Annotated in this window: 45 protein-coding genes and 2 pseudogenes (2 of these 47 running past the window's edge); 25 read left to right on the forward strand and 22 right to left on the reverse strand. The window is 64.3% G+C overall.

Annotated elements, in window-relative coordinates; translation table 11 throughout:
• A protein-coding gene (locus tag CFE35_RS09245) for a carboxyl transferase domain-containing protein (RefSeq protein ID WP_292930259.1) crosses the window boundary here: on the forward strand, window positions 1–681 show its 3' portion. Its footprint begins 843 nt before the window's first position; only the last 681 of its 1,524 coding nucleotides appear in the window; its start codon lies beyond the left edge, outside the window; it ends in the stop codon at window positions 679–681.
• A gap of 13 nt (window positions 682–694) precedes the next feature.
• Here the strand turns inward: CFE35_RS09245 and CFE35_RS09250 are convergent, their stop codons facing one another.
• On the reverse strand, window positions 695–1,198 hold the full coding sequence (locus CFE35_RS09250) for a ferritin family protein (RefSeq protein WP_292930261.1): 504 nt from the start codon (window positions 1,196–1,198) through the stop codon (window positions 695–697).
• An 83-nt stretch (window positions 1,199–1,281) separates the two neighbouring features.
• Window positions 1,282–1,824, reverse strand: a pseudogene (locus CFE35_RS09255) (methylated-DNA--[protein]-cysteine S-methyltransferase); the annotation flags it as partial.
• A gap of 245 nt (window positions 1,825–2,069) precedes the next feature.
• On the opposite strand from CFE35_RS09255, the gene CFE35_RS09260 reads away from it, so the two are divergent.
• From CFE35_RS09260 to CFE35_RS09290, 7 genes are all read left to right on the forward strand, one after another.
• Window positions 2,070–2,624: a F0F1 ATP synthase subunit delta gene (locus CFE35_RS09260; RefSeq protein WP_292930263.1), complete on the forward strand. Its 555-nt coding sequence runs from the start codon at window positions 2,070–2,072 to the stop codon at window positions 2,622–2,624.
• Between the two features lie 41 nt (window positions 2,625–2,665).
• Window positions 2,666–4,195, forward strand: a complete 1,530-nt coding sequence (atpA, locus tag CFE35_RS09265; protein ID WP_292930265.1) for a F0F1 ATP synthase subunit alpha — start codon at window positions 2,666–2,668, stop codon at window positions 4,193–4,195.
• A gap of 95 nt (window positions 4,196–4,290) precedes the next feature.
• Entirely contained in the window at window positions 4,291–5,163 is an 873-nt protein-coding gene (locus CFE35_RS09270; RefSeq protein ID WP_292930267.1) for a F0F1 ATP synthase subunit gamma, read from the forward strand.
• A gap of 24 nt (window positions 5,164–5,187) precedes the next feature.
• Window positions 5,188–6,645, forward strand: a complete 1,458-nt coding sequence (gene atpD, locus CFE35_RS09275) for a F0F1 ATP synthase subunit beta (RefSeq protein ID WP_292930269.1) — start codon at window positions 5,188–5,190, stop codon at window positions 6,643–6,645.
• Between the two features lie 50 nt (window positions 6,646–6,695).
• The gene (locus tag CFE35_RS09280) at window positions 6,696–6,953 is read left to right on the forward strand and encodes an ATP synthase F1 subunit epsilon (protein ID WP_292930271.1); all 258 of its coding nucleotides are present in this window, start codon (window positions 6,696–6,698) and stop codon (window positions 6,951–6,953) included.
• Window positions 6,954–7,161: 208 nt separating this feature from the next.
• Window positions 7,162–8,550 (forward strand): aminomethyl transferase family protein, encoded by a 1,389-nt coding sequence (locus CFE35_RS09285; protein ID WP_292930273.1) that lies wholly within the window; start codon window positions 7,162–7,164, stop codon window positions 8,548–8,550.
• A gap of 157 nt (window positions 8,551–8,707) precedes the next feature.
• A complete protein-coding gene (locus tag CFE35_RS09290) occupies window positions 8,708–9,547 on the forward strand; it encodes a beta-etherase (RefSeq protein WP_292930275.1) in 840 nt (279 codons plus the stop codon).
• A 68-nt stretch (window positions 9,548–9,615) separates the two neighbouring features.
• Here the strand turns inward: CFE35_RS09290 and CFE35_RS09295 are convergent, their stop codons facing one another.
• The 6 genes from CFE35_RS09295 to CFE35_RS09320 form a co-directional block, all read right to left on the reverse strand.
• On the reverse strand, window positions 9,616–10,368 hold the full coding sequence (locus tag CFE35_RS09295; protein WP_292930277.1) for an IclR family transcriptional regulator: 753 nt from the start codon (window positions 10,366–10,368) through the stop codon (window positions 9,616–9,618).
• Entirely contained in the window at window positions 10,365–10,757 is a 393-nt protein-coding gene (locus CFE35_RS09300) for a nuclear transport factor 2 family protein (RefSeq protein WP_292930279.1), read from the reverse strand. Before CFE35_RS09300 ends, CFE35_RS09295 begins: the two co-directional genes overlap by 4 nt.
• On the reverse strand, window positions 10,754–11,887 hold the full coding sequence (locus CFE35_RS09305) for a cobalamin-independent methionine synthase II family protein (protein ID WP_292930281.1): 1,134 nt from the start codon (window positions 11,885–11,887) through the stop codon (window positions 10,754–10,756). The genes CFE35_RS09300 and CFE35_RS09305 overlap by 4 nt, the downstream gene beginning before the upstream one ends.
• Before the next feature lie 89 nt (window positions 11,888–11,976).
• Window positions 11,977–15,330: a filamentous hemagglutinin N-terminal domain-containing protein gene (locus tag CFE35_RS09310; protein WP_292930283.1), complete on the reverse strand. Its 3,354-nt coding sequence runs from the start codon at window positions 15,328–15,330 to the stop codon at window positions 11,977–11,979.
• A 3-nt stretch (window positions 15,331–15,333) separates the two neighbouring features.
• Entirely contained in the window at window positions 15,334–17,298 is a 1,965-nt protein-coding gene (locus CFE35_RS09315; RefSeq protein ID WP_292930285.1) for a ShlB/FhaC/HecB family hemolysin secretion/activation protein, read from the reverse strand.
• A gap of 96 nt (window positions 17,299–17,394) precedes the next feature.
• Window positions 17,395–18,027: a TetR/AcrR family transcriptional regulator gene (locus CFE35_RS09320; protein WP_292930287.1), complete on the reverse strand. Its 633-nt coding sequence runs from the start codon at window positions 18,025–18,027 to the stop codon at window positions 17,395–17,397.
• A gap of 107 nt (window positions 18,028–18,134) precedes the next feature.
• On the opposite strand from CFE35_RS09320, the gene CFE35_RS09325 reads away from it, so the two are divergent.
• Genes CFE35_RS09325 through CFE35_RS09340 form a run of 4 tightly spaced genes read left to right on the forward strand, consistent with a single transcriptional unit; the run spans window position 18,135 to window position 21,962 of the window.
• Complete coding sequence (locus CFE35_RS09325; RefSeq protein ID WP_292930289.1) at window positions 18,135–18,902, forward strand: SDR family NAD(P)-dependent oxidoreductase; 768 nt, start codon at window positions 18,135–18,137, stop codon at window positions 18,900–18,902.
• 32 nt (window positions 18,903–18,934) lie between these two features.
• Window positions 18,935–20,116 (forward strand): acyl-CoA dehydrogenase family protein, encoded by a 1,182-nt coding sequence (locus CFE35_RS09330; protein WP_292930291.1) that lies wholly within the window; start codon window positions 18,935–18,937, stop codon window positions 20,114–20,116.
• Window positions 20,113–21,183 carry a phosphotransferase family protein gene (locus tag CFE35_RS09335; RefSeq protein WP_292930293.1) on the forward strand — a complete coding sequence of 357 codons (1,071 nt, stop codon included), beginning with the start codon at window positions 20,113–20,115 and terminating at the stop codon, window positions 21,181–21,183. The genes CFE35_RS09330 and CFE35_RS09335 overlap by 4 nt, the downstream gene beginning before the upstream one ends.
• The gene (locus tag CFE35_RS09340) at window positions 21,180–21,962 is read left to right on the forward strand and encodes an enoyl-CoA hydratase-related protein (protein ID WP_292930295.1); all 783 of its coding nucleotides are present in this window, start codon (window positions 21,180–21,182) and stop codon (window positions 21,960–21,962) included. Before CFE35_RS09335 ends, CFE35_RS09340 begins: the two co-directional genes overlap by 4 nt.
• Window positions 21,963–21,966: 4 nt before the next feature.
• On the opposite strand, the gene CFE35_RS09345 is transcribed toward CFE35_RS09340, so the two are convergent.
• From CFE35_RS09345 to CFE35_RS09365, 5 genes are read right to left on the reverse strand one after another with little or no spacing between them, the layout of a single operon-like run.
• A complete protein-coding gene (locus CFE35_RS09345) occupies window positions 21,967–22,719 on the reverse strand; it encodes a response regulator (protein WP_292930297.1) in 753 nt (250 codons plus the stop codon).
• On the reverse strand, window positions 22,716–24,983 hold the full coding sequence (locus tag CFE35_RS09350; protein ID WP_292930299.1) for a response regulator: 2,268 nt from the start codon (window positions 24,981–24,983) through the stop codon (window positions 22,716–22,718). Before CFE35_RS09350 ends, CFE35_RS09345 begins: the two co-directional genes overlap by 4 nt.
• On the reverse strand, window positions 24,980–25,519 hold the full coding sequence (locus CFE35_RS09355) for a YfiR family protein (RefSeq protein WP_292930301.1): 540 nt from the start codon (window positions 25,517–25,519) through the stop codon (window positions 24,980–24,982). Before CFE35_RS09355 ends, CFE35_RS09350 begins: the two co-directional genes overlap by 4 nt.
• A 15-nt stretch (window positions 25,520–25,534) precedes the next feature.
• Window positions 25,535–27,610 carry a TonB-dependent receptor gene (locus CFE35_RS09360; protein WP_292930303.1) on the reverse strand — a complete coding sequence of 692 codons (2,076 nt, stop codon included), beginning with the start codon at window positions 27,608–27,610 and terminating at the stop codon, window positions 25,535–25,537.
• Between the two features lie 30 nt (window positions 27,611–27,640).
• Window positions 27,641–29,368, reverse strand: a complete 1,728-nt coding sequence (locus tag CFE35_RS09365; protein ID WP_292930305.1) for a bifunctional diguanylate cyclase/phosphodiesterase — start codon at window positions 29,366–29,368, stop codon at window positions 27,641–27,643.
• Between the two features lie 172 nt (window positions 29,369–29,540).
• On the opposite strand from CFE35_RS09365, the gene CFE35_RS09370 reads away from it, so the two are divergent.
• The 3 genes from CFE35_RS09370 to CFE35_RS22520 all read left to right on the forward strand — a co-directional run bounded on the left by CFE35_RS09370 (window position 29,541) and on the right by CFE35_RS22520 (window position 32,229).
• A complete protein-coding gene (locus CFE35_RS09370; protein WP_292930307.1) occupies window positions 29,541–30,101 on the forward strand; it encodes a VOC family protein in 561 nt (186 codons plus the stop codon).
• A 416-nt stretch (window positions 30,102–30,517) separates the two neighbouring features.
• Window positions 30,518–31,336, forward strand: coding sequence for a hypothetical protein (locus tag CFE35_RS09375; protein WP_292930309.1), 819 nt, complete (start codon window positions 30,518–30,520; stop codon window positions 31,334–31,336).
• A 323-nt stretch (window positions 31,337–31,659) separates the two neighbouring features.
• A complete protein-coding gene (locus CFE35_RS22520; RefSeq protein ID WP_366557136.1) occupies window positions 31,660–32,229 on the forward strand; it encodes a nuclear transport factor 2 family protein in 570 nt (189 codons plus the stop codon).
• Here CFE35_RS22520 and CFE35_RS09385 read toward each other — a convergent pair.
• The 7 genes from CFE35_RS09385 to CFE35_RS09415 all read right to left on the reverse strand — a co-directional run bounded on the left by CFE35_RS09385 (window position 32,166) and on the right by CFE35_RS09415 (window position 46,674).
• Complete coding sequence (locus tag CFE35_RS09385; RefSeq protein WP_292930313.1) at window positions 32,166–32,681, reverse strand: VOC family protein; 516 nt, start codon at window positions 32,679–32,681, stop codon at window positions 32,166–32,168. The genes CFE35_RS22520 and CFE35_RS09385 overlap by 64 nt on opposite strands.
• A 1-nt stretch (window position 32,682) precedes the next feature.
• Window positions 32,683–33,144 (reverse strand): nuclear transport factor 2 family protein, encoded by a 462-nt coding sequence (locus CFE35_RS09390; RefSeq protein ID WP_292930315.1) that lies wholly within the window; start codon window positions 33,142–33,144, stop codon window positions 32,683–32,685.
• Window positions 33,145–33,197: 53 nt separating this feature from the next.
• Window positions 33,198–34,664 (reverse strand): FAD-dependent oxidoreductase, encoded by a 1,467-nt coding sequence (locus tag CFE35_RS09395; RefSeq protein WP_292930317.1) that lies wholly within the window; start codon window positions 34,662–34,664, stop codon window positions 33,198–33,200.
• Window positions 34,665–34,936: 272 nt separating this feature from the next.
• Window positions 34,937–36,199 (reverse strand): aromatic ring-hydroxylating dioxygenase subunit alpha, encoded by a 1,263-nt coding sequence (locus tag CFE35_RS09400; RefSeq protein ID WP_292930319.1) that lies wholly within the window; start codon window positions 36,197–36,199, stop codon window positions 34,937–34,939.
• 23 nt (window positions 36,200–36,222) lie between these two features.
• Entirely contained in the window at window positions 36,223–38,688 is a 2,466-nt protein-coding gene (locus tag CFE35_RS09405) for a TonB-dependent receptor (protein ID WP_292930321.1), read from the reverse strand.
• A 351-nt stretch (window positions 38,689–39,039) separates the two neighbouring features.
• Window positions 39,040–45,543 carry a peroxidase family protein gene (locus CFE35_RS09410; protein WP_292930323.1) on the reverse strand — a complete coding sequence of 2,168 codons (6,504 nt, stop codon included), beginning with the start codon at window positions 45,541–45,543 and terminating at the stop codon, window positions 39,040–39,042.
• A 546-nt stretch (window positions 45,544–46,089) separates the two neighbouring features.
• Entirely contained in the window at window positions 46,090–46,674 is a 585-nt protein-coding gene (locus tag CFE35_RS09415; protein WP_292930325.1) for a substrate-binding domain-containing protein, read from the reverse strand.
• 35 nt (window positions 46,675–46,709) lie between these two features.
• Between CFE35_RS09415 and CFE35_RS09420 the strand changes: the two genes are divergently transcribed.
• From CFE35_RS09420 to CFE35_RS09445, 6 genes and pseudogenes are all read left to right on the forward strand, one after another.
• On the forward strand, window positions 46,710–47,510 hold the full coding sequence (locus CFE35_RS09420; RefSeq protein WP_292930327.1) for an FUSC family protein: 801 nt from the start codon (window positions 46,710–46,712) through the stop codon (window positions 47,508–47,510).
• Window positions 47,483–47,935 (forward strand): annotated as a pseudogene (locus CFE35_RS09425) (FUSC family protein); the annotation flags it as partial. The gene CFE35_RS09420 and the pseudogene CFE35_RS09425, both read left to right, overlap by 28 nt.
• A gap of 97 nt (window positions 47,936–48,032) precedes the next feature.
• Window positions 48,033–48,227: a DUF1656 domain-containing protein gene (locus CFE35_RS09430; RefSeq protein WP_292930329.1), complete on the forward strand. Its 195-nt coding sequence runs from the start codon at window positions 48,033–48,035 to the stop codon at window positions 48,225–48,227.
• Window positions 48,224–49,027: an efflux RND transporter periplasmic adaptor subunit gene (locus CFE35_RS09435; RefSeq protein ID WP_292930331.1), complete on the forward strand. Its 804-nt coding sequence runs from the start codon at window positions 48,224–48,226 to the stop codon at window positions 49,025–49,027. Before CFE35_RS09430 ends, CFE35_RS09435 begins: the two co-directional genes overlap by 4 nt.
• 72 nt (window positions 49,028–49,099) lie before the next feature.
• Window positions 49,100–50,029, forward strand: a complete 930-nt coding sequence (locus CFE35_RS09440; RefSeq protein WP_292930333.1) for a TolC family protein — start codon at window positions 49,100–49,102, stop codon at window positions 50,027–50,029.
• Window positions 50,030–50,048: 19 nt separating this feature from the next.
• Complete coding sequence (locus CFE35_RS09445) at window positions 50,049–51,569, forward strand: DUF5597 domain-containing protein (RefSeq protein ID WP_292930421.1); 1,521 nt, start codon at window positions 50,049–50,051, stop codon at window positions 51,567–51,569.
• A gap of 32 nt (window positions 51,570–51,601) precedes the next feature.
• Here the strand turns inward: CFE35_RS09445 and CFE35_RS09450 are convergent, their stop codons facing one another.
• Window positions 51,602–51,766, reverse strand: a complete 165-nt coding sequence (locus CFE35_RS09450) for a hypothetical protein (protein ID WP_292930335.1) — start codon at window positions 51,764–51,766, stop codon at window positions 51,602–51,604.
• 717 nt (window positions 51,767–52,483) lie between these two features.
• Here CFE35_RS09450 and CFE35_RS09455 point away from each other — a divergent pair.
• The 3 genes from CFE35_RS09455 to CFE35_RS09465 all read left to right on the forward strand — a co-directional run bounded on the left by CFE35_RS09455 (window position 52,484) and on the right by CFE35_RS09465 (window position 54,504).
• Complete coding sequence (locus CFE35_RS09455) at window positions 52,484–52,759, forward strand: helix-turn-helix domain-containing protein (RefSeq protein ID WP_292930422.1); 276 nt, start codon at window positions 52,484–52,486, stop codon at window positions 52,757–52,759.
• 228 nt (window positions 52,760–52,987) lie between these two features.
• Window positions 52,988–53,248: a helix-turn-helix transcriptional regulator gene (locus tag CFE35_RS09460; protein ID WP_292930423.1), complete on the forward strand. Its 261-nt coding sequence runs from the start codon at window positions 52,988–52,990 to the stop codon at window positions 53,246–53,248.
• Between the two features lie 5 nt (window positions 53,249–53,253).
• On the forward strand, window positions 53,254–54,504 hold the full coding sequence (locus tag CFE35_RS09465) for a type II toxin-antitoxin system HipA family toxin (protein WP_292930337.1): 1,251 nt from the start codon (window positions 53,254–53,256) through the stop codon (window positions 54,502–54,504).
• Between the two features lie 272 nt (window positions 54,505–54,776).
• On the opposite strand, the gene CFE35_RS09470 is transcribed toward CFE35_RS09465, so the two are convergent.
• The gene (locus tag CFE35_RS09470; protein ID WP_292930339.1) at window positions 54,777–55,484 is read right to left on the reverse strand and encodes a TetR/AcrR family transcriptional regulator; all 708 of its coding nucleotides are present in this window, start codon (window positions 55,482–55,484) and stop codon (window positions 54,777–54,779) included.
• Here CFE35_RS09470 and CFE35_RS09475 point away from each other — a divergent pair.
• Window positions 55,483–57,671 carry the 5' portion of a TonB-dependent receptor gene (locus CFE35_RS09475; protein WP_292930341.1) on the forward strand. 160 nt of this gene lie beyond the right edge of the window, so only the first 2,189 of its 2,349 coding nucleotides appear in the window; it begins with the start codon at window positions 55,483–55,485; its stop codon lies beyond the right edge, outside the window. The genes CFE35_RS09470 and CFE35_RS09475 overlap by 2 nt on opposite strands.

The raw sequence follows: 57,671 nt of genomic DNA on the forward strand, positions 1-57,671 counted from the left end.
CCCAAGCAGGTCTATTCGATGCGCCGCGTGGCCGAGGCGATTGCCGACAAGGGCAGCGTGTTCGAAATGGGCCGCCAGTGGGGCCGCGCCGCGATCACCGCGTTTGCGCGGCTCGATGGCTGGCCGGTGGCGCTGCTCGCCAGCGATCCCACGTTTCTGGGCGGATCATGGGAAGCGCGCACCTCGGAAAAGGTCGAGCGGTTCGTGAAACTGGCCGATCAGTTTCGCCTGCCGATTGTCCACCTGGTCGACAATCCGGGCTTCATGATCGGGCTGGCCGCCGAAACCAGCGGGACGATCCGCTACGGCGTGCAGGCGATGAACGCGATCTACCGGGCGAGCGTGCCGCTGGCCTCGGTGATCGTGCGGCGCGCCTATGGCATTGCCGGGAGCGCGATGAGCAACGCCGACGATTTCCAGTACCGCTTTGCCTGGCCTTCGGGCGACTGGGGCAGCCTGCCGATCGAAGGCGGGATCGAGGTGGCCTACAAGGGCGAGCTCGAAGCTGCCGAAGACCCGGCGACGCACCTCGCGATGATCCGCGACCGGCTGAACAAGGTGCGCTCGCCGTTTCGCACCGCGGAACGCTATGCGGTGGAGGACATCATCGACCCTCGCGATACGCGGCCACTGCTGTGCGAATTTGCCGAACTGGCATGGCGGAAGCTGGGGGCGGTTTAGGCCCCCATTTTCCTCAGCCTTCCAGAAGCGCGGCAGCCTGAAGCAGGCGATTGCCGTGGTCGGTCTCTTCCTTGCCGTTGGCGCGCAGGAGAGCAGCGGCTTCCTCGTTGCCGATGCTGGCGGCCCAGCCTTCATAGAGCGTCTCACCGTCGAATTCGGTCTGCGCCAGCTTGCGCAGGGCTTCGGGGGTGAGTTCGCCGATGGGGAACGCGCCGCCCGCGAGATAGGGGTTGGCGTCTGCTTCGGGGGGCGTGAAGTCCGTGCCGGTAAGGAGCTTGAGCACGGCGGCGGCGCGGCGGGCGTGGACGAACTCTTCATCACCATTCGTGCGCAGGAGATCGGCGACGGCCGGATTTTCCGCCCCTGCGGCAGTGGCGCGGTAGAGCTCCTTGCTCGCGGCTTCGACGAGGCACATGACCTTGATGTCGGTGACAGTGGGCGCGGTAATGGTGCCGATGTGGGCGAAAGCCTCGCCAATGGTCTGCGGCATGCCCGGCTCAAGGGTCACGGTGGTCATCGAAGCTCTCCCGGTTGTTCTGCTGATTCTGCCGCAGGCTACAGCACCCCTCGCTGTGATGGAATGCCGATTTAAGCGCGCGGCTAAAGGGGCAGGAGCGCGCCCTCGCGCTGGAGCAGCTTCGCCTTGATATCAAGGCCCCAGGCATAGCCGCCAAGGCTGCCATCGGTGCGGACCACGCGGTGGCAGGGAATCAGCAGCGAGACGTGATTGGCCCCATTGGCCGAGCCCGCCGCACGCACCGCACCCGGTCGGCCGACGTCGGCTGCCAGCTGCGCATAGGTGCGCGTCTCGCCCTTGGGGATGCGGCGCAGCGCCTGCCAGATGGCCTGCTGGAACGGCGTGCCGGAAACGTCGAGCGGGATATGGGCAAACTCGGTTTCACCGGGCGCTTCGGCAGCGGCGATGATCTGCGCGAGGAGCGCGGCAAAGTCTGCACCAGCCTCGCCTCTGGCCTGCACGCGCCGCGCATGTGGAAAACGCTGCGCGAGGACGGCGGGGTCTTCGCCGAACGAAAGGCGGCAGACGCCCTTGGCGCTGGCAGCGACGAGCATCGGGCCGAGCGACGTGGCCGCGACATCCCAGTGGAGCACCGCGCCGCGTCCACCATCGATCCAGACGCTAGGGGCAGTTTCAGTGGGCGGCATCGGCGGCGTTTCCTTGCTGTATGGACGTCTCTGGGGGCTAACTGATGGGCTTGCCGGGCACGCTCTTGCAGCGAATCCACGATTAGACGGCAAGAGCCATCTTGTCAGGCGGGGACTTGGTTGCTAGGCGCGCCCCCATTGCGGGCCGCCGTGCTGTGTGCGCGGCACCATGGCCCATGCAAGTCAGATTTGCGATCCATACTGGACGAAGGGAAACAGGGCGCGTGGAGATTTCCGGCGGGATTACGGCCAGCTTGGCGGGACGTTACGCGGCCGCGCTTTATGATCTGGCGGGCGAACAAGGGGTGGTGACGGCTGTCGAAACCGACCTCGATACGCTTGGCTCGGCAGTGCGCGAATCGGGCGATCTGGCCGCGCTGCTGAAGAACCCCGAAGTTTCGCGCGACGCAGCCGCCAAGGCGGTGGACGCAGTGGCCGAGCTGCTGAAGGTCTCGCCCCTCACCCGCAATTTCCTCGGCGTGCTGGCGGCCAATCGCCGGCTGGCCTCGCTGCCCGATGTGGTCCGCGCGTTCACCGCGATTGCGGCCGCTGCGCGCGGCGAAGTGACCGCCGAAGTAACCACCGCGCATCCGCTCGATGACGCGCAGCTTGCGCAGTTGGCAGAAAAGCTCAAGGTCCGTGAAGGCCGCTCCGTCACGGTCAAGGCTCATGTCGATCCGGCGATCCTTGGTGGCCTTGTCGTCAAGATCGGCAGCCGCATGATCGATAGCTCGATCCGTACCCGTCTCAATTCGCTTGCGCAGGCCATGAAGGGCTAACGCCCAGGCTGAAGCTCCTAAGTATTTAAGGAAGGCATTCCATGGAAATCCGTGCTGCTGAAATCTCGAAGGTCATCAAGGACCAGATCGCCAGCTTCGGCACCGAAGCCCAGGTCTCGGAAGTTGGCTCGGTGCTGTCGGTCGGTGACGGTATCGCCCGTATCTACGGTCTCGATCAGGTCCAGGCCGGCGAGATGGTCGAGTTCTCGAACGGGGTTAAGGGCATGGCGCTCAACCTCGAAGCCGATAACGTCGGCGTCGTGATCTTCGGCTCGGACGCCGAGATCAAGGAAGGCGATGTCGTCAAGCGCACCGGCACCATCGTCGACGTTCCCGTCGGCAAGGGCCTGCTCGGCCGCGTGGTCGATGCGCTGGGCAACCCGATCGACGGCAAGGGCCCGATCGTGGACGCCGTCCGCACCCGCGTCGAAGTCAAGGCTCCGGGCATCATCCCGCGCAAGTCGGTGCACGAGCCCGTGCAGACCGGCCTCAAGGCGATTGACGCGCTCGTTCCCGTCGGCCGCGGCCAGCGCGAACTGATCATCGGTGACCGCCAGACCGGCAAGACCGCCGTCGCGATCGATACCTTCATCAACCAGAAGGCCGCCAACGCGGGTGATGACGAGAGCAAGAAGCTCTACTGCATCTACGTAGCCGTGGGCCAGAAGCGCTCGACCGTGGCGCAGATCGTCCGCCAGCTCGAAGAAAACGGCGCGATGGAATATTCCATCGTCGTGGCCGCCACCGCTTCGGAGCCCGCGCCGCTGCAGTACCTCGCGCCCTACACCGGTGCGACGATGGGCGAATTCTTCCGCGACAACGGCATGCACGCCGTGATCGTGTACGACGATCTTTCCAAGCAGGCCGTGGCCTACCGCCAGATGTCGCTGCTGCTGCGCCGTCCGCCGGGCCGCGAAGCCTATCCGGGCGACGTGTTCTATCTCCACTCGCGCCTGCTGGAACGCGCCGCGAAGATGAACGACGAGCACGGCAATGGCTCGCTGACGGCGCTGCCGATCATCGAAACGCAGGCCGGCGACGTTTCGGCCTACATCCCGACCAACGTGATCTCGATCACCGACGGCCAGATTTTCCTTGAAACCGGCCTGTTTTATCAGGGCATTCGTCCGGCGATCAACGTCGGTCTCTCGGTGAGCCGCGTGGGTTCCTCGGCGCAGACCAAGGCGATGAAGAAGGTGGCCGGCTCGATCAAGCTGGAGCTGGCGCAGTACCGCGAAATGGCGGCGTTTGCGCAGTTCGGTTCGGACCTCGACGCTTCGACGCAGAAGCTGCTCAACCGCGGTGCGCGCCTGACCGAACTGCTCAAGCAGCCGCAGTTCTCGCCGCTCGGCTTTGAAGAGCAGACCTGCGTGATCTTCGCGGGCACCAACGGCTACCTCGACAGCATCCCGGTGAACCGCGTCAACGAGTACGAAGCAGAGCTGCTGAGCTATCTGCGTTCGAGCCATGCCGACCTGCTCACCCTGATCCGCGACACCAAGGATCTGGGCGACGAAGCCAAGGGCAAGCTGGTTGCTGCGCTCGCAGCGTTCGGCAAGCAGTTCGCGTAAGCCTTTCCCCGCGCTCCCGGTGCATGCGCCGGGAGCCGGAGGGACCAGCGGGATCCCGGACTTATGTCCGGGGTGACGATTAAGAGGAAACTAGAGTGGCTTCGCTGAAGGAACTCAAGGGCCGGATCAACTCGGTCAAATCGACCCAGAAGATCACCAAGGCCAAGCAGATGGTCGCGGCGGCCAAGCTGCGCAAGGCGCAGTCCGCGGCAGAAGCGGCGCGCCCCTATGCCAGCCGTCTTGCGGCGGTGATGGGCAGCCTTGCCGGCAAGGTTGCCGGGCAGGACAGCGCCCCGCTGCTGATGCGCGGTACGGGCTCGAACCAGCGCCATCTGCTCGTTGTCGTCAACACCGACAAGGGCCTGTGCGGCGGTCTCAACTCGAACATCGTCAAGGAAGCCAAGCTTCAGGCCCGCGCGCTCGAAGCGGCTGGCAAGGACGTGACCTTCTACCTCGTCGGCAAGAAGGGCCGCGCGCCGCTGAAGCGCGAGTTCCCCAGCATCAAGGCCGATGGCTATGACACCAGCATGGTGCGCACGCCCGGCTTCGACGAAGCCAGCGCCATCGCGCACGAGCTGATCGCGCTGTTCGAAGGCGGCAAGTTCGATGTGGCGCACCTCGTGGCGCCGAAGTTCAAGTCTGCCCTGCAGCAGGACCCGGTGACGCAGCAGCTGATCCCCGTCCCTGCCCCGGCAGCGGCGAGCACCAGCGACGCGGTCGTGGAATACGAGCCGGGCGAGGAGGAAATCCTCGAAGCCTTGCTGCCGCGCTATGTCACCACCCAGGTGTTCGGCGCGCTGCTGGAGCGTGAAGCTTCGGAACAGGGCGCTTCGATGACAGCAATGGACAACGCGACGCGCAATGCGGGCGAGCTGATCCAGAAGCTGACCATCCAGTACAACCGCAGCCGTCAGGCTGCGATCACGACCGAACTCATCGAAATCATCGCTGGCGCCGAAGCGCTCTAAGAAATCTTAGGTAAGGAAACCAACATGGCCACCGCAGCCGTCCTCAACCAGACCACTACCGGCAAGATCAGCCAGGTCATCGGCGCCGTCGTCGACGTGACCTTCACCGGCGAACTGCCGGCGATTCTGACCGCGCTCGAAACCGACAACAACGGCAACCGCCTCGTTCTCGAAGTTGCGCAGCACCTCGGTGAAAACACTGTCCGCACCATCGCGATGGACGCGACCGACGGCCTGACCCGCGGTCAGGCAGTCAAGAGCACCGGCGCGCAGATCTCGGTGCCGGTTGGCCCGATGACACTGGGCCGCATCATGAACGTGATCGGTGAGCCGATCGACGAGCAGGGCCCGGTGAACGCGGAAAAGACCGCACCGATCCACGCCAAGGCGCCTGAGTTCATCGACCAGTCGACCGAAGCGGCCATTCTGGTCACCGGCATCAAGGTCATCGACCTGCTTGCGCCTTATGCGCGCGGCGGCAAGATCGGCCTGTTCGGCGGCGCGGGCGTCGGCAAGACCGTGCTCATTCAGGAACTGATCAACAACATCGCCAAGGGCCACGGCGGCGTTTCGGTGTTCGCGGGCGTCGGTGAACGCACCCGCGAAGGCAACGACCTTTACCACGAATTCCTCGACGCAGGCGTTATCGCCAAGGACGCCGATGGCAACCCGACCCCCGATGGCTCGAAGGTTGCGCTCGTGTTCGGCCAGATGAACGAGCCGCCGGGTGCCCGCGCCCGCGTCGCGCTTTCGGGCCTGACCATGGCCGAATACTTCCGCGATGAAGAAGGCCAGGATGTGCTGTTCTTCGTCGACAACATCTTCCGCTTCACGCAGGCGGGTTCGGAAGTGTCGGCGCTGCTCGGCCGTATTCCTTCGGCGGTGGGCTACCAGCCGACCCTGGCGACCGACATGGGCCAGCTGCAGGAACGCATCACCTCGACCACCAAGGGTTCGATCACCTCGGTGCAGGCGATCTACGTGCCCGCGGACGATCTTACCGATCCGGCGCCTGCTGCCTCGTTCGCCCACTTGGACGCAACGACCACGCTGAACCGCGCGATCTCGGAACTCGGCATCTATCCGGCGGTGGATCCGCTCGACTCGACCAGCCGCGTGCTGACCCCGGCCGTCGTCGGCCAGGAGCACTACGAAACCGCTCGCCGCGTTCAGGAAACCCTGCAGAAGTACAAGTCGCTGCAGGACATCATCGCCATTCTCGGCATGGACGAGCTTTCGGAAGAAGATAAGCTGATCGTGGCGCGCGCGCGCAAGATCCAGCGCTTCCTTTCGCAGCCCTTCCACGTGGCCGAAGTGTTCACCGGCATCTCGGGCAAGTTCGTGCAGGTCGAAGACACCGTCCGCTCGTTCAAGGCGGTTGTGGACGGCGAATACGACCACCTGCCGGAAAGCGCGTTCTACATGGTCGGCGGCATCGACGATGCGATCGCCAAGGCCAAGAAGCTGGCTGAAGAAGCCTGATCTCGAAACGCCCGCTCTCCTTGCTGGAGGGCGGGCTTTAGGAACTGCCCATGTCCCTGCACTTCGAACTCGTCACCCCGGCCCGCCTCGTCCGTTCGGAAGAGGTCTTCATGGTCGAAGTCCCCGGCTCGGAAGGCAATTTCGGCGTGCTGGAAGGCCACGCGCCGTTCATGTCGACGGTGCAGGACGGCGCGCTTCGCGTCTATCGCAGCGCGGGCGCCGCGCCTGAGGATATCCAGATCGTCGGCGGCTTTGCCGAAGTGAGCGAAAAGGGCCTCACGGTTCTGGCCGAGCACGTCGAGGGCTGATTTCCAGCCAGAGCCTAGCCAAGAGGCCGGTCCGTTTGGGCCGGCCTTTTGCGTTTGGGGACAGCGCGACGAGCCCCTCCTCCGGTCGGGGGAGGCTAGGTGGAGGGGCGCGGCGAACTTTTTTCGCTATTTCACATAACTGAACTTTTCATCCTGTTGAAATTCAGGCATGGCGAATTTCGCAATCGCATTCCGGGAGAGCCCTGTCATGACCCAGTCCCTTGAAACTGTGATCGGCGCCCAGCCTGATCTCGTCCACTTCCTGCGCAACCAGCAGGTTGGCCCCAACGTCTATCCCGGCGTACCGGCGGAATATTCCAACTGGCGCGCGGAGCAGTGGGCCTGGGGGCATACGGCGGTGCTGTATAACCAGTCGTACCACATGGTCGATCTGGCGGTGAAAGGCCCCGATGCCTTCGCCATGCTGGAGCATCTGGGGATCAACTCGTTCAAGAACTTCCAGCCGGACCGCGCCAAGCAGTTCGTGCCGGTCACGCCCGATGGCTATGTCATCGGCGACGTGATCCTGTTCTATCTCGATGAAAACCACTTCAATCTGGTGGGCCGCGCGCCGACGATCGAGTGGGTGGAATTCCACGCCGCCACCGGCAACTGGAACGTGACCGTGGAGCGCGACGAGCGATGGGCGATGCGCACCGACGGCAAGCGCAATTCCTATCGTTTTCAGGTGCAGGGCCCCAACGCGATGAAGATCATCGAGAAGGCCATTGGTGCAACGCCGCCCGACCTCAAGTTCTTCCACATGTGCCGCCTGACCATCGGCGGCAAGGAAGTGCGCGCGCTGCGCCACGGCATGGCGGGCCAGCCGGGCTTCGAATTGATGGGGCCGTGGGAAGATTATGGCGCGGTGCATGCCGCGCTGGTCGAAGCGGGCAAGGAGTTCGGCATGGCGCTCGTCGGCGGCCGGGCCTATTCGTCCAACACGCTGGAATCAGGCTGGATCCCCTCCCCCTTCCCCGCGATCTACACCGGCGAGGCGCTGGCCCCTTATCGCGCATGGCTGACGGCCAATTCCTATGAGGCCAAGTGCTCGGTCGGCGGCAGCTGGGTGCCCGAGACGGTCGAGGGCTATTACACCACGCCGTGGGATCTGGGTTACGGGCCGTTCGTGAAGTTCGACCACGAGTTCATCGGCCGCGCGGCACTCGAAAAGATGGCAGCGGCAGGCAACCATCGTACCAAGGTGACACTGGCGCTCGACAACGAAGACGTGATGCGCGTCCAGTCCTCCGCGCTCAGCCAAGGCGAGCGCGCGAAGTTCATGGAGTACCCGAGCTCGGTTTATTCGATGCACCCGTTCGATCAGGTGCTGAGCGGCGGCAAGCAGGTCGGCCTTTCGACCTGGATCGGCTACACCGCGAACGAGGGCAAGTTCCTGACGCTGGCAATGATGGAGCCGGGCTTTGCCGAGACCGGCACCGAAGTGACGCTGTTGTGGGGCGAGCCGAACGGCGGCACTTCGAAGCCCACTGTCGAGCCACACGTGCAGACCGAGATCAAGGCCGTGGTTTCGCCCGTGCCCTATGTGGCGGCGGCGCGTGACAACTATGCCGAAGGCTGGCGCACGCGGAAGTAAGTTTCGTCCGGGGTATCCCAGACAGAAGGAGCGCCGGTCTCTCCCGATGAGGCCGGCGCTTTTTTGTGTGCGAGAGGGACCGCGGAGGCGCAAAAATAGTTTGTGTCACTAACAATATCTGGCAGATTGCGGGCAACGAGAAACGAGAGGATTCCCCATGGCGGCGAACAACACGATCACCTTCTACGACCTTGCGCTGAGCACCGGCGCGACGATCAGTCCGTTCGTGTGGGCGACGAAATATGCCTTGAAGCACAAGGGCTTCGATCTCGATGTGGTGCCCGGTGGGTTCACCGGCATTCTGGAGCGGACGGGCGGCAAGACCGAGCGCCTGCCCGCCATCGTCGATGATGGGGAATGGGTGCTCGATAGCTGGGGCATCGTCGAATATCTCGACGCCAAGTATCCCGACCGGCCCGCACTGATCCCGCACCCTTCCGTGGCGGCGACGCTGAAGGCGCTCGACCACTGGTTCTGGAATGCGGCGGTCGGCCCGTGGATGTTCTGCTTCTGCCAGGATTACCGCGATCTCTCGCTGCCGCAGGACCACGAGTATGTGACCCACAGCCGCGAGAAAATGCTGGGGCGCAAGCTGGAAGACGTGCAAGCCGGACGCGACGAGCGCCTGCCGAAGATTTCCGCCGCGCTGGAGCCGCTGCGCGCCGCGCTGGGGCAGAGCGAGTGGCTGGGCGGGGATACGCCCAACTATGCCGACTACCGCATTCTGGGCGGCATTCTGTTTACCGCATCGGTGTGCAAGACCCCGGTGCTGGCGAACGATGATCCGCTGCGGGGTTGGATCGAGCGGAGCCTTGATCTGTACGGCGGGCTGGGGCGGCATCCGGGCCTGTTTCCGCTGTTTGGCCTCGAACAGCGTGAGGGCGATCCGGATTTGTTCAACCGCGCGGCGGGCCAGGGCGGGATCTACAAGCGCAACACTGGCCCCGCTTCGACCAGTGCGGAAACCCAGCGGATCACGGAAGGGATGAAGAAGTAAAGTACCCCACCGACCCGCCTACAGAGGGCCACCTCCCCATTTGCGTCTTCGACGAAAATGGGGAGGAACTAGGCGAGTGCTGATGCTGCGCGCAGGAGGGCTTGGCGGACGCGGGCTTCGAGCGCGGCATCGAAGCGGACGGCGGGAACGGCGACGCTGAACACGCCGACGAACGTGCCATCAAGCCGCACGGGCACAGCGGTGCCAACGATGCCGACCGTCGCCTCTTCGCGCGCCACGGCAATGCCATCGGCTGTGATCCGCGCAATATCGGCGGCGAGATCGGCCTCATCGGTGCGCGTGGCGGGAGTGAACGCGGCGCGCGTGGTTTCGGCGAAATAGCGCGCGCGTTCAGCCTCGCTCAGCGCGGCAAGGATCACCTTGCCCGCTGCGAGCGCGTGCAGAGGCCGCCTTGTGCCGGGATCGACCGCATAGCGCAGCGCCTGATCGCTGGCTTCGGTGACCAGCGATTCCACTTCCCATCCGCGCTGGACCATGAACGCGGCGGTTTCATTCAGTTCGCCCTTGAGCGCGCGGACGAGCGGGGCAACGCGGTCTGCCAGCGGCAGCGCTTCCGGCCCGGCGCGCAAGCGTTCGAGGCCGGGGCCGGGCAAATAACGGCGGCCCTCCCGCGCGAGATAGCCCCGGTCTGCCAGCGTGGTGAGCAAGTAGGACAGGCTGCTGACGGGGATCGCCAGCGCCGCTGCAATTTCCTGCGCCACCACCCCCTGCCGGTGCGCTACGACAAATTCGATCACATCGAGCGTGCGCAGCGCGGACTTGACCGGCTGGGGGGCGGCGGAAGAGGACGACGCATTCACGTGAACAGCAGGCTCCCGCGCCGCTCGGCAAAGCGCCAGCCATCGGCGGTGCGCACGAAGCGATCATGGAACGAGCCGACCAGCGGTTCGGCAGCGCCGGTGAACAGCAGCATGGCGCTCTCCCCGCGCGCGGTATCAGCGCTTTCGACGTCGATCACCACGTTGCTGCACACGTGCCGCGTGGTGCGCGGCGGGCGGGCCTTGAACGCGGCCAGGATCGCCGCGCGGCCAACGGTGGGCGCATCGGGTGCGGTGGGGCGCACCATCACGCCATCCTCGGCATAGAGCGCGGCGACATCGTCCCAGCGCGCCGCGTCGTTGAGATTGGCGTAGAGCGCGATGAGGCGGGCGCAATCGGCCTCGGCAGCGCGGCGTTCGTCAGCTGTCATATGCGCGCCGCCGCGATATCCGCGCCTTCGCGCAAGTTGCGCAGCTTGCGCCAGGTCACGATGGGATCGATCTTGCCGTAGCCCGCGAAGGTGCCGAAGCCGCAATCGGTGCTACCGACCACGCGGTCCGGCCCGACGATGGCGGCGAAGCGTTCGATGCGCTGGGCGATGAGTTCGGGGTGTTCGACATAGTTGGAGCAGGTGTCGATCACGCCGGGGGCGAGGATCTTGTCGGAAGGCAGCTTGGCGTCACGCCAGACCTTCCATTCATGCTCGTGGCGCGGGTTGGCGGCTTCGAACAGGACCGTGGAGGGCCGCGCCTTCAGCACGATATCGATCACGCGCTCCAGCGGGATATCGTGATCGTGCGGGCCTTCGTAGTTGCCCCAGCACACGTGCATCCGCATCCGCTCGGGCGGGATGTTGGCGGTGGCGGCGTTCAGCGCCTCGACATTGGCGGCGGCGACCTTGAGGAAATCTTCCTCGCTCATGTCCTGATAGCCGGTGTGGCGGCTCATCGCGAGATCGGGGCAATCGAGCTGGAGGTAGAAGCCCGCGTTCACGATGGTCTCGTATTCCTCGCGCATCGCGTCCGCCAGATCTGCGAGGTAGGCCTCGTGGCTGGGGTAGTGGCGGTTGACCTGAAACGCGGTGATGAGGCCGGGCGAGGCGGCGTTCATGAAGGCTTCGGTATCGGGGGCAGCGTGGTTATCCAAGGCGGAGCGGAAACGGCGGATATCGTCGTGGAGCGGCTGGAGCGACACAAGCCGCACATCGCCGATGCATGAGGCGCGGACGAATTCCTGGCTGCCCATGATCGCGGAAAGCTTCTTCGCAAGGTTCGGCACTTCGGCAAGGTCGGCCGCAGGCTTGCGGTCGATATGGCCGCCGAAGCCCGAAAGGCGCTCGATCATGTAGGTCGAGTAGCCGACTTTGCCGAGTTCGCCATCGGAGACTACGGAAACGCCCGCTTCGACTTGCGCCTTGACCGCGGCATCGACGGCAGCAGCAACGGCGGTGTCGAACGCTTCGGCGTCATAGGCCTCGCCCTTGTCGCGGGCCAGCAGGAGGGGCGTCAGTTCGTCGCCGCGCGGCAGGCTGCCGACATGGGAGGTCTTGATCCTGGTCATCACGCATCGCTCCAGTTCATATGTGTGAACTTTTCATAGTCGATAGGGCGGTGGTGGCAAGCGGGGGATTGGCCAAACGCCGATCCGCCCTATGGCGCTGGGCACGGTGCGGGAGATGGTCGCGAGACAGCGGCATAAGGGCCGGTGTTGCGCCATCCGATCCGGCTTGCCTCACCCGTGGCGCGGGCGGAGGCGCATTGGCCGAGCAGGACTTTCGAGGCATCGAGGAAATCGACCAGCGGCGGCGAAGTGCCCGCGCTGACATCGTAGAAGCTGCTGTCGATCCGGATCGCGCCATCGACCGCGATCCGGTTTGCACGGTCTGCCGACTGGATGAAAAAGCGCGAATCCAGCGCCAGCAAGGCACCGCCAAGCTGGCCCTGCGCCAGAATGCTACCGCCGTTGGAGACGAGCGCGAGCGGGTTGCTGATCGTGATCCGGCCGCCCGTGCCCGGCCCGGACGACGTGGTGACCACGCCCGGATCGCCCGCGCCGATGAGGCTGAAGATGCCCGTGGCCGGCATGGTCACGGCGATATCGCCCGCCGGGCCTTCCAGCGAATTGCTGGCCAGCACGGCACCATCGGCAAAGGTGATGCGTTCGGCCCCGAGCATGATCGTGCCGGCGCCGCCGCTATCGGGCGCAGCCCCGGCGGAGGGGCGGCGCCAGATGTTCGAGGTGGTGATCGCGGTAGCGCTGCCGAACGCCGCCACGCTGCTTGTGGTGATGGAGATCGTGCCGCTGGGCCGGGCATTGGCCGAAGACGCCGTGATCGCCGCACCGCCGCCGAGCGCGAGAGCGCCCGTGACGTTCATGGTGATCGCACCGGCATTGCGGGCGGCAGCCCCGGCAAAAGTGGAAACCGCGCCGCCATCGAGCGCGAAGGAACGGGCGCGGATCGCGATGGTGCCCGCCGCGCCGCGCCCCATGTTGTCTGACGAGATGACCCCGTGCGTGAGGATAAGGCGCCCAGCGCGCACGGCGATATCGCCGCCATTGCCCTGCGCGCCGGGATCTGCGCTTGTCGCGATCACGCCCTCGCGCAGAATCAGGGTCTGCGCGGCGACGGCGATATCGCCGCCATTTCCTTCCGCGAAAGCATTGGACGAGATCGTGCCCCCGCCGATGAGCGCGAGGCGGCCTGCGGTGACCTTGATCGTGCCCGCCTTGCCCGCGCCGTTGGAATCGGTGCCGAAGAAGCTGCTATCGAGCACCGCGATCCGGTCTGCCGCGATATCGAGGCCGCCGCCGCTGCCATCGCCGAACGTGCCCGAAGCGATGAAGCTGCTATTGCGCGCGGTGATGCGGCCTGCCCTGATGCGGATCGTGCCCGCATCGCCCGAGGAAGCCGGGCGGGCCTGCGTGGCGATGTAGCCGCTATCGAGGAGCAGCGTGCCGGCATCAACGGAAACCGCGCCGCTGGCCCCGTCCTGATAGGTATCCGCGGCGAGGAAACCGCCACTGACAAGCGCCAGCCGCCCGGCCCTGACGGTGACCGCGCCGCCGCCGCCTTCGCTGACGCCATCGGAGGTGACGTAGCTGTTGCCGGAAACGATGATCCTATGTCCCGTAACGCGGACTTCACCCGCGCTGCCGCGATCCAGCGCGTCCGAATTGATCGACGAATTGCCGCGCAGAACCAACTGCGGTGCGACCACGGTGACCGAGCCGGCCGCGCCCCGGCCATAGGCGGCGGAGCGGATCTTGGCCTCGCTGCCCAGCCGCAGTTCCTGCGCGTTGACCGTGATCGTGCCGCCTCTGCCCCTGGCGTAGCTGTCGGCAGATACGAACGCGCTATCGACCACCATGCGCCCGGCGTTGACGACGACCGAACCGCCGCTGCCCGCGCCGCGCGTGTCCGAGCTGATAGCACCGCCATTGGCGATGACCAGCCGGGCGGCATCGACCGTGACCGCCCCCGCCTGCCCCGCTGCATAACCATCCGCCGAGATCAGCGCATCATCGACAACGATGCGATTTGCGCTGATGTGGACGTCTCCGCCTGCCCCCGCAGCCTGGGTATCGGCGGAGATCGCGGACTGGCTGTAGAGTTCGAGCGTGCCATCGACTTGCACCGCCAGCGCGCCGCCTCCGCCGCGCCCCAGCGTGGTGGAGGCGATCTGCGCGCCGCCATCGAACCTGAGCGAGGCGGCATCGACCGTGACTGCCCCTGCAGAGCCGAGCGCGGCGCGCTGCACATCGGAACTGATCCGGCTGGCGTAGATTTCCATCGCACCGGTGCGCAGCGATACAGCCCCAGCCGCGCCGGTCGAACGGCTGCGAGCGGTGGACGAGACAATGGAATCGCGCACGTTCGCCTTGCCCGAGACGGTGAGCGTGATGGCTCCGGCGCGGCCAGCGCCGCCGGTTTCGGAGAGGATCGACACGGCATCGAGCGCAAGCGTGCGCGCCGTGACCGCGATGGCGCCGCTTGCCCCGCGCGGCGCGCGGGTGACGAGCGCGGCATCATAGAGATCGAGGCTGCCGCCCTCGAGGCGGATTGCGCCGGATGATGTGGTGCCGGTAGACGTTATCGTGCTGCTGCCAAGGGTGATCCGCTGGCCGACCAGGGCAATGTCGCCTGTTGGCGCAGCTTTCGCAGTCTGCATCTTGAGCGCGCTGCCGAACAGGTCGATCGTGCCGGCGGCAAGCTGCGCCCCCGCGCTGCCGACACCGATGCGGCTGCTGCGAAAGGTCAGGCGGCCTTGCGGATCACCCGAGGGCGCATCGCCGAGCGCGGTTTCATGAAGGCCGGTGCCGACTGCGACCGCCCGCAGCCACGGGGTGGCGAAAGTGGCATCGGCGAAGGTGATATTGCGCGCCGCCAGATCGAGGCCGCCGGTGCCAAGCGTGCGGGCCTGCGCCTTGACGATGATGCCACGCTGCGAGCCGAGAAAGCCGAAGCCGGACGGGGCGGCCATGCTCAGCGTCGAGCCGCCGGGGGTGCTGAGCGAGAAGCTGCCGCCATCGCGAAAGCGGAGCGCGGCTGCGGTGGAGAAGTGGGCCGCGCCGGGGACATCGACCCGCGCCCCCTCACCCAGCACGATGCCCGCCGGATTGATGAAGAAGAACGCGGCATGGGGCAGGCCCTGCGTATCGATCCGCCCGTTGATGGCAGAGATCGTGCCGCCGGTGACGCGGTTGATCACGGCTGTGATGCGCGCCGGATCGGTGAGCGTGCTGGTCCACCGCGCGGTATCGCCAGCGGCGAGATCGAAGGTGGCAAAGCTGTGGAACAAGTTGGTTCCGGCGAGGGTTCCGCCCTCGATCACGGTGACGCGTCCGGCGGTGCCCACAACCGTGCCGAGGCCGCGCCCGCTGGCGGCGCTATCGGCGATGATGGCCGTGGCGGGTGTGCGAGGGGCGGTTTGCGCCGCTGCAGGAGCGGCGCAGAGCGCGAGCATCGGCCAGAAGCGATGGAGGACGCAGCGGATGCGGGCCATCGTCTAAAGCCTCCTGCCGATGGCGCGGGCGAAGCCGAGCGGATGGATGGTGAACTGGAAGGTGATGCCCCGGTCTTGCAGATCGCGCAGACCGGCAACCGCGACCGGCTTCAGCGGCTGGGCAAACGTGGCGATCGCGCTGATCCATGGGGCTGGTCCCCACACCAGCTTGCCGCCGACACTCGCCACACCCCGCGGCAGCGGCTGGGGCGCAATGCGATTGCGCGCGAGCGCGCCATCGGCGAACACCGAAGCGGTGAACGCACCCCAGCGGAAGGCTTCGGCACCGCCGCGCCGCCCGCCAAGATCGAAGGGCTGCGCCAGTTCGGCCGATGCCGCTGCGGCCTCGTCTGCCAGCAGCAGGCTCTCGCGGTAGCCGCGCACGGTATCGCTGCCGCCGATCGCAAAGCGTTCCGGCGAATAGAGCAGCCCGCTCGCCCATTGCCCGGCGAAGCGGAGCCTGAGTTCGAGCAGGCCGGGGGTGATGCGCCGGGCGAAATTGAGCTGGAGTTGCAGCGCGGTGAAGAACGGGCTCGGCGTGAGCGCCCCGGGCGGGGAGGAGCGCGTGCCGCCAAGGCCTTGAGAGGCGACGAGCGAGGCGGCGAAGACCGTATCCAGCGAGCGGCGGGTGAAATCGGCCGTGAGGCGCAGCGCATCATATTCGGTGCGGCCATCGCGCGAGCCGGGGCTGAACGAGAACGGTGTGCCGAGGAGCGAGCTTTGCACCCGGCGGTGGACGATCAGCGCGCCGATCACGGCGGTGACGGCTGGCCGCCAGCTGCCCTGCCCGCTCACGGCCCCCGGGCCGGGCATCAGGGGCCGCGCGATCACGGTGCGGCTAAGCCCGGCTTCGAAGAAATGTTCGCGCGAGCGGATATCGAGCAGCGCCAGTTGCCTATCGACCACCGAAGCGTTGTTGTACCCGGCGCGCACCGCAAGCGACCAGCGCGGCGAGAACAGCGGCAGCGCGTAGCTGGCGCCAAGATCGGTGAGGCCGCGCGTGGAGCCGTATTGCAGCGCAAGCAGATCCCCCGGCCTCAGCCACGAACGCAAGCTGCCACCAACCCCTAGGCGCTGCGCACCGACGCTCGGCGCGCGGTTGTTGGCAAACGTGGTGAACAGATCAAAGCGCGGCTGGGGATCGACTTCGAGTGCGAGGGCCGCTTCGCCGGGCTGCGCGCCGGGCTCCACACTGGCCTGGATCGTGCGGATCGCGGGATCATCCGAAAGCAGGCGGAAATCGCGTTCGAGTGCGCGCATATCGAGCGGCTGACGGCGCGCCGAGGGCAGGCGGCGGCGGATGAAGTCTGCATCGAGCCCGCGGGCATGGCGGGCGCGGAAAGTCACCAGCAGCGCATCGGGCGCGCCGGGCGGGGCAACGAGGCGGCCCATCACCAGCCGCAGCCGCAGCACGCCGTCTGCACCCGCCTCTTCGATCAGCACGCCGGAATTGGGATAGCCATTGCCGACGAACGCCAGGTTGACGAGCTGCACCAGCGCGGCAATCTGATCGAACCCGGCCTCCGCCCCGAGCAGGCCATTGGCGGCGAACTGCGCGCGGATCCATGCGGGATCGAGCGGCGCGCCGGGGGTTTGGGTCAGCGTGAGGCGGCTGGTGCGATCGGCGGCGGGCTTCCAGCCGGGCGTGGGGATCGCCGTGCCGCCTGCCGGATCGGCCGCGATATCAATGCGCAAAAGGTGCATGCTGCCTTCGGGCGCAGCGGGCGGTGCGGTCGCTTGTTCGGGGACGCCAAGCGGCGCTTCGGCAGGCGGGGCGGGAAAGGCGGGCTGAGCCAAAGCGGGCACTTGCGGCCCGGCGCGCTCGACGGGCGCGCCCGCAACTGCGGAGCCTTGCGCGCGGGCTGCCGGTGGGGCTGCGCCAAGAGCCAGCAGCAGCGCGCAAGCGAGCAGCAGCTGCGTCCCGCTGGCCGCCCCTCTGCTACCCCGTCTGCCCGCGCTGTCGTCCACCAAGACCCCCTTCGGTGCGGCCGCCAAGGAGGATGATACTGAACTATCGGGCAAAGCGGCGGGATATTTTGGCCCTGCCCTGCCCTTACCGGCAGGCTATCGCGGCACAAAGCCCCTTGCGAGCAGGTCGATCATCTGGCGCGCGAGGTCTTGCGGGCTTTCGCTGCCGGTGGGATCATGCCAGCGCGCGGGCCAATTGAGCGCGCCAGCGATGGTGAAGGCGGCGATTTTCGGGTCGCAAGGGGCGAGCGAACCATCGGCCAGCCCCTCGGCGATGAGGCCGCGCAGATCGGTATCGATCTGGCGTTTGAGCTGGCGGAAGCGGGCGCGGCTTTCCGGGGCGAGCGCTTCGTCTCCGGTGCGGATCACGCAGCGCCCGAAATCGTCCATGTTGATTTCGGCATAGCGCAAGAGGAACGCGGTCAGGCGGTCTGCTCCGGTGCCGGGGCGCTGGCGGGCTTCCTCCGCCGCGGCGATCAGCTGGCCCAGCCCCAGCGTGACGCATTCGAGGAGGACCTGATCCTTGTTGCCGAGGTAGTGGTAGATCGTCGGCTTGGAGATGCCGAGCCGGGCGGCGACATCATCGAGCGAGGTCTGGTGGAAGCCGCGTTCGTTGAACATCTGCACCGCCGCGCGCAGCACGGCTTCGCGCTTGGCTGCGCGGACGGCGCGCTTTTCCTCAGGGCTGGGAAAAGGCGATGAAGCGGGTTCAGAGGCGGCATCCAGCATATGTGTCAGGTTGACCCAAAACCCGGGCGCATGCAATATACTCATGAGTAAATAATGCAGCGCGCAAGAGCGATTCGAATGCGCCGCAAAGCAGGAGATCAACGGGCATGGACATCAACGGATTGGCCGCCATCGTCACTGGCGGGGCTTCGGGCCTTGGCGCGGCGACGGCTGAATTGCTGGCGGCGCGCGGCGCCAAGGTCACGCTGTTCGATCTCAATGCCGATCTTGGCACGGCCAAGGCGGCAGAAATCGGCGGGCGGTTTGCCGCGGTGAACGTGACCGACGAGGACGCAGTGGCGAACGCCATCGGTGAGGCCGAAGCGGTGAACGGCAAGGCGCGCATTCTGGTCAACTGCGCCGGGATCGGGCCGCCGGCCAAGGTTCTGAGCCGCGATGGCTCACCCTTGCCGCTGGCGGACTTTGCCAAGATCATCAACATCAACCTGATCGGCACGTTCAACGTGCTGTCCAAGTTTGCCGCGCGCATCCATGATGCCGAGCCCCTGAACGAGGACGGCGAACGCGGCGTGATCATCAACACCGCCAGCGTCGCCGCGTTCGAAGGCCAGATCGGCCAGCCGGCCTATGCCGCGTCCAAGGGCGGCGTGGTGGGCATGGCGCTGCCCATCGCGCGCGAATTTGCCCGCTTCGGCATCCGCGTGAACACCATAGCGCCGGGCATTTTCTGGACCCCGCTGCTCGGCTCGCTGCCGCAGGAAGCGCAGGATTCGCTCGGGCGGCAGGTGCCGTTCCCCAGCCGTTTGGGTAGGCCCGAAGAGTATGCGAAGATGGTAGAAGCCATCGTGACCAATCCGATGGTCAACGCCGAAGTGATCCGCCTCGACGGCGCGATCCGCATGGCGCCGAAGTAAGCACAGCACGGTTTTCAGGAAGGTTTGAGGGCATGACGATCAGCACCGAAGCGCTGGAGATGGCAGCGAAGGTCGAGGCATTCGTGCGGGGTGTGATCTTCCCGTATGAGCAGGACCCGCGCCGCGATCATCACGGTGCGCCGACGGACGAACTCGTCATGGAGATGCGCGAGCTGGCGCGCGCGGCGGGTGTGCTGACGCCGCATATCCGGCCCGATGGCAGCCACTTCAACCAGCGCGAAACGGCGGTGATCCTGATCAAGTCGGGCCTGACGCCGCTGGGCATGCTGGCCTGCAACACGCAGGCGCCGGACGAGGGCAACATGTACCTCATCGGCCATGTCGGCAGCCCGGATCTGAAGGAGCGCTTCCTCAAGCCGCTGGTCGATGGCGCCGCGCGTTCGGCCTTCCTGATGACCGAACCGGCAGAACTGAACGGCGCGGGCGCGGACCCTTCGATGATGATCACCACCTGCCGCCGTGACGGCAACCATTGGGTGGTGAACGGCAAGAAGTGCTTCATCACCGGGGCCGAAGGCGCCAAGGTCGGCATCGTGATGGCCAAGTCCGAAGATCCGGACAGCAAGGGCGGCGCGTGCATGTTCCTGGTGGACCTGCCCGATCCCGCGATCCAGATCACCGGCGTGCCGAACACCATCGACAGCTCGATGCCCGGCAGCCATGCCGAGATCTCCATCGACAACTTGCGCATTCCGGCGGACCAGATGCTGGGCGATGCCGGTGAAGGCTTCAAGTATGCGCAGATCCGCCTTTCCCCGGCGCGGCTCTCGCACTGCATGCGCTGGCTGGGCGGGTGCATCCGCGCGCAGGAAATCGCGAACGACTATGCCAACCGCCGCATGGCCTTCGGCAAGACGCTGATCGACCACGAGGGCGTGGGCTTCATGCTCGCGGAGAACATGATCGACCTCAAGCAGTGCGAGCTGATGATCGACTGGTGCGCGGGCGTGCTCGATACCGGCTCGCTTGGCACGGTCGAAAGCTCGATGACCAAGGTCGCCGTCTCCGAGGCGCTGATGCGCGTGGCGGACAAGTGCGTGCAGGTGATGGGCGGCATGGGCGTGACCGACAAGACCATCGTCGAGACGATGTTCCGCGAGATCCGCGCGTTCCGCATCTATGACGGCCCGACCGAGGTCCACAAGTGGAGCCTCGCCAAGAAGCTGCGGCGCGATTGGAAGGCTGCGCAATGAGCGGTGCGGGCACGGACCTTGCAGCGGCCAACACCGGCGCGGGGGAAGTCCGCGTCGCGTTTGACGAGGCGGCGCTCGGGGCGTGGATGGCGCAGCATGTCGAGGGCTTTGCCGGGCCGCTCACCGTTGCGCAGTTCAACGGCGGGCAATCGAACCCGACTTACCGCCTGACCACGCCGAACCAGCGCTATGTGCTGCGCCGCAAGCCGCCCGGCCCGCTGCTGAAAGGCGCGCATGATGTGCTGCGCGAGGCGCGGGTGCAGCAGGCGCTGGCGGGCACCGACGTGCCGGTGGCGCGCATCTTCGCGGTCTGCGAGGACGAAACCGTGATCGGCAGCGCATTCTACCTGATGGACATGGTGGAAGGGCGGATCTTCTGGGACGCGGCCTTCACCGATGTGCCAAAGGCAGAGCGCGCGGCTTATTTCGACGAGATGAACCGCGTGATCGCGGCGCTGCATTCGGTCGATGTCGCAGCCGTGGGCCTTGAGGACTACGGCAGGCCCGGCAACTACTTCGCGCGCCAGATCGGGCGCTGGTCGAAGCAGTACCTCGACGACGAGCTGGCGGGCCGCCTGCCCGACATGGACGCACTGGTCGAATGGCTGCCGACCGCGATCCCCGAGGGCGACGAGACGACGGTGGTTCACGGCGACTTCCGCTGCGACAACATGATCTTTGCGCCCCACGAGCCGCGCGTGCTGGCGGTGCTGGACTGGGAGCTTTCGACGCTGGGCCATCCGCTGGCCGACTTTGCCTATCACGCCATGATGTACCGCATGCCGGGCGATATCGTGGCAGGGCTTGGCGGCGCGGACCCGGTGCCGCTCGGCCTGCCGACCGAGGCCGAATACATCGCCGCCTATTGCGCGCGGACAGGGCGGACAAGCATTCCGAACTGGGACTACTACCTCGCGTTCAACTTCTTCCGCCTCGCCGCCATCATGCACGGGATCAAAGGCCGCGTCCTGCGCGGCACCGCATCCAACCAGCAGGCGCGCGAACGGGCGGAATCGCTCCCCCGCCTTGCCGCGCTGGCCCGCGCAGCCATGGAGACATGCCGATGAGCACGGTTCTGACCACCCGCGAAGGCGGCATCCTCACCCTCACCCTCAACCGGCCCGAACAGGGCAATGCCATCAACATGGCGTTGGCGGCAGACCTGCTGGCGGCGGCACGCGATGCAGCCGGCGATCCTGCCGTGCGCTGCGTGGTGCTGGCGGCCGCCGGGCGGATGTTTTGCGTGGGCGGCGATATTGCCGAGTTTTCAGCGGCAGGCGACGGGGCAAGTGCGTTCATCCGCCAGCTGGCCGATACGCTGCACGAAGCGGTGCTGGTGCTGGCCGGGATGGCCAAACCCTTCGTTGCGCTGATCCAGGGCCCGGCGGCGGGCGCGGGCCTGAGCCTTGCCGCTGCCGCCGATATCGTGATCGCGAGCGAGGCAGCGCACTTCACCGCCGCCTACACCGCCATCGGCCTCACGCCCGACGGGGGCATGACATGGCTGCTGCCGCGCCTTGTCGGGATGCGGCTGACGCAGGACATGATGCTGACCAATCGCCGCCTTGCCGCAGCCGAAGCGGCAGTGGCCGGACTGGTCACGCGCGTGGTTCCTGCCGAGGCGCTGGCCGAGGAAGGCGCCAAGCTCGCTGCGCAGCTGGCCGATGGCCCGGTGGCAGCCTTCGGATCGGTGCGCCGCCTGCTGGCCCAGAGCCAGGGCGCGCCGCTCGATCTGCAACTGGAGCGCGAGGCGGCCTCAATCTCCGCGGCGGCAGGCGGCCCCGAAGGGCGCGAAGGCGTGGCCGCATTCAGCGCGCGCCGGAAAGCGGATTTCCGAGCGCAATAGTTCTCTAACCGCCAGCGGCCTGACGGCAGCGGGCGATCAGGTTCTTGAAATCGGCCATCTGCGCCAGATTGGGCGTGCGCCCGGAGGTGACGGCCGCGAAGAAGCTGTCGTAGCGCGCTTCCATATCGGATAGCAGCACCGCCAGCGCCGGGGAGGCTGGCGCACTGATGGGGCCGGCTGATGCTTTCGCTGGGGCCAAGGGCACGGGGTTGGCCGAAAGCTGGCGCTCCAGATCCTGCCGCAGCCGTATTTCCTGCTTCAGTTCGTCTTCGAGGTCTGCCAGCGCCATGGCGCGCAAGGTGACCCGTTCATCGAGCGCCGCATTGGCGCGCTTGAGCTGGCTGGCATCCTTGCGCTTGGCCAGTTGCGTTTCGATCCGGGCGCGCAGCACATCGAAATCGATGGGCTTGGTCACGTAATCGTCGGCCCCTGCTTCCAGCGCCTCGATCGTCGCCTCGCCTTCGGCCCGGGCGGTGACCATGATCACCGGCACTTCGCGCGTTTCGTGCTTGGCGCGCAGTTCGTGCAGCACTTCGATGCCGTTCATCTGCGGCATCATGTAATCGAGCAGGATGATATCCGGCACCGCGTGCGCAAGCCGCGCGAGCGCGGCCGGGCCGCTATCGACGCTGATCACGCTGTAGCCGTACTTTTCCAGCCTGCGGGCCAGCACGGCGCGGTTGGCTTCCATGTCGTCGACGACGAGGATGCTTGCCACTTTTGCTTCCGCTGCGGTGGGGGGCGTGAACGCGGTCATGCGGCTTCTCCGCTGAGGGACATATTGCCATTGAAGGCGCGGGCGAGATTATCGGCCAGTTTGCGCGGCGAGAGCCCGTTCTTGGGCAGCAGGCGCTCCACTTTCCCATCGAGCTGGCGGGTTTCATCCTCGTCCAGCACTTTGCCGGTGACCACGATCACGCGCGGGCGCACCGCTTCGGGCATGGCGGTGATCGCATTGACCAGCTGGAAGCCATCGACATCGGGCATCCTGAGGTCTGTGACAACATAGCCGAAATCGCCGGCATCGAGCGCGGCCAGCGCGCTTCGGCCATTGCCGACGACCTCGGTATCATACCCCATCTGCACGATGCCGCGTTCGTAGAGCCGCGCGGTCGCGGCGTCGTCCTCGACAATCAGCACTTTGCCGGTCTGGCGCGCGGCGTACTGGGTGAGGATGTCCGACAGTTCGGTGCGATTGACCGGTTTGACCAGATGATCGCTGGCACCGGCAGCCAGCGCGCGGCGGCGTTCATCGTCCACGGTCACCACCACGGTGGGGATCGCTTGCAGGTCGATATCGAGTTCGAGCGCGGCGAGGACTTGCCAGCCATCGACCCGGGGCATGGCGATATCGAGCAGGATCAGATCGGGCTTGGCTTCCCGCGCGAGCGCGAGGCCGCGTTCGCCATCGCTGGCGCAGACGGCAACGTAGCCGGCCTGATCGACCATGCGGGACAGCAACTGCACCGCGCTGGGTTCATCATCGATGATCAGCGCGAGCGGGCGGCCGGATGCGCGGTCGGCGGCGGCGGAACAAGGCGCGCCCTCAGGGGCCGAACCGACCTCTGCCACGCCGCCTCGCTGCTGGAGATCGGCCTTGATGCGCAAGGTGAACGTGGAGCCTTCGCCGGGCGTGCTTTCCACCGCAACCGATCCGCCCAGCATTTCGGCAAAGCGCCAGGTGATGGTGAGCCCGAGGCCCGTGCCGCCATAGCGGCGCGTGGTGGAGGCATCCGCCTGAACGAACGGCTGGAACAGGCGGTCCATCTCTGCGGCGTTCATGCCGATGCCGGTATCCGAAACGGTGAAGACGAGATCGCTGCCTTCAGCCCGGGCGAGCAGGAAGACATGGCCATGATCGGTGAACTTGCAGGCATTGCTGGCGAGGTTCAGCAGGCACTGGCGCAGTTTTGCGGAATCGGTGATGGCCTTGCCAACCGATGGATCAATCTGGACATGCAGGGTGTTGTGCTTTTGCGCCGCGATCGGGCCAAGCATCGCGCTGACTTCGCGCAGGGTGCCGGCAACCTCGAATTCGTGCACTTCGACATCCATGCGACCGGCCTCGATCTTCGACAGGTCCAGAATGCCGTTGATCAGTGTCAGCAGCTGGCGCGCCGAGCTGTAGATCCACTGCACGTCCTCGACCGAACGATCGAGGCTGGCGGCGGTCAGTTCTTCCTGCAGTACTTCGGTATAGCCGATGATGGCATTGAGCGGGGTGCGCAGTTCGTGGCTCATGTTGGCGAGGAACTGCGATTTGGCGACATTGGCCTTCTGCGCATCATCGCGGGCCTGCAGCAGTTGGTCTGCCGTTTCGGAAAGGCGGTGGTTGCGCGTCTCGATCTCGCCCAGCATCGTATTGAAGCTGGTGGAGATCGTATTGAAATCGGGATCGGGTTCGGGCTGGAGGCGCACGCCATAATCGCCCGAGGCGGAGATCCGGCGCATGGCCGCCAGCAGCCGATCGAGCGGGCGAAAGCCAATCCGGCCAAGCCAGCGCGCAACGCCCAGCGCCATCGCGAGGCACACCGCAAACAGCGCGAGCGCGGTCCATGCGGTTTCAGCGATAATTTCGACCAGACCGCGATAGTGCACATCCATGCGCAGTTCGCCGATGCGTTCACCATCGAACATCACCGGGAAGCGCACTTCTTCAAGCGTTCCGGCTTTGGCCGCATTGCCTGAAAACTCGGCAATCGGCGCGCCGCGCAGATCGAACGCGCGGACCCGGCCGATATCGGTGATGCCCGCCACCGAATTGAGATTTTCCTGCGCGGCTTTCCTGTCTCCAAACAGGATCGCCGCGCCGATATTGGCGGCGATCACCCGCGCAATCTGATCGTGGCGGCGTTCGGCGCTGCTGCGATCACCGCGATATTGCAGACCGATCAGCCCGATGCACGAGAGCAACAGCGCGAAGGCGACTGCGGTGGCGGTGACGACCGACAGCAAGGTGCGAAACGAGACCTTGCTGGTTAGCCTGGTCAGGTTTTCAGGACCGGGGTTTTCCGGGTTCATTGCTGGATCCGGGCTGCCAGCCTGAGCAGCTTGGAGCTGATTTCGAGCCGGGCCTCGCGCGCGGCGCGGACATTGACCTCGAAGCGGACCTGACTGCCGGTCTGGACCAGACCGATCGTGCCGCCGGACCCGACAAAGCCAGCCCCGTCACCGATCACCAGCACGCCGCGCTGGCGCACGCGGGGCAGATCACCGGCCGCGCTGCCGAGATAGACCACATCGCAGCCGCCGGGATTGGCGGGATCGATGGCGCGCAGCGCGATGGTCCGGTTGCCGACCCGCTGGCCGCTGAGGGAGGCCAATTCACGGGGTGCCGCAGCCGAGCGCGCGACGCAAACCGCCAGCGCGGCATCGCCATCGGGCGCGAAATCGACAAAGCGGATGATGTTGAAGATGATCGCCGCCTTGAGCTGGCCGGAGCCCGCGTTCTGGGCATGGGCCGGGCCGGTGCCTGCCATGCCCATAACTGCGGCAGCGGCAGCGAGCGGGGTGAGCGAGGCGAGCGAGGCGAGCAGCGCCTTGGGAAGCATACGCATGGGTCCAGCCTCCCTTCAGAACCGCACGCGCGCCTGCACCGAAACGGTGCGGGGCGTGTAGGCAATGGGGGCCTGGAAGAACTGCTGGGTAAACTCCGAGCGGCGCTCCTGGAACAGGTTTTCACCGATCAGCGACAGTTCGATGCGTTCAGATGGCCGGTAGGTCAGCCGGGCATCGCCGCTGACATAAGCCGGGATCACCCCGCCCAGTAGGCTGGAGACATAGCGCACCTGCGTATCGAGCGAGACGCGATCACCGAAATCGAGCGCGTTGCGCAGGCCCGCCTGATTGCGAGGCGATCCTTCGAGCGCGAAGAGCAGATTGGGCGGGGCGCCGGTCAGCAGATCGTCCGTCGCCTTGAAATCGAAGTGCGACCATGTGGCCTCGACCTTCCACCATGGCTTGATGTGCCCGGCGAGCACGGCTTCGATGCCCCATGTGCGCGCCTTGCCAACGCTCTGCATCTGGAGATCGGCCTGAATGCCGAGCGGAAACGGAACCGGCGGCGCAAAGATCGGCGCGGCGCCGATAAACCGGATCGCGGTAAGCTTGCTATAGGCGTTGTAGTAGCCGGTCAGATCAAGCGTCCAGCCGCCGGGCAGTTTGGCCCGGGCGCCGGCTTCCCATGCCACCAGCACTTCGGGCTGGCGCGCGGCCTGCGCGCTGATGCGGGTGTAGAGCGGGAGCGGATAGGGGTTCTGGGGATCACCCGGCAGCATGACAGTGACCGACATGACCGCGCTGCGTTCGAACCGCGAGGGCGTGCGCACCGCGCGCGAAACGCCGCCCCACAGCGAAAGCCCCGGTGAGGCGCGCAGGAATAGCCGCGCGCTGGGCTGGTATTCGAAGCCGGTGAAGTTGTTGCTTTCCAGCTTGCTGCCGATGGTAAGCCGCAGCCGGTCCGGGATCAGCGTGATGTCGTCCTGGATATAGCCGCTGACCCATCGATCAGTATTGACCGGATTGGCGAGCTGGAACAGCACCGAATTGCCGGTGAGCGTATCGTGCATGATCCGGCCGCCGACGCCGATGTTGAATTCATGGGTATCGCTGGCCTTCCAGCGCAATCCGGCGTCAAGCGCGGTCTGCTGCCATTCGAGGGTCAGCCCGTTGAACTCCGACCGACCGAGATGGTCATACGTTGCCTGCAGCGACAGATCGAGATTATCACTCGACTTGTGGGTCCAGCGGCCCAGCATGTTCCAGGCGTGAAAATCGCTTTCGGTCTGCACCCTGACCGGGCCCGGGGTGAGCACATCCCGGTTCACGAAGGTGAACGGCGTATCGAACTGGCCGCGGCTGTATTCGCCTTGCAGGGTGACAGCGTTGGCCGCGTCCGGCTCCCAATCGAGCCGTGCGCCGCCATCGATCCCGGTCCAGCGCTTCGCCATGTCGGCACCAGTGGCATCCTGCGGGCCCTTGTCGCGCCGCCATGCGCCGTGGACGCGGTAGCTCAGCGTTTCATCGAGGCGGCCACCCCACGACAGGCTGGCTTCCTTGCGGCGGGTGCTGGCGCGGGCATCGCCGCTCACGCCCAGGGCGGCGGCGGAATGCTTGGTGATGATGTTGATCACGCCATTGACGGCATTCGCGCCCCACAGCGTCGCGCCGGGGCCGCGCACCACCTCGATCCGCTCCAGATCGCCCATCGGGATCATCAGCTGATCCCAGAACGTGCCCGAAAGCGTCGAGACATAGATCGAGCGGCCATCGACCATGACCAGCAAGGCATTTGCCAGACGGCTGTTGAAGCCGCGGATCGAGACGGCATAGCCGCCGTTCTGCTGCTGGCCGACTTCGACGCCGGGCACCGTGCGCAGCAGTTCGGGGATCGAATTGGCGGTGGACCGGCGAATGTCCTCCTGCGTGATGACATAGACCGCAGCCGCTGAATCGCTGACCCGCTGGCGCTTCTTGGCGACCGAGGTCGATTCCAGCGTGAGCAGGTCTTCGAGGGACATTTCCATCAGAGCCGCAGGCGCCTCGACGTCTGCCGCTGCGGCAGGAGGCGCTTCTTCGGCAAAAGCCGGCGCAGCAAGAGGAAGCCAGATCGCGGCGCTGGCAAGCAGCAAGTTCAGGTTTTTACGCACGTTAATCCCCGCCATGTGTCGGGCGCTGGATTAGGCGGCGATGGTCGACTTGGGATTAACCACGCCATAAGGGCGACTATCGAGGAGCAGCCTGACGAGTTCGGGATGGCTGACCGGTCGGGAGAGCAGATAGCCCTGCACTTCATCGCAGCCCATGACCGCCAGCAGCTCAAGCTGCTCGCGCGTTTCAACGCCTTCGGCGACCGAATGGAACCCCAGCCCGTTGGCCATCGAGATGATCGTTTGCGCCAGCACGCGCGCTTCGGGCCGGGCCATCAAATCCTGCAGCAGGGAACGGTCGATCTTGAGCCGGGTGAACGGCAGGCGGATCAGGCTGGCGAGGTTTGAATAACCCGTGCCGAAATCGTCGATCGTGACCGACACACCCATGCGCGCAATCCGCGCGAGCCGGTCTGCGGCAAGATCGACATCGCGCATGGCGACGTCCTCGGTAATTTCCAGCTCCAGCAGGCCGGGCGGCGCATCCCAGCGCTGAAGCGAGGCCTTGACCATGGCAATGAACTCGACCGTTTCGAGCTGGATGGGCGAGACATTGACCGAAATGCGCAGCGGACGTTTCGCTGCCGCAAACTCGGCAATGCGGCGCACGGCTTCGCCAACCACCCATTCGCCGATGGCGTTCATCAGGTTGGCGCGCTCGGCCAGCGGGATGAATTCGCCCGGCAGCACCAGCCCGCGCTGCGGGTGCCGCCAGCGCAGCAGCGCCTCGGCCGAAGTGATCGAGAGGGTCCGGCAATCGTAAAGCGGCTGGAAGTGCAGTTCGAATTCGCCCCGGCTCAGGGCTTCGCGCAGCTCCTGTTCCTCCACAGCGATCCGGTGCGCTTCATCATCCAGTGCCGAGGTGTAGAGCTCGACCCGGTTGCGACCCGAACGCTTGGCATGATACATCGCGGTATCGGCAGCGCGCAGCAGGTCGGAATACGTGGCACCGTCCTTGCCGGCAAAGGCTATGCCGATCGAGGCCCCGACGCTGGCCATGTGCGCGCCAAGCTCGAACGGTTCGCTGATGACCCGCAGAATGCGCGACGCGATCTTTCGGGCGACCGCTTCGGCAGCGATGCCGGACAGGCAGACGGTAAACTCGTCCCCGCCGAAGCGCGCGAGCGTGACCGTTTCGGGAAGATCGGGGACCGTCTCGCCATCTTCCGCGAGAAATTCGTCAAGCCGGGTGGCGAGCCTGAGGCGATCCGCCGCGATCTGCAGCAACCGATCACCGAAATTGTGGCCGAGCGTATCGTTGACACCCTTGAAGCCATCGATATCGATGAACAGGATCGCCGAAATGCCCGAGCCCTTCTTCAATTGCCGCTCGGCCGCCCGTTCGAACGAGGCGCGGTTGAACAGGCTGGTGAGCGCATCGCGCTGGGCGACTTCGTGCAGCCCTTCGATAGTCTGCCTGAAGCGCTGCGTGATCACATCGACGACATCGCGGAACGGCCCATCGTCAGGGGTCTGGACCGCGCCGTGATCGGCTTCGAACTGGCCCTGGCTGATGCGGTCCATGCTGGCGAGCAGCCATGCCATGTCGCGCCGCGCCGCGCGTTCGCGTCTGGCTAGGCTGGCGGCGAGCGTGCCCAGTGCGGCCATGGCGAGCAAGGCCGCGCCCAGCAGACCCTGGCCGCCGGGCAGCAGCAGGCCAAACGCGATCATGCCCCCGATCAGGACAGGCAGAGCCGCCTTCCGGATCGGGGCTGGTCGCCCGCTATCAGGCGCGGTCGGGATCGGCGTGCCGGACATGCCGCATAGCGATAATCGGCAACATTTAATGCGCCCTTACGGCTCGCCCCGTGGTTCTGCGCAAGGCTGGCCGAGCGGGTGCCGGGCGAAAAACGGTTGACCTTTCTGCCGCAGCAAGCGCTCTTTTATGGCCCAACGCGCATCAACTGGTCCCGCTTCGAGGAGTGATCGCATGACCCGGTCTTACCCGCTGTTTCAATCTGCCTTTTTCGTCACGAGCATCGATGCGGCGGCGGAAAAGTGGGCGAAGGCGTTTGGTGCCGGGCCGTTCTTCATGGCGCGCCATCACCGTTGCGAGGAATTCACCTATCGCGGCACCGCAACCGAGGCCGATGTCTCCTATGCGTTCGGCTATCTCGGCGATACGATGATCCAGTTCATCGAGCAGCATGACGACAAGCCCTCGATCTACCGCGACATGTACCGCAGCGGCGAGGAAGGCTTTCACCACATTGCCTATCTCGTTTCCGACTTTGCCGCCGAACGCCAGCGCTGGCTCGATATGGGCTATGCGCTGGCCACCGAACTTTATGCGGACGGCGTTAATGCGGCCTATTTCGACACGCGGTCCCTCAACGGCGGCTTCACCGAGATCCACGGCGATCCGCCGCACATCATGGGGACGTTCGGGGTGTGGAAGCGCGCGCATGAGACCCGTGACGAGGGCGCCCCGGCGGTGATCGAGAGCGGCGCGATGACCACTTACCAGCGCGCAGCGTTGCTGCCGAAATGAACCTGCGGCAGGGCTGATCACCTTCACGTCATAGGCACTGTTTTCCAGCACCGCATCGCCGGGATTGCCCACATGGAAGCACTTCGGCCCGAGGCTTTCCCGCGCGACGGTGACATGAGGCACCGGGCGGGTAATGCTCTTGATTGGGGTGCCCCCGGCCGGGAGCGGTCCGGTGAAGGGCAACGTATGGATGCCCCCGCCGTCCAGTTGCAGGACGTGGCGCAATGGGCCCGATTCGGACTTGTTACATCACCCGCAGAAGCGCAAGATACTCGTCTACCATGCTGAAGGGTATGGAGAGAGCTACCTCGCTCTTTCGGCCGCAGATGATCATCATACGCGCCATGGACCAAACACCGATTGGGCTGCGCGACAAAGGTTGAACCTTGCCGGGACGACAGGTGCGTATCGTTTTCATGCCCGTCTATCGCATGCTGATGGACGTGAGCGCGAATGTCTTGTGGCGCTGCGGAGCGGCAGGGAATCGCCAGCACAGAGCCTATGCTCTGGCCCGGTTTCTGGCACCCGTGCTGCAGCGCACGTTTGGCCCCCTCCGGCCCGGATCGCCACCCTACACCGCGAAGATATTCAATTCGCTGATGACACGGTTCAGCCGGATCTCACCGGGCTTCGCCCTAGATGTGGCGATTGACAACAGATCGTTGGTGACTGCGGCTCTGCAGCAGAGGAACGGCGTGCTCGTGGCAACCGTCCATTCTGCGCTGGCGCTAGCCTTTCATGGCATTCGCGATGGAATGGGGCGCCCCCCTGTCTTTGTCGGCAACCAGCAGGACGACATGACGGGTTGGAACTGGGGGGGCTTCGAGCCGATCGTAGTGCTTGACGCCGAAGATCCAACGGTTCTGGTCAAGGCCAGATCTGCGGCAGAAAATGGCCGCATTGTCGTGGCATTTGTCGATTTCAACGAGCCCGCCGAAGGGCCTCAGTTCATTTCGCCCAATGCTTTTTCGCTGGCCCATTCGATGCAGCTGCCGGTCCTGCACATGCTCTGCACGCTCGAACCCACTGGCCGCATTCGGATCCATCTGGCAGCCGAGCCCGAACATCTGGCAAATCCTCGCCAAAAAGCCCGGGCCTTCGCGCAATTCATCGAGACGCTGTCGGGCGCGCGCATCGATATCCGGCGCCCCAAGGATACGGGGTTGCAAGGCAATGCAACAGAGCGCTCGCCGGGCCGAGGCCTGCGCAGTCGTGTCTCGAACGGAAACCGCTGACCAATCCGCGAAAGGCTGCGCATCCCGCAGCGCTCGATTCCGCTGAGCCAGTCTGTCATCGGCGCGCCTCGTCTACAGGCGAGGTGCCGGGCCTGCTGATTTCACTGTAGGCCTGCCGCACAACCAACCCGAATGCATCTGCGGAACTGCTTCAGGAAGCTCGGCGCAAGCACGCAAGCCGTGAGCCGGGCCGATGGAGCAGGACGGCGCAGCTACCGCAAAGTCAGCGAGCCTCACCGGACCCGGCACGCGCCAGCCGCGCGGGGCTGACACCATACTTGCACACGGACTGCGGATTGCGCCGCGGCAAACGGAGAGACCACATGGCTGATGGCATCGCATACCTGATCGAGAAGAACGCGCTGGAAGAGGCCGTCGTCAAGTACTGCGTCGCGATCGACAAACTCAACGATCTTGACTTCATGATGTCCAACTTCACGCCGGACGCGGTGCTGGACCTGACCGGCCTCGAACTCCCGCGCTTCGAAGGTCATGCGCAGATCCGCGATTTCTACGCGCAAGTCTTCGCCGATATGTCGCACCACATGCACATCCTCACCAACTTCCGCGTGGCGAAGCTGGAAGGCGACGCGGCGCAGCCTGTCCCTGCGCATGTTCGGCGACGATGTGGTGCGCGTGACCCGACCGGCACCCAAGGCCGATTCCCCGACGGCGAACAACATCGGGGACGACGAGGAAGCACTGGTTTCGCGCATCAAGAAACTGCCACTGGGGACTGCAGGCCCCTTGTTCGGGCTCACACAGCTCGCCTAGCCCGCTGTATCAGACATGCCCGGCGGCGCCCACGGGGAGCCGCCGGCATTGATCGTCAGGGGTGCACAATCACCTCACGGCCATCCCATTGCGCGGCGCGCTGCGCAACAAGCGCGTAAAGATCCTTGATCCCGGCATAGTCGGAATAGAGCTCGATCATGCACCCGATCGAAGGCCGCGCATCGACATAGGCTGTCGTTCCATGCGGACGGCCGAAAATCATCGAAATCTCGTGGCCCAGCGCCGCGTGATGCGCAACCGAGGCATCAAAGTCCCGGCACAGGACGCCCACATGGTGGAACCCCTCCTCGCCCGCCGCAAAGACGTCGCGATAGGCGGATGGACTGTCATTGAGTTGCTGCACGAGTTCGACCTGCGTCTCACCTGCCCACGCCAGCGCCGCCGAAACAGCCACCTTCCGCTCCACACCCCGGTGGGTGACGTCCAGATCGATCCGGCCGAAGTGCACGAACGGCCCGATCCCGAACGTCTTGCTCCAGCGATGCGCGGCGGCTTCGATGTCGTTCACGATATAGGCATTCTGCATGATCCGATCATACGGCATCTGCATGTCAGTCCTCCTGGATCCGCACGCCGCGCCGCTCCAGTTCATGGCGGACGATCTTCCACTCCCTATCGATCCGCTTCATGTCGGTGTTGTAGGTGGCCCACAAGGTGAGGGTGCGATTGTTGGGCGCACCTTTCAGATAATGCAGCGCCTGCACGTCGGTTCGGCAGTGTGCGTTGTCACCGTCGATCGTGGCCAGTTGCGGGGCAAGCATATGCTGGGTCGCGTCGAAGTCTTCGAGCCGCTCGCGCACCCACGGCACCCAGTTGTCACGCCCGCGCACAACCTCGTCGGTGAAGCCGATGATCTCGACGTCTTCGGCAAAGACCGAGGCGTAGAGATCAAGATCGCGCTGATCGCAGCCTTTCGCATATCGCAGCATCACATCCATCAACGCGATGCGATCGGCGACGTAACGGATTTCGTCCATGGAACCTCCTTTGGGCGGCGTGTTTCGTTCGGTCATCGTTGTGCCTCCTGAGCGCAGCGGCGGGGCGCCATTCCTGTTTCGAGCAAACCTCAGTCTGCGGCCTCGTTCGCGGGAATGCGGCTGGCGACGGAGACACCCGGATCGGCGGCCACCTCGCGTCCCGCCATGCGGCCGAAAAACGAACCCGGCCCGAGGCTGAGGCCGCTGGCGTATTCCTTGCCCGTGCGCGGGATGTGTGCGGCGCAGGCCCCGGCGGCATAGAGCCCCGCGATCGGCTGGCCGGCAGCATCGAGCACGCGCGCCCGGCTATCGGTGTCGATCCCGCCAAGCGTGATGAACGCGTAGATCGAGCGGTCGAACGAGATGTCGAACGCGGCGTAAGGGCCTTGATCCAGCGGCTTGAGCCACGGCGGCTGCTTGTGGAACCGGGTGTCCACGCCGTCGGCCGCGTCGCGGTTGTACTCGGCCATCGTGCGCTCCAGCGCGCCTGCGGACATGCCAAGGCCCTCGGCCATTTCGCTCACGGTCTCCCAGCCGTCGATCAGGGCGTGCCTTGCCGATTCCGCCTCAGGGTAAGCAAAGATTTCGCTGTCGAGGATCAGGTAGGCCTTCTGGCCCGGCTGCTCCATGATGAAGCCCGCCAGCCGCCCGTGGTAGCTGTCTTCGGCAACGAAGCGCTCGCCGTGGGCATTGACGACGATCCCCTGGACCAGCCGTTCGGGCGGATAGATCGAGGCGGTTGCGATCACGCCGTCCATCGCAGCCAGCTGCCCGTTCACCGCCTCCACAAGGCCAAGCCCCGCGCCATCGTTCGACGGCACGCCGAGCGGCGAGGACGTCTCGCTGAGCAGGGGGAGCCACTTCTTTACAAGCTCGGTGTTGTTGGTGAAGCTGCCGGTCGCCACCACGACCCCGCGGCGCGCGCCGATCCGCTGCTCCGCACCGTCGATCCGCGCCGTCACGCCCACAACCCGGCCCGTCTCATCCGTCTCCAGCCCGGTCACGGCGGCGTTGTAGGTGGTCTCGATCTCTTCAGCATCGCAGCGCGCCAGCAGCGCCCGCATTGCAGAAAGACCGCCGTTGACCTCATCGCTGCGCGCCTGATGCCCGCGCGGCACGGGTTTCGCCCTTTCCTTGAATGGCCAGATCTTCTCGTTGCCGGTCGTCAGCAGGCAATCGGCGTTCGAGAGATAAACGGCCTTGCCGGAAAAACCGGTGCGCGTGAACGGCACGCCCTGCTGCTCCAGCCAATCGAAATGGTCGCGCGCACCTTCGGCAAACGTGCGGACCACCGCATCATCCGGATGCGATGTGCTGGCGCGCAGGAAATCGTACATGTTCTGCGGCGTGTCTTCATAGCCGCAGGCCTGCTGCACATCGGTTCCGCCGCCAAGATAGAAGATGCCCTGCGAAAGCGCGCTCGCACCGCCACCGCCGCCGGCACGCTCCAGAACCAGCACCTCGGCGCCGGCACGCTTTGCCTCCAGCGCCGCACATGCGCCCGCGATACCCTTGCCCACGACAATGACATCGACCGTCCTGTCCAGATCGCCCATTCTGCATCCTCTCGACAAGCGCCCGCGTGCTTGCGGGTCGCAGATTGCCATGGACTTGCCGACCATTCCCGATCCCGCACACGGATGAGCGCGGACAACCGGCCGACCATGGAATCACCGCAGGCTAAACGCGTGCGGAAGGATGTGCAACACTTGTTGCATAATGTCGTGCAGGACGTGCCGGAAGGCAGGCGCGATGATCGGATCAACGGCGTTGGACAGCGCCGTCTGGGGTCGATCTCAGGTGTCAGGGCTGCGCAGCAGGGGCCGGATCACTCGATCATGTCGGCCAGAACCGGTTGCACTTGCAGGTGCTCCGGAATCAGATCGCGGCCAATCACCCGGTCGATCTGTTCGTGCGCGTGATAGATGCGCCGCTCCTGATAATTCACCAGAATTGACCGGAACGCGGGGGATTCCGCCGATTTCTGCACGCTGGGCAAATAGGTCAGGTCTTCATCAAGGATGATGTTGAACTGCGCGATCTTGTCCTTCCACGCGTCGGGAAGCTCGGCTTCGCCGTGCGGCATGCCCATCCACACCACGTCCATGCGGCTGGTGTTCACGCCGGTGGGCCAGAACAGCAGCAGCGGGAAGCCGTTGGCGTAGACCGGTGTGGTCAGGTTGGGAAAGCAGGTGAAAGCGGTGATGAATGTGCGCGGGATCGGGCCGACGCTCTCGATATCGCCAATCCCGCCCATGCCCATCGAGAAGCCGGTTTCCTCCGACGCGCTTTCGCGCGGTTCGAAGCCGTCGTTCCACGGCAGGATGTTGCGCGAGTGGCCGTTCTCGTAAAGCGCCATCACGGTGCCGCGATGCTCCACCGCGCACTTCGGGCCGGGCAGCCCGACAGTGCCGCGGTGCACCGACACGAAGTGATAGTTCTCGGCGAAGGCATCCATCAGGATCTTCCAGTTGCACGCGCAATCATAGCTGTAGCGGTCAATCAGCACGAGATTGTCCAGATCGAACTGTGCCAACTGCGGGGCAAGCGGGCGCACACAATCCTGCAGCAGGGGCGCATCGGGATCGGCATTGATGAACAGCCAGCCGCCCCACGCCTCACAGCGCACGCGGGTCAGACCGCGCTGCGACTTGTCGAGATTGGCGAAGTCCCGCTGGTCGGGCACGCCGATGAGCTTGCCCTCGAAATCATAGGTCCACGCGTGATAACCGCAGACCAGGCGCTTGCCCGGACAGTGCCCCTGCTTTTCGGTGACGAGGCAGCCCCCGCGATGCGCGCACGTGTTGTAGAACGCGGCAAAGCCATCATCGGTGCGCACCACGATGATCGGCATACCCGGCACGCCATCGAAGGCGGCATAGCTGCCGACCTCGGGAAACTGGTCCTTGTGCGCAGCATAGAGCCAGGTCTTTTGCCAGAGCCGGGTCAGCTCAAGCTGGTAGAACTCGGGCGCAACATAGCGCTGGGCGGGGATCTCGGGGAGCGCCGGAAAGCCTTGCGGATAGCCGGTGCGTGCCTTTTCGTAAGCAATGCGCGCGCGCAGCGTCTCGATCGTTTCCGGCTCGTTCATGCCGAGACCCCCTTCCTTGTGTGTCAGAACCGCTTGGTGACTTGCACCTGCACGGTGCGCGGCAGGTTGCCGAAGCCCAGCTGGTCTGCACGGACGCCGTTTGCCGTGCCGGTGCCGCCGCCGGTCGAAGGACCATCGACCACGCCCGCGACGAAGAACCGGTTGGTGAGGTTCTTGCCGATCACCGCCAGCTGCCAGTTGTCGTCTTCGGCTCCGAAGCGAAGTCCGGCATCGAGCACGGCATAGCTGCCCTGACGCGAGAACGGGTTGCCAAAGCCCGAGGCGAGGTAGCTGGCGGAGTAGCGGCTATCGATGTTGAGGCCGAGCTTGTAATCATCGCCGACCGACGTCTCATACGTCGCGCCGAGCGCACCCGTCCACTTCGGCGCGACCGAGAGCGGCTTCCCGTTCAGGTTCTGCCGCGCACTCAGCCCACCGATCAGAGTGCAGCCCTGCGCCGGCGTCTGGCCCGCATAGCAGGGCGATTGCGGGAAGTTCGTGTACTTCGCGTCGGTGTAGTTGATCGAGCCATGCAGGTTCAACCCGTCAATGGCGCGCGGCGCAAACTCGAATTCGGCTTCGACGCCCTTGGTCCGCGCGTCGGCAGTCAGGGTCTGGAAGGCGAAGATCGGCGAGTTGAAGAAATCGACCTGCAGATCAGCGTACTTGTAGGTGAAGGCGGTCAGGTTGAGGCGCAGCTGGTTGTCTGCCAGTCGCGTCTTGATCCCCGCTTCGAAGCCGCGCGCCTTTTCGGGGTTGAAGGTCAGATCGCCCAGCGGATTGCTGGAGAACTTGGAGTTGATCCCGCCGTTGGAAAAGCCGCCGGATTTGTAGGCGGTCTTGTACGCACCATAGACGAGCACGCCCTCGGCCGGCTTCCAGCTGAGCGTCGCCTCGGGCGACCAGTCGTTGAACACCTGCTTCGCGTTGACCACGCCAAGACCGTCCGGGTCCTTCTGGTCGCGGAAGATCGTCTGCACGCCGAGGTTGTTGTAAGGCTGGGTGAAGAAGCTGGTCTTCGTCTCGTGCGTATAGCGCACGCCGCCCGCGAGTTCGAGCTGGTCGACCAGCTTCCACGTGACCTGACCGAACAGGGCCGCCGTCTCGCCATCGGTGTAGCTCGACTTCGCCGAGGCAACGAAGCGGTTCGCCGCCGATGCCTGATCATCGCGCAGCCCGGCAAACATCACGTACTGCGAGAAGTCGCGCTTGGTCTTCTGGTATAGCCCGCCGAGCATGAGATTGACTGGCCCGTCATACGCGGTCTGGGCGCGCAGTTCCTGGCTGAAGGCCCGCCACTTCGATTTCTCGGTCGCCCACGTGCCGGTGTTGCTGGTCTGGAAATCGCAGGCGCAGGCCCAGCGGTTGGTGTTGGTGTTGTAGTTGGTCACCGAGCTGATCGTGACGTGGTCCAGCTCATACGTGATCGCGCCGTTGAGGGCGACGGAGCGGTACTGGTTGTAGAGCGAGCCATCCGACTTGGCGTAAGGGAAGTTCGCCGCGATATCGGCGGGCATGTTGTTCTGGTGCGCAACGAAGTCCGTCCCGCAGCGATAGCCGGTCAGCTGGCTGACCCCGCTGGCGAGGCCGCAATTGTAGGCCACATAGTTCCACGAGGAATTGTTGACCTGATTGTAGCTGTAGGAACCCTTGAGAACCATGGTGAGGCGGTTGTCGGGCGTGAACTTGAGGGTCGCACGGCCGAGGAACTCGTCCTCTCCGGGCGCGCGCTCCGCCGCAGGCTTGGCCACGCTGACGAGCGGATTGCCGCTGCCGCCAACCAGCAGGTTGCGGATATCCACCGTGGTATACGTGCGGTCGACCGAGACGTTGCGGTAGTAGCCGCCATCCATCAGCGAGCCGCGCAGTGCGACGCGAAGGCCCAGCGTGTCGGTCAGCGGGCCCGAGGCGATCAGTTCGCCCTGCACCTGGCGCGAGCGGAACTCATAACCCGCACGGGCGATGAACTCGCGGCTGGAGCCGGGATCGTTGGTGCTGAGGCTAACCACGCCCGCGGTCGCGTTCTTGCCGAAGAACAGCGCCTGCGGGCCCTTGAGCACTTCGACGCGCTTGAGGTCGAAGAAGCCTTCGTTGATGATCCGGCCCTGCCCGTAATAGGCCCCGTCAACCACCACGGCGACCGACTGCTCGATGCCGATCGAGGTCGAGGACGAACCGATCCCGCGCATCGTCAGCTGCGCGCCCGAACCGTTGGAGGCGCGCCCGACGCTGAAGTTCGGCGTTGCCGCCGCGACCTTCTCGATCGAGGTGATATCGCGCTGCTGGATGGTCTTGGCAGAGATTGCGCTTACCGCAACGGGCACGCTCTGGACCGATTCCTCGCGCTTGCGGGCCGTCACGATGATCTCTTCGAGGCCGCCCTGCGCAGCGCCGTCCTGAGCAGCGTTATCCGCCGCGGTCTGCGCTAGCGCCGGCGTGGCAAGAGTCAGCGCACACGTCGTGAGCAGAACCGATTTGAATACGCGCATGAAAGTCCCTCCTGATTTCGGAGGGCCCATGACAGCCGCAGCTCACTCAGGGTGCCTGATCAATGTACCAGCCTAGAACTTGTATTAGCTTACGCCGCGATTGGGTACGCGCCTTCGGTATGGGCATCGAGCCCAGCATTTCTCCCCTGCCCCGGACCAGACCGATCCGTTCGATCAAAGCCGCCAACGCAAGAATGCAGCGAACCCGGGCAGGATCGTCATCCTGCCCGGGTTCACCGCAATCGTAGAAAAAAGTCCGGATCACCAATCCCGAGGTGCAACTTCATCAGGTAGTTGCCACCTCGGGATCGGGCGGGACGCTAGTGACGCCCCGCCCGCAGCTCGATCTCATCAGATGATGAAATCGGGGATCGTGCCGGTGATGGTGTGGTTGACTTCGAACACCATGTCGACACCGGTCTGGTAGCCCGAGGTGTTGTTGGTATCGACCACGACGAAGGCATGGCTGGTGGTCGTGTCGTTGACGATCACCACCTTGCCGCCGTTCGAGTTGCCCGCAGCGGTGAGGTTGACTGCGGTCGCCAGCGTGGCGTCCGTGGTGATCGCCCCGCTTGCCGTCACCACCGTGTAGACATCGTGCGCCTGTGCACCGACCGTGCCGAGGCCCGCACCGAACCGCACGGTATCGCTGCCGAGCGTGAGGTCGGTGAAGATATCACGCCCCGCGTAGCTCTGCGATTCAGACAGTGCAGTGAACACGAAGACGTCCGAGCCGACCCCGCCGGTCAGCGTGTCGCTGCCCGCACCGCCGGTCATCGTGTCGTTGCCGCCGCCGCCAGTGATGCGGTCGTTGCCCGCGCCGCCAACGATGGTGTTGTTGACCGAGGAACCGGTGATCGTGTCGTTGCCTGCGGTGCCGTTGATGGCCGAGATGCCCGAGAGCGTGGTCGACGAGAAGTCGAGCGTGCTGCCGGAGGTGCCACCGGTGACGGTAACACCGGTGAAGCCGCCGCTCGAGATCGTCTCGATGCTGTTGGCCGAACCGAAGCCCGAAGCGAGCGTGATCACCACGTTGTTCGCCGTCGCCTGGATCGTGTCGCTTTCCGTACCGCCGTTGATGGTGTCGGTCCCCTCACCGGTGCCGATGAGGAACGTGTCCGCGCCGGCGCTGCCGGTTAGCGTGTCGTTGCCCTTGCCGCCGATGATCACGTCATCCCCGGCATTGCCAGTGATCGTGTCGTTGCCGTCAAGGCCATGGATCACGTCTGCACCTGCGGTGCCTGTCAGCGTATTGTTCCCGACGGTGCCAACGATCGCCACCTGTGCCGAGGTCACCGACTTGGTCCCGAATGGATCGGTGTAGCTCACCACGTCACGGATCAGCTTGCCGTTCTGAGAGAGGGACAGCGCCGAGCTCAAGGTTGCGCCGTTTCCGATCAACGGCACGTTTGTCCAAGTCGACCCGTTGTTGGTCGAGGTCTGCCACTGGTGGCTGAGCGTAAGGCCGCCCGGCAAGTCGGGATCGGCCAGAGTGCTCGTGATGCCCACTGTACCGTCCTGAGCGATGATGAGGTTGGCACCCGCCGTGATGGTCAGGTTCACCCCGCCGGTCGCCGCTTCGTCCACGTTGTTGACCGTCACCGCAAGTGACTGCTGGCCCGAGACGAAGCCGTCCGTTGCCTGCACGATCACGTCATAGACGTTGTTCGTGCCGGTGTCGGTCGGTGCTTCGAAGTTCGGCGCGGCGACGAAGGTCAGCGCACCGGTCTGGGCGTTGATCGCGAACTTGGCCGCATCGGCACCACCGGTGATCGAGTAGGTCACCGGACCGCCCACCGCCGCATCGGATGCATGGACCGTGGTCACCGCAGTGGTGTTCTCGTCCACCGTTGCCGTGCCGGTTGCCTTGCCGCCGTTCGAGTCGATGATCGGGACAAGGTTGTTCGCGCTCACCGTCATGTCGGCGAACTGGAACTTCGAGACGTTGACGACGAGGTCGGTGCCATCAAGCTTTGCTGCGTCAGCAAGAGCACTATTGGCGGAACCAGTACCGACGACCTTGAACGCCGCCACACCGTTATACTTCACTCGGGTAATCTGGTAGTCGTCACGGTTGCCCGCATAGACCACCGTATCGGTGCCCGTGTTCGCGACACCTGCGCTGTTGCCCAGTACCAGATCCTTGAACTGGTCCGAGCGCAGCATTTCGGTGAAGTGCTTTTCGAACTGCGCGCCGCCGGTGCTGTTGACCGCGTCGATCAGGCCGCTGTTGTCGATCGTTTCCGACCACAGCACACGGTGCGATGCCCCCTGATAGCGTGCATCCTCAAGCTGATCGGCATCGGTGAGGCCCGCATTGGCGTTGTTGTGGGTATAGCCCGAGTTGTACTTGCCGATCAGTGTATCGAGCCGGATCGAGCCGCCGACGATCACGTCGTTGCCCGCGCCGCCGATCAGGGTGTCCCTGCCCGCACCGCCAATGATCCAGTTGTTGCCATCATCGCCGGTGAGCGCTTCAGCGGACCTTGATCCGATCACGCCTTCGATCTGCGCAGAGCCCACCTGCGCCAGGTTGCCGTTGGGCGCTGCGAGCGGGTTATTCTGATTGGAAAGATCGAACGACACGCCGATCTTGCGCCACGCATTGTCGCTGAAGTCGATAAGATCGAAGCCGGTGGTGCCGGGCTTGTCACCCACGTCGACCGTGCCGTCGCCGCCGAGCACTTCGTCGGTGCCGACACCGGTTGCACCGGTGGCGTCGCCCGGACGCAGGATATCGTCCCCCTTGCCGCCAAACAGCTGGTCGGAGTCCGATCCGCCAACGACAAGGTCGGAACCGTTGTCGCCATAGAGGATATCCTGCCCGCTGCCGCCATCGACATAGTCGTTGCCATCGCCAGCGTGGGTGAAGGGATCGGTATCCTGATCGCCATAGACCTTGTCATCGCCCGAACCAGCCGACAACTTGTCGATGCCGATACCGCCGTGGATCACATCGTTGCCCGAACCGCCGATGATCTGGTCCATGCCGTTGATGTCAGAACCGCTCGATTCGCCGTAGAGCTGGTCATCGCCCGAGCCGCCATCGATCAGGTCGGGGTTGTCGCCGCCGTAGATCTTGTCCGCGCCGGCACCGCCATAGAGACGATCGATGCCGTACCCGCCATAGAGCGTGTCGTTGCCGCCATCGCCATAAAGTGTGTCGTCGCCGCCGAGGCCGTAGATGAGGTCGTTGCCAGCGGTGCCCGCGATGACTTCGTTGGAGTCCGCGCCCGAATTGGGCGTGCCGTCGAGATTGACGCCATCGTTGAGGACCTGGTGGGCCTGCGTGATGGCGACATCGTCGAACAGGTTGTGGCCGCCGTTGATCCCGCCGACGAGTTCAACCACCAGCTTCCAACCGTCGTGCTGCGCGTCGATCACGCCGCTGTTGATGACAACCTTCTGCCAGCTGCCATCGCCGGTGGTATCGATATCCTGCATGCCGAGGCCATGCGTGATGGTGCCGTCCGGGCTGACCAACGAGAGGCTGACATAGGCCTTGCCGGGCGCGTTATCGGTCCGGTCGCCCACGTTGACCGTCAGGGTGTATTCGTCACCCTTGACGGCAAGCGCGGAGAGCTCCTGCGTGAGCGTGCCACCATTGGCGAGATCCGCCACTGCGCCGCCGCCGTGGCCCTTGACCGCCGAGAGCGAGCTGTCGAGCGTCACCACGCTGGCATCGCCATTCTTGGTCCAGCCGGTGAGATCGGTCGTGAACTTGCCCGAAGTGACCGTGGGACGTGCGAAGGTGTTGCCGTCTTCCAGACGAGTATCCTGCAGGTACTGAACGCCCTTGATCGTCACGGTCCGGCCGTCGTTCACGTTGTTGCGACCGCCGTTCGAGTAGATGCCGATCGTGCCGTTCGCGACATTGGCGATGTCGCCGTACTTGTGCTCGTTGCCGGTCGTTTGCGCTTCCTGACCCGCCGCGACGACTTCCTTGGTCGCGCCCAGATCGACGTACTGGTCGGCATAGCCGAACACGTTGCCGTTGAGGTGGGTGAGACCGGTGTTGCGCTCGACGATGTCCTTGAGCTGGCTATTGGCGACTTCTTCGCCAAACTGCTGCCCGGCCAGACGATAGAGGTAGTAGAACCGGTCGCCGTCCATCAGCGATTCGATCTGGTCGACGAAGATCTTGTCGAAGGTCTCGCCGAGCAGACCGCCCGGCTGGTGCACTTCTGCAAGGCCGCCGAGCCATGCGTCGATGTGCTGGTAGCCGCTGTCACCGCCGTTGAGGAAAGTATTGGCCTGATCGACAGTCATGCCGAGCGCCGCGTCGTCCTCTTCGGAGATCGAACCATCGGCAAGGCCGACGATGGCCTGCGCCTTGGCCAGATTGCCATCGAGCGAATAGGCCGCGATGAAGTTCGCCAGCGACGAGGGGTGCTGCATGTTCTGGCCGAAATCGGTCCAGCTGCCATAAGTCTGAAGGCCCATGGTGGTACGCAGCGTGTTGAGATCGGGCAGGCCGATGTCACGACCGCGCGCAATGTTGATTGCGGCGAGATCGAGCGGCTGGCCGAGCAGACCCTGATTGAGCGCCGGAGTGATGAATTCGTCGATCTCGTTCGCCTGCTGGTGCGTCATGCCCAGCAGCACGGACGACGGGCCGATGCCGGCATACTTTTCAGGCGAAAGGAACGCCTGCTCGAGCGCGTAACCCATGATCTTGCCGGTGAGGCCCTTGGTCGGATCGATTGCGTCGATCGTCTCGCGCAGCTGCGAGTGGCCAAAGCGGAACGCGCCCTGGGCGAATTCCAGGGTCACAGCAGCGTTCTTCTCCGCCGAATAGCCGACGAACTCCTGGATGTTCGGCGAAACGTTGCGCGCATACTGGTCGACCGCGGAGTGCTGGTACTCCATTTCCACGATCACCTTGACGCCCGCGAAAACCTTGTCGGTGTTCCACGCGATGTCGCCGTTCTGGGTGATGAAGTCACCCGCAGCGTTCTGATGGCCGGTATCGATCTGGTAGGTGTGAAGGTTGGTGAGATCACCCGAGGTCACCGCATCACGGTGCAGCGCATCGATCAGGTTCTGGACCTGGAAGTTGTGCTCTTCGTGGAAGATGTGGTGGATCGAGGTAAGGCCGAAGTTCTCGTTCACGCGGCCGTCGCCAGCGATGTAGTGGTCACTCACCGAAGCGAGCAGGATCTGTCCCACCGCGTCGTGCACACCAGAGATGTCCTGGTGCGTGATCGTGTCAGTCGTCTTGATGCTGAAGTTCGAGAAATCGACGAAGGGATAGAGCGCGTTGGCACCGGTCAGAACCGGCTGCGGGCCGGGAAGGCCCGAGAGGGTCAACTGGCCGTTCACGATCCCGAACGAGACGCCGGGGCCGTAGAGCACCTTGACCTTGGCATCGAGCGTGGCGATCGCGGCATCGACCTGCGCGGCTTGCGCCGAGGTGGCGTAGCTCGCTTCGCCGGCATCCTGCGTGCCGCTACCGTTCTTGTCGTAGAAGCCGTGCAGGTGGCCGATATCGAAGCGCGGGTTCATGTCGAGCAGCACTGCGCTGCCGCTGGTGCCGGCGATGACATGGCCCTGCGCATCGCGATTGCGCAGGTTCGAGATATCTTCCCAGCTCAGATCGTCGCGGCCAGTTGCGGCCACATGGGCGCGCAGTTCGGCCAGCGTGGGCAGCGTTTCATGCGTGACTGTGCCATCGGCCTTGGTCCACGCGGTCTCGAGCGTGTTGCCGTCGAACAGGGACATGCCTGCATGGAACTGGCCGGTAACCGGATCACGCGTCCATTCGCGCAGAAGGTTGGTCATCGCATCGTGCGAGCCGTAGGTCTGGCTCTGGTCGATGTAGGGCGAGGTGTGGTCGACATACTGTGTGCCGTTCGCGTCGATCGTCTGGACCGTCGCGCGGTTGATCGTGATCTCGTGCACAGGGCGGCCATCCGGACCGGTCATGCCATAGAGCGGATCGTCTGCGGCCAGCGCGATCTTGATGTTGGCGCCCGAGCTCTTGTCGATGAAATCAAGGCCGTGATCGAAGAACTGGCCAAATAGCACGAAGAAGCCGTTCGAAGGCGAGACGCCCGGGTTGAGCGTGCCGATGAAGTGATCGTCCTGCCCAGCCGAAGCATTGAGGTGGGCCTGGGAATCGATCTGGCCTTCGCCGCCGTTGGCAACCGTATCGAGCGCGCCCCAGCTGGTAACCGCTGCAACGCCGTTTGCGTCGTAGTAGATCTCGTTGGCGGTGTGGTGCGCAGCGTTCGGGTCGCTCTGGTGATTGGCCCAGGTATCATAGGTGACGCCGCCGGTCGTGGTCAGCAGGCTGATCATGCGCGGGGTGTAGTCGACGATATTGTTGATCTGGATCTGCGTGCCGTCGGTCGCGACGTGGTTACCCGTAGCACTTGCAGTGACCGAGTAGTCAGTGTTGGCATTGCCGTTCAGGTTGAACCCGCCGGCTGTCACGCCATTGCTGTAGCTCTTCCAGTACGTTTTGGCGGCGGCAAAGGCATTGGTGTCGGTGCTGGTGAGTGCGGGCAGATAATTGCCATAGCTGGCGGCAAACCGCGCGAAGTTCTGATCAACAGAGCCCCAGTTATACTGGTCGCCGACGAGATTGTTGTGCTGGCCGCTGACATAGCGCGTACCTGTGAGATCTACCGCGGTGTCGTAAGAGGTACCGTAAGTTGCCTGAGCCTGGGCGGCCGAAAGGCCGGTGCCATCCCAGACCTGCTTGCCGTATCCATCGTAAATCGCACCAGTACCATCCCACGCGATGATCGCATTTCCATCCACATCAAACAGCGGGCGGAAGTTCACCTGAGTAGTGATGAAATCGATATCCGAACCGTTAATCATAAACGGCTTGAGCGCTGCGTTAAACATAGTTTCTGCCCCGATGTAACGGCCTCTCACGGCCATGTTTTGTAACGATCTGGGTTCTAGGCGCACCGAACAGGGGAAAAATCAGCAATAAATGCTATACAGCAACACAATTTTACAGTCGATCAACCGATCCAAAATGGGACATCTTGCATTTTTTTCTATGCCTGCAATTAAAGTAAGTTAACCATTTCCGTGCACTATAAATTTCGGCCTAGCTTGCGTTAGCCGGCACTGAGCAATGCCAATCTTGCGCCGGAACCGCGCTCTGGAGAGGGGCACACTGTGCAGTCAGGGATTGGACACTGGCCATCGCAGGGCAGACGGGTGAGGCATGAGGGTTCAGCGCATGCTCTCCGATCAGCCGGAAATAAGTAGAGAACGGTAGGTATTATTCCACTTGCGAATCCGGCCCTGCCCTCCCGAGTCCGAGGATGAGCACGGCCTGCTTCGCGCCGGCTCCAGAGCCGACGCCAAGCAGGTTGAACCGGACGCTGGAGGGAAGCGCAGGCGACGGCGGCCCCGGATCGATGGCCTGTCGTTCAACGTTCAGGACGTGGGAGCTAGCGAGCCGGTGCGGGGCGAGCGAAAGAAGTCCGTCGTCGCAACGAGCGTTCGGTGAACGGCTGAAACCCGCGGATGCCGCAACACACGCGGTGCCCACGATAGATAGTAGCTTTGGGTGGGGCGAATGGTGGGGGCGGGGATCTCGACCAGTGACCCCTCCGCCATCTCCTGGGCGCACAAATAGCCCGGAAGCACGGTCCACCCGAACCCCCGCTGCAACATACTGCGCAAGAAGCGCAGGTCCTGTCCGGTCAAGGCGGGCGGCGGCGAACGCAGCGCGATCACATTGGCGGAAAGCCAACTGTCCAGCAAGGGACGCTCAAGGTTGCAAGCAAGGACCGGCTCTGCGGCGAGCCCTTGGAGGAGCCTGTTGGCAGAGGCAATTCGTGCCGCCACGGCAGGCCCTGCAAGAGCGAACAGCGGCTCTTCGTGGATCTTGATCGAACGCAGCCGCCTGTCATGTGGCGGATCCACACCCAGACCGAGGTCGTGCTGGTCCGTGACAAGTGCAGCCTTGACCTCCTCTCGGCCAGCGGCCTCGATATGAATGCGCAGGCCAGACAGCAACAAGGGCAGCAAGCGGCGCGACACGATCGAAGGCAGTGTACCGCGTCGTCGGCACGATTGTGGGCGCAGCCGTCTCGGTGGCGCTCGTCCCAAGGCTGGTCGCATGGCCCGAACTGCTGTGCGCCGAACTGTCGCTCTGGTTGGGTGGATGCCTGGCCATCTCCCTGCTTGATGGCTCCCCGCGATCCTATGTCCTCATGCTGCCTGGCTACACCGCAACGCTGATCGCCTTTCCGGCGGTGGACCGGCCGGAGGCGATCTTCGATATCGCAGCCGCGCGCGTTACCGAAATCGTGCTCGGCATCGCCTGCGGCGCGCTCTTGCACAGCGTCCTGTGGCTTCGTTCGGTGGCAGAGGCCTTGCTGCCGCGCCTTCGCGGCTGGCTCGCCGATGCACGCAAATGGCATGACGACATCATGGCCCAGGAGCAGCCGGGGCTGGTCGAAAGAGACCGCCATCAGCTTGCTGCCGACGCCATCGAGTGCACTCTGCTGGCAACCCACGTGCCGTTCGATACCTCGCATTGGCGCGAGGCAACCGGGACCCTTCAGGCACTTTTGCGCCGGATGCTGCTGGTGCTTCCGGTGCTGTCCGGGCTGGCCGACCGGCGGCAGGCGCTCAGCAGCGCCCATGGCGAATGGCGGGATTTGTTGCACGAAAGCCTCGCGCTGCGCGATGCACAGGCCGAGGCGCTGCTGGCTGAATGTGTGACGGGTTGTTCGCGCACCTTCAGGATCCTCAGGTCCCCAGCCCCGCCCCGCTGCAGGAACGCGCGCGGATCGTTCTTCACGCCGATGCCCGCTTTGCAATCCTTTCCGAGGCCTCTGCAGCGATAGCCACCCTGATCGGTTGTACGCTCTGGATCGCGACAGGCTGGGCTGATGGCGGCATAGCTGTCGCGTTGACCGGCGTGTTCTGCGGCCTGTTCGCGGGGCTGGACAATCCGGTTCCCACGATTGTGCGCTTCGGTATCGCCATCCTTGCCGGGATTCCGCTGGCAGCGTTCTATCTGTTCGCGCTGCTTCCCGGAGTTGACGGATTCCCGGCCCTTGCGGTGCTGCTCGCCATCCCGCTTTTCGCCATCGGCTTGTTCGGCATCAATCCGCGCTGGGGGATCATGGCCCAGGCGTGTTCCATCGGCTTTTGCAGCGCACTGGCACTCCAGGAAAGCTTCTCGCCTGATTTCGCGCGCTTTCTCAACGCCAATCTTGCGCAGGCCGTCGCCGTGTTTCTCGCAGCTGGGGTAACGGCCGGTCTGCGCCGGATCGGTCAGGACGTGGCCATTGCCCGTCTCGTCCGCCACATGCGCCGGGCTTTGCGGGGCGGCCCGCATGAACGCCGAATATGCCATCGGCGGGATGTACATCGCCGCAGCCCCTGTAGGGGCCTGCCTTGCCTTAGTGCTGACCTTCGCGCTGCACCGGCTGCTGGTGCGGGGGCGGCTCTATCGCTGGTTCTGGCATCCGGTCCTCGCCGACACGGCGCTTTTCGTCATCGTCTGGGCCCTGATGGTGCTCTGGCTCCGCCCGTTCCTTGAGGCAACACTCCCATGACTGCCATGCTTTCGCCAACCGCACGATCTGCTCTGCGCGTCGGCCTGACGCTTCTTCTGGTGCTGGCTGCGCTGGTGGGCGCTCGCCTGCTTATCGGGTATTATCAGGCAGCCCCCTGGACCCGCGATGGCCGGGTGCGGGCCGATATCGCGCAGATTGCTCCAGACGGTGCAGGGACCATCACGGCGGTGTTCGTCCGGCACGATCAGCATGTGCGCAAGGGTGATCCCCTCTTTCAGATCGATGCCGCGCGCTACGATCTCGCGATCGGGCAGGCGCGGAGCCAGATGCTTCAGGCCGAAGCAGACGTGGCGCGGGCGCACTCGACGATCATGCTGGCCGAGGTCGGTCAGGGAGAGGCTTCAATGGCCGATGCCCGCGCCGCGCTCGCCGCAGCGCAGGCCAAGGTTGCCATGGCGCACGAAGCGCTAGCGCTTGCCCAGCTAAACCGCGCCCGCACGCAGGTCGTCGCACCGATGGACGGCGAACTGTCCGACGTGGGATTGCGCGTGGGTGATTATGTCAGCGCCGGAACGCCGGTCCTGGCGCTGGTCGACAGTTCCAGTCTGCGGGTGGAAGGCTATTTCGAGGAAGCCAAGCTGAACCGCATCAGCATCGGCCAGGCGGCCCAGATACGCCTGATGGGTGAAGACTCCGTGTTGACGGGACATGTCGTTTCGGTGGCCGGTGCGATCGAGGACCATGACCGCGTGGGAACCTCCCGCCTCGTGCCCGCGATCAATCCAACCTTCAGTTGGGTCCGCCTCCCCCAAACGCGTGCCGGTCCGCATCCAGCTTGACCACGGACCCGCCAACGTCGCCCTGATCGCGGGACGAACGGCGTCCATCACGCTGGCGCAAGGAGCCCCTCGGTGAAGATCGCTGCGCATAGCCCACTGTTTGCCGGGATGCTGGTGCTGGTCGGCTGCAAAGTGGGGCGCGACTATCATCTTCCCGCCTCTGCGGCGATAAACCGCCCCTCAGCGCGTGCCCCGCTGGAGATACCGGCGACACTTGCCGTGGCCGACGATCTTCCTCCACGCTGGTGGCATCTCTACGACGATCCCGTGCTCGACGGGCTCGAAGAGCAGGCCCTTGCGGGACGCTCCGACTTGCGGGTCGCGGCGGCAAACCTTGCCCGCGCGCATGCGATGACCGAAGTTGCCAAGGGCGCCGCGGAGCCGGAGTTCGCAATCGATGCCGCGGCAGAACGCGCCCGGCTTTCAGGCGAATCCTTCCTTCTGCCTGAGGCGCTGCCAGTTGCCAGCCTTGGCTCGGCGGATCTGCGGTTGAGCTATCAGTCCGACCTGTTCGGCCGGGTCCGTCGCTCCATCGAGGCCGCCCGGGCCGACGAGGAAACGCGCCGCGAACTGGTTGGCGCGGGCAAGGTGACGCTCGCTGGCGAAGTCGCAAGAGCCTACGTCGGCATTTGCAGCGCGCAGGAGGAAGCCGACACGCTCGCGGCGGCGGTGGCTGGTAGCGGGACTGGCAGACGCTGCAACGGCGGAAAATGTCTGCGAGACGCGGGGCGATTTGGCCCCACGACTGGTGCCGGATGGCCGCAAACCACCTCCCATCGCACTTGCATAACAGGAATGAATATTCCAATTACGCAAGGGCACCGAGAGCGACGAGGAAGCAGCCATGAAGAAGCATCTGACCCGCATGATGGCGGTGGCGGCGATCATCGGCGCTGCTGTTTCGACGGCAAGCGCAGAGCCGCTCCCCGTCATCAGCAACCGCCAACTTCTGGTGGATGGCAAGCCTTACCTCGCGCTGGGCGGCGAGTTGCACAATTCTAGCGCGTCCAGCCCGGAGTACATGAAGCCGATCTGGGACAAGCTGGAAGCCATGCATGTCCGCACGGTTGTCGGGACGGCCTCCTGGGAGGATTCGGAGCCGGAGCAGGGCAAGTTCGATTTCAGGCTTGTCGATGCGCAGATGGCTGAGGCCCGCAAACGCAACATGCGGCTCGTGCTGATCTGGTTCGGCGCCTTCAAGAACGCCGCATCCACGTATGCGCCAGGCTGGGTGCGGAATGATCCGCGCCACTATCCGCGCGCCATCGCCAGCGCGGCGCTGAAAGAGGCCTTCACCTACAAAGGCACGATGCCCAAGCCCGTGCTGTCGGTGTTCTCGCCGGAATTGCTGGATGCCGATCGCACGGCCTTTGCCGCGTTGATGAAGCATCTGGCTGCCGTCGATACCGATCACCGCGTGATCATGGTGCAGGTCAACAACGAAACCGGCATGTTGCGTGACAGCCGCGATCGATCCGCATTGGCGGAAGCTGCGTGGAAACAGCCGGTGCCGACAGCCCTGCTCAAGTTCCTCGCCGAAAACCGCGCCACACTGAAACCCGAACTTGAGGCACTTTGGACCCGCCAGGGCCGGAAGACTGCGGGCACCTGGGCGCAGGTGTTCGGTACGGACTGGCAGGCGGACGAAGTGTTCATGGCCTGGCACTTCGCCCGGTACATGAACGCGCTCGCCGTGGCGGGCAAACGGGAACTCGCGCTGCCGATGTATGCCAATGGCTGGCTGGGTCCGCAGGAGGGGCAGCCGGAAGCGGGGCAATATCCCAGTGGTGGGCCTGCACGGCGCGTGCTCGATGTGTGGCGGGCCGCCGCGCCCGCGCTCGATATGCTATCCCCGGATATCTACGCGCCCAACGTGAAGGACGTGCTGGCGGACTACGATCACGCCGGAAACCCGCTGTTCGTGCCCGAAGCGCAGTTCCGCACCGGGGACATCTTCTGGGCGCTCGGTCAGCACCGCGCGATCGGCTACTCCGTGTTCGGGATCGAGGATGGGCGGCCAGACAGCCAACTGGCGCAGGCTTACGCCGAACTTTCAGGCATGGACGAAGTCATCACGCGGGCGCAGGCGGAAGGGCGCATCGCGGGCGTGCTGCTCGATGATGGCCAGTCATCTGTCATCAGGCCAGCCGTGATCAAGCTGGGCGGCTATACGATCACGGTGCAGGAGACGATGGGCCTGCTCCGGCAGATGCTGCTGGATGTGGGCCTGCAGGCCCCGCCGCCGCCGCAGCCGCTACCGAGCGAGACCGAGGGACCGCTCGCCAGGCCTGCCCCCGGCGATGGCCGCGCCTTCGGCCTCATCATCGCGGAGGGTAACGATACGTTCCTGATCGTGGGCAAGGGCTTCACAGCCGATTTTGCCAAAGGGCAGGCGCTGGCCGAAATCGACCGGGTCGAGGAGGGGCATTTCACGGCGCAAGGCTGGAAGGCGGGCCGGGCAATCAACGGCGACGAGCGGCTGAACGTCATTCCGACGGATCGCATCGGCACTGTGCGGATCAGGCTCCTTGCGCCGAAGTAGCGCCTTTTACGCTGCATGCGGCGCACCGCGCTTCATGGGCGTGCTATGCCCAGATAGCCTGTGAAAAGCCGCAGCAGCTGCTGTTCCAGTACATCCCCGGCAAGGAATTCGGCCCGGTCGATCCCGGCCTTGTGGACCAGTCCTTCCAGCGTGATTTCAATCACCACCGAGGCCGCGGCAAGATCGTGATCCTGCATGATCCCCCCGCATGTTCGCGCAGCAGGGCCTCAATGTCGTGCGCGGCCTGCCGATGCACTTCCAGCGCGAAACCATGCTTGCCGACGACCGGTTCGGTGATTGCGGACCGGAACACAGGTGCCTTGGCCGACCAAGCATTTCGACAGGTGGCGCGGGAACTCAGGGAGGGAAAAATACCCCTACAGACTGCTGGGTTCGGGCGAAAACTTCTGGCTCGCCTTGAATAGAAAAAGACCACCGTTCCCGCTGGCTCCCGGGCAAACTAGCCCACCAACCGGACATACCTTGCGGCAAGTGGAACGATACGGACGTTGGTGGATGGTAGCGGAGGAGGGATCCACCAAAAGCCACAACAAACTGACTTTAATAGACTTTTGCGGGCCGATACCCCCAACTACCCCCAATCATACCCCCAATCCGGGACATTTTCGACGGACTGATTTCTACGTCCGACGAGTCGATGTGGGACTCGAATTCTGCAGCTATCAAAGGGCGCACGTCGGGTCCGGCTGCGAAATTCAGCGTCCGAATTTGGGTGGCAAGAGAAGCTGAATCGCAGCCAAAACGCGTCGACATCCTTCAGCAGTGGCGCTTCGCCTTTCCCGCCTCCGCCAGCGCTCGCAGCGTCGAACCAGCATAAGGCGCTCCGTACACTTCGATCGTGTTGGCTTCTACGGCTACCCGAACATCCAAACCGTAACTGGAAGGAACGGGTACTGTCTGATCTCACAACCAAAGTCCCCGAGTTCGCGCCGCGCTTTTTGCGCGCACCCGACGCGGCAATTTATGTTGGCCTTTCGCCCCGGACGCTGGAGAAGCATCGGACTTATGGGACTGGACCTTCTTTCCATAGGCTCGGTGGCCGCGTGGCATATGCTTTGGAAGATCTGGATCGCTGGGCCGAGCAGGGCATGCACCGTTCTACGTGCGATCCGGGTACTGACACTGGGCATCCCGCCAAGAGGATAACGCCGGGCAGAGAGGCTCGGTGATCAGCAAAGTAGGCTTGGTGTTGCTGGCGTCCGAAAAATGTCGCTATTTCTCGGACGCCGCATCTTTTGCCCGTATAGCCGCAACTCGAATGATGTGACATATCATTCTCAATTGACAATTTTAGCATGATATGGCATGTATTGAGTATGTCACGCGCTTCTAGAGCTGCCAGCGGCCTACCGCCCCAGAGCCAGCGCGCCATCGCGCAGCTGGGCAAGGATATCTCTATTGCGCGCCGCCGTCGCAAGCTGCCGCAACGGCTGATGGCTGAACGAATGCTTGTATCGGTACAGACGCTCCAGCGTCTCGAGGCTGGCGATGCAACAGTGGGACTGGCCGTGCTCGCCAGCGCGCTTCATGTGTTCGGAATGACCCAGCGCCTGGCGGAACTTGTTGCCCCCGATACGGACCGCACAGGCATTAGCGAAGACCTCGCCCGGCTGCCGAAGACCACGCATGCCGTGAGCAGCGACGAGCTGGACTTCTAAGGGCCATGGCAACCGTCCGCACCTATGTCTTCGTTCATCTCGGCGGCAGCCCTGTTCCGGCTGGACTGCTGACTATGACCGACGAGCCGCGCAACCAGTTCGCGACCTTTGCTTATGGTCGCCGTTACCTCGCCCGCCCCAATCGCATTGCAGTCGACCCGATAGCGCTGCCCCTTCACGATCCCGCGACCGAGCGGAGTTTCCAGACCGAAGAGGGCTTCGCCGTCTTCGGCGGAATCCGCGATGCGGCTCCCGATGGCTGGGGCCAGTACCTGATGTACAAGGCTATGGGCGACCGACTGCCCAGCGACATCGATCTGATCCTCGCTTCGGGTGACTACCGGGTTGGCGCCCTCGCATTCGGCCCAACGCCCGAGCGCCCGGAGCGAATAACACCTTGGGGCGAAGGCGATGCGCCCGGCGAGCATTTCACCCTTGAAGAGCTGGCAGAGGCTGCAGAGCGAGCGCAGCATGTCGATCAGCTCGACGAGAACCTGCGCCGGTTGCTGACTGCCGGTTCGTCGCTAGGCGGCGCACGCCCTAAAGCGGCGACCGAGATCGATGGCCAGCCATGGATCGCCAAGTTTCAAGCGCGCAATGACAGTTTTCCCGAATGCCGGGTCGAGTTGGCAACGATGCGAATGGCCGAAGCATGCGGTCTGGATGTTCCCGCCCTCGACTTCCGGCGCGTACTGGAGCGCGACATCTACCTGATCGAGCGGTTTGATCGCGTGTCACATAGTAATTGGGTTGAGCGGCGCCCCTTCGCCTCTGGGCTGACTATGCTGGGAGCGCACGAAAGCGAAGTGAGCCGCTACAGCTATGCCGATCTTGCAGCTGTGCTTCGCCAACATGGCACCGAGGTCCGTCGTGACCTGCATGAGCTATTCCGGCGCATGGTGTTCAACATCCTGGTCACCAACGATGACGATCACCTGCGCAACCACGGCTTCCTGTTCGACGGCAAAGGCTGGCGGCTGTCACCGCTCTATGATGTCGTGCCCAAGCCGCAGGTTGGTCTCGAGCGCCGACTGGTGCTCGGCGTCGGCCCCCAAGGCAGAGATGCGACGATTGCCAATGCTCTGGCTGGCGCTGCTGGTTTCGACCTAGCGCCTGATCAGGCAGCGGCCATGATCGCGGGCATGCGTGTACGCGTAGCCACCATGTGGGAAGAGTATTTCACGCAATCGGGCGTAAGCGCTGCTGACCGCGGTCGCTTTGCGACCTGTTTTCGATTGGCGAGCACAATCAGCTGACATTGGGCGCGATGCCCGATGTGATATCTCTCCTGTTGGAACGCTCGCCTGCGCTCAGAGGTCAGCTCGCCAGAAACGCGGTGAGTAGCCCCTAATTTTCTGAACGCCTTCGCTCCTCCCAGCCAGGGAGATTACGACGAAAAACTCTAACTCAAAGCGATCCAGTTTTCAGGTGGCAGAGCAGGCCTACGCGCATTCCCAATTCAAGGGCAGCGTTGATTGGCACAGCCACGGGTCTGGTTGTTGACAAGTGGCACTGCGCAGGCCGACTTCTAGCCCTGGCCGGACTGTTCGAGACGCCAACCCTCGATCATCGCGTCCAGGCTTTCGAAGGCCAAGCGCTCGACATCAAGAATGCGGCTGAGTTGCCCCGCGTAGCGGGCGTGAGCGAATGTCGACCAACCCGTCATCAGAGCTTGCACCGCTGATTGCAGCTCCAAAAGCGCCCTAACCGGAGGTCCAAACCCGGTAAGCGTAGTCACTAGGCGCGCCATGGTGCGCTTAAAGAAATCCTCGTCGAGCATGCTTGCGGTGATCAGTTCGCCGCTGAAGGGATAGGTTTCCTGAACCTCCCAGATAGCCCGGCCAAATTCGCGCATCCAATCCCGCCAGTCGGTCGTCGGCGGAATCAGGTCGATGCAGCGCATGAACAACCGCTCCATCATCGCTGCCATCAGCGCCGACTTGTCCGGAAGGTAGTAGTACAAGGTTGGCGCGCGAACCCCCACACGAGCGGCCAATCGGCGCATGCTCAGTTTGTCCATGCCCTCCTCACGGAGGAGTTCAAGCGCCTGATCGACGATCTGCTCGACGGTCAGTTTGAGATCGGTTGTGGCTTCCATTCCAGCACTATTGACCCACTTTTCCCGATTGTCTAACAGTGTTCGTCTAACGGTGTTCGACAAGAGGCGCCGCAACGGGAGAATGTGGATGAAAAGGCCTTCTTCATGGCTGGTGAATGGCTCGCTGCTGGCGCTCATGGCATTTGTACCTGCCGCTGCGCAGGCAGCGGATGAGCAGGCCAATACCGAGTCGTCAGCCCCGACAACCGAAGAGATCATTGTCACGGCGCAGTTCCGCGAACAGCGGCTGCAGGACACGCCTTTGGCTATCACCGCGATGCCGGCAAAGCTCCTCGAAGCACGCAGTCAGACCAGCATCATCGATCTGGGCGCATTCGCACCGAACGTGAACCTGTCGCAGTCCACCGCGCTCAACAGCAATTCGATCACGGCCTACATCCGCGGGATCGGGCAGGATGATGCCAGCTTCGCGCTTGAACCGGGCGTCGGCATTTACCTCGATGATGTGTATTACGGCACAACCTTCGGTGCTGTGCTCGACCTTGTCGATCTCGACCGTGTTGAAGTGCTGCGCGGTCCGCAGGGAACGCTGGCAGGCAAGAACTCGCTAGGCGGCGCAGTCAAGCTCTTTGCCGCCAAGCCCAACGCCGATTTCGGTGGATCGCTGGAGGCAGGCACTGGCCGGTATGACCGGATCAATTTGCGCGGCAGCGTGAATGTCCCCCTTTCTGATGGTCTCTATGCGCGCTTTTCAGGAACCTATGACAAGCGCGACGGCTACTTCCGCCTGCTTGACTATGGCTGCGCCAACCCCGGCAGCGGCATTGCCTCGCAAACAAGCGCTAAGGACTGTGTCACGGGCACGCAGGGCGGTGTCGATGTACTCTCGCTTCGCGGCGCGCTGCGCTATGCGCCCAGCGGTTCGAAGCTCGATGTGACCATCTCGGGAGATTACGCCCGCAACAACAGCGAACCGCCGGCAACCAAGCTGACTTTCGCAAATCGTGCCGCCATCGCGCCGGCATTGGCGCTGCAGGACTTCCGCACCTATGCTGCCGGAAATCCCTTCGGCGGCGTGCCGTTCGACAGCCGCTTCCTCACTGGGCCCAAGAGCTATTCCAGTTATGAGAACTACGGCGGCAGCGGCAATTACACCACGATCTTCGGCTTCCCCGCGCAAGTGGCCCCGGGTACGTTTGCCGATAAGCCCGAGAACTCGACCGAGACCTGGGGCGTCACCGGCACGGCCGATCTGACCCTTACCGATGATCTCGCGCTCAAGTCGATCACGGCCTACCGCAAGGCGACCGGCAATTCTGTGCTCGAAGTCGATGGATCACCGATCTCGGTCCTGAAAGAGGGCCTGCGCAACAGCCACCGCCAGTTCACGCAGGAACTGCGCCTGACCGGGAAGCTGGGTACGCTGGTCGATTTCACTATCGGTGGCTTCTACTACAAGGCCGAAGACCGGGCCTTCCAGCGCATCATGATCCCCACGTTCCAGTATGATTTTCTGGCGGATGACCGTTCGGACAATCGCAGCGTGGCGGGCTTTGCCAATGTCGAGTTGCACCCTGCCCCGAACCTCAATCTGATCGGCGGCATCCGCTACACCGATGACCGCAAGGTCTATGCTTTCGGGCGCACCAATGCCGATGGGTCAGCCATTCCCGGCATTCCCTTCACGCCCAACTGGCTGGTGTTCGGACTAAGCGGTCTCAGCGGAACTTTCGCCGATCAGCGCTGGGATTTCCGCATCGGCGCAAACTACCGTCTGTCCGATGCGCTGATGGTCTATGCGCAAGTTTCGACCGGCTACAAGGGTGGCGGCGTAAACCCGCGGCCGTTCGTGGCCGACCAGGTCCTGCCCTTCGGCCCGGAAAAAGTCACAACCTACGAAGCCGGTTTCAAGGTCGGAGACGGGCGCGCACTGTCCGTCAACGGCACCTATTTCTACAATGACTACAAGGATATCCAGCGCACCTTGTTCGTCTGCCCGACCAGCGCGAGCGTCACCTGCAGCCAGCCTACCAACGCCGGCAACGGACACTCGCAAGGTGTGGAGCTTGAAGCAAGCTGGCGGCCCATTGCCGGGCTCACGCTCAATAGTTCGGCTGGCTACCTCGATTTCAAGTACGACACGATCAATCCGCTGAGCCTGATCACGCTGGATATGACCGCGCCGTTCAATTCCAAGTGGACCGCGTCTGCCGGTGCGCAATACGAAGCCGGGATCGGCAAGGCGGGAACGCTGACGCCCCGCATCGACTGGTCCTATCAGTCCGGCTTCTTCTACCAGGCGGTCAACAACCCGTTCAATCAGGTGCCCGGGCGCAGCTTGTTCAACGCCCGGCTCACATGGGC

This window comes from Novosphingobium sp. PASSN1 (assembly GCF_002278815.1).

Bases quoted from the DNA above. Each gene is read 5' to 3' on its own strand.
- CFE35_RS09250 (WP_292930261.1), bottom strand. From the start codon at position 1,198: ATGACCACCGTGACCCTTGAGCCGGGCATGCCGCAGACCATTGGCGAG.
- CFE35_RS09450 (WP_292930335.1), bottom strand. From the start codon at position 51,766: ATGCAGGATCACGATCTTGCCGCGGCCTCGGTGGTGATTGAAATCACG.
- CFE35_RS09390 (WP_292930315.1), bottom strand. From the start codon at position 33,144: ATGACCGAACGAAACACGCCGCCCAAAGGAGGTTCCATGGACGAAATC.
- CFE35_RS09350 (WP_292930299.1), bottom strand. From the start codon at position 24,983: ATGAACCCGGAAAACCCCGGTCCTGAAAACCTGACCAGGCTAACCAGC.
- CFE35_RS09345 (WP_292930297.1), bottom strand. From the start codon at position 22,719: ATGACCGCGTTCACGCCCCCCACCGCAGCGGAAGCAAAAGTGGCAAGC.
- CFE35_RS09430 (WP_292930329.1), top strand. From the start codon at position 48,033: ATGTACATCGCCGCAGCCCCTGTAGGGGCCTGCCTTGCCTTAGTGCTG.
- CFE35_RS09410 (WP_292930323.1), bottom strand. From the start codon at position 45,543: ATGTTTAACGCAGCGCTCAAGCCGTTTATGATTAACGGTTCGGATATC.
- CFE35_RS09305 (WP_292930281.1), bottom strand. From the start codon at position 11,887: ATGACCAGGATCAAGACCTCCCATGTCGGCAGCCTGCCGCGCGGCGAC.
- CFE35_RS09340 (WP_292930295.1), top strand. From the start codon at position 21,180: ATGAGCACGGTTCTGACCACCCGCGAAGGCGGCATCCTCACCCTCACC.
- CFE35_RS09370 (WP_292930307.1), top strand. From the start codon at position 29,541: ATGACCCGGTCTTACCCGCTGTTTCAATCTGCCTTTTTCGTCACGAGC.
- CFE35_RS09290 (WP_292930275.1), top strand. From the start codon at position 8,708: ATGGCGGCGAACAACACGATCACCTTCTACGACCTTGCGCTGAGCACC.
- CFE35_RS09330 (WP_292930291.1), top strand. From the start codon at position 18,935: ATGACGATCAGCACCGAAGCGCTGGAGATGGCAGCGAAGGTCGAGGCA.
- CFE35_RS09385 (WP_292930313.1), bottom strand. From the start codon at position 32,681: ATGCAGATGCCGTATGATCGGATCATGCAGAATGCCTATATCGTGAAC.
- CFE35_RS09375 (WP_292930309.1), top strand. From the start codon at position 30,518: ATGCCCGTCTATCGCATGCTGATGGACGTGAGCGCGAATGTCTTGTGG.
- CFE35_RS09300 (WP_292930279.1), bottom strand. From the start codon at position 10,757: ATGACAGCTGACGAACGCCGCGCTGCCGAGGCCGATTGCGCCCGCCTC.
- CFE35_RS09320 (WP_292930287.1), bottom strand. From the start codon at position 18,027: ATGCTGGATGCCGCCTCTGAACCCGCTTCATCGCCTTTTCCCAGCCCT.
- CFE35_RS09465 (WP_292930337.1), top strand. From the start codon at position 53,254: ATGGCAACCGTCCGCACCTATGTCTTCGTTCATCTCGGCGGCAGCCCT.
- CFE35_RS09445 (WP_292930421.1), top strand. From the start codon at position 50,049: ATGAAGCCGATCTGGGACAAGCTGGAAGCCATGCATGTCCGCACGGTT.
- CFE35_RS09435 (WP_292930331.1), top strand. From the start codon at position 48,224: ATGACTGCCATGCTTTCGCCAACCGCACGATCTGCTCTGCGCGTCGGC.
- CFE35_RS09335 (WP_292930293.1), top strand. From the start codon at position 20,113: ATGAGCGGTGCGGGCACGGACCTTGCAGCGGCCAACACCGGCGCGGGG.
- CFE35_RS09355 (WP_292930301.1), bottom strand. From the start codon at position 25,519: ATGCGTATGCTTCCCAAGGCGCTGCTCGCCTCGCTCGCCTCGCTCACC.
- CFE35_RS09395 (WP_292930317.1), bottom strand. From the start codon at position 34,664: ATGGGCGATCTGGACAGGACGGTCGATGTCATTGTCGTGGGCAAGGGT.
- CFE35_RS09365 (WP_292930305.1), bottom strand. From the start codon at position 29,368: ATGTCCGGCACGCCGATCCCGACCGCGCCTGATAGCGGGCGACCAGCC.
- atpA (WP_292930265.1), top strand. From the start codon at position 2,666: ATGGAAATCCGTGCTGCTGAAATCTCGAAGGTCATCAAGGACCAGATC.
- CFE35_RS09470 (WP_292930339.1), bottom strand. From the start codon at position 55,484: ATGAGCGCCAGCAGCGAGCCATTCACCAGCCATGAAGAAGGCCTTTTC.
- atpD (WP_292930269.1), top strand. From the start codon at position 5,188: ATGGCCACCGCAGCCGTCCTCAACCAGACCACTACCGGCAAGATCAGC.
- CFE35_RS09400 (WP_292930319.1), bottom strand. From the start codon at position 36,199: ATGAACGAGCCGGAAACGATCGAGACGCTGCGCGCGCGCATTGCTTAC.
- CFE35_RS09310 (WP_292930283.1), bottom strand. From the start codon at position 15,330: ATGGCCCGCATCCGCTGCGTCCTCCATCGCTTCTGGCCGATGCTCGCG.
- CFE35_RS09405 (WP_292930321.1), bottom strand. From the start codon at position 38,688: ATGCGCGTATTCAAATCGGTTCTGCTCACGACGTGTGCGCTGACTCTT.
- CFE35_RS22520 (WP_366557136.1), top strand. From the start codon at position 31,660: ATGGCTGATGGCATCGCATACCTGATCGAGAAGAACGCGCTGGAAGAG.
- CFE35_RS09280 (WP_292930271.1), top strand. From the start codon at position 6,696: ATGTCCCTGCACTTCGAACTCGTCACCCCGGCCCGCCTCGTCCGTTCG.
- CFE35_RS09325 (WP_292930289.1), top strand. From the start codon at position 18,135: ATGGACATCAACGGATTGGCCGCCATCGTCACTGGCGGGGCTTCGGGC.
- CFE35_RS09285 (WP_292930273.1), top strand. From the start codon at position 7,162: ATGACCCAGTCCCTTGAAACTGTGATCGGCGCCCAGCCTGATCTCGTC.